This window comes from Verticiella alkaliphila, assembly GCF_018904615.1.
GTDB lineage: Bacteria > Pseudomonadota > Gammaproteobacteria > Burkholderiales > Burkholderiaceae_B > Verticiella > Verticiella alkaliphila.
Map to the genome: position 1 here is coordinate 1 of NZ_JADCNH010000023.1, position 55,656 is coordinate 55,656.

Genomic DNA, 55,656 nt, shown 5'->3' on the forward strand with positions numbered 1-55,656 from the left:
TCGCTGCGGCGCCGTCATCAGCAGAGAAGCGAGATTATGAAGAAGTTTTTGAAGCTTGTCAAGCTAGCGTTTTCGCTGACTTAACCGCCCACTTCTTCACGCTCGATTTGTTCAACGTTCTCGCCAGAGAACCTTCAACGAATCGCTCGCCGCACTCTTCTCAGAGCACTTGGCTCGCCTGCCTGGCCGCGTCACCGCAGTGATCAGCGCCGTAGCAGCGAAGCTCTCAACTATAACACGTTTATTTCATCCGTGTTGCGAAACCGAAAATTCCTTTTCAGCCCCCCCCTTGCCTCTGCTGCTCACCACCCCATCGCGTTGCCGCGTCCTGCTAGGTGCTTGTCTGGACATCACCGTAGTGATGCGTGATCAGCGAAGCCCTGAACTATAGCACGTTTTTTAGTGCTTGCAACTCGATGCCAGTGATTCGCGAAACTTCCGAAACCCCAACCCGATTTGCCATCAGGCCTGGCAATCCATCCGCTGCGCTTTGCGCTGCGTCTCAACTGCCAAGCCCGCAACTATAGCACGGTTTTTGAATCGTGCAACCGCATTTGCACCCCACCGTTGAAACGACGAGTCTGAGCTCGATATTCCAACGATGGGCCCCTGCTCCGTCTTTCTCGTTCCCTATATATAGAGATAGAGACATCCCGTCTATATATAGCGCCCGCTACCCGCAGGAGCCCCCCCTGCGAGTAGGAACCTGACGGTCCTCGTGAAATACGTTCACCCCGCCAACGTGGCGTTGTCGATCACGAAGCGATACTTCACGTCGCCACGCAGCATGCGTTCGTAGGCGTCGTTGATCGTATCCGCGCCGATGAGCTCGATGTCGGACACGATGCCGTGCTCGGCGCAGAAGTCCAGCATCTCCTGGGTTTCCGGGATGCCGCCGATCATGGACCCGGCGATGGAGCGGCGCTTCATGATCAGGTTAAAGACATTGGGCGACGGGTGCGGTGTCGCCGGCGCGCCGACGAGGGCCATGGTGCCGTCGCGCTTGAGCAGCGTGAGCAAGGCGTCCAGGTCATGCGGCGCGGCCACCGTGTTCAGGATGAAGTCGAAGCTTTTGGCATGCGCGGTCATCTCGTCAGCATGGCGCGAGACGACAACCTCGTCGGCACCGAGCTCGAGCGCAGCAGCGCGCTTGGATTCCGACGTGGTGAAAGCCACCACGTGCGCGCCCATGGCATGCGCGAGCTTGATACCCATGTGCCCCAGGCCGCCGATCCCCACCACCCCCACCTTCTTGCCCGGGCCGGCCTGCCAGTGACGCAGGGGCGAAAAGGTGGTGATGCCCGCACAGAGCAACGGCGCGACGGCAGCGAGCTGCGATTCAGGGTGGCGGATGCGCAGCACATAGCGCTCGTGCACGACAATCTTCTGCGAGTAGCCGCCGAGCGTCCAGCCGGGCTCGTCCTGCGTGGGGCCGTTGTACGTGCCCACCATGCCGTCGCAGTAGTTCTCCAGGCCAGCAGCGCACTCGTCGCAGTGCTTGCAGCTGTCGACGATGCAGCCGACGCCCACGAGATCGCCCGCCTTGAAGCCCTGGACGTGGGCGCCAACGGCCGTCACCCGACCCACGATCTCGTGGCCTGGCACGCAGGGAAACTGAGTGCCCTCCCACTCGGCGCGCACCTGGTGCAGATCCGAGTGGCAGATGCCGCAATAGGCGATGTCGATCTGCACGTCGTGCGCGCCCGGCGCGCGGCGGGTGATCTGCAGGGGCGCAAGCGGCTGATCGCTCGCATGCGCACCGTAAGCATGAACTTGCATCTGAGACTCCTGAAAGGGTGATGATCCACGAGCATTCTGCGGCCTCGCGTCAGCGGATCGATAGCGCAATCCGCTGGCATGCTTGCCTGATCCTCTGAGACCCGGCGCGAAGGCATGGCGTCAGGACTGCGCGTCGGGGTAGAGTCTGCGTCAGACCCCTTCCCTTCCCTATCCTGACGCTTTGATCACCGCTCAGACGACGTTGCGACCCGCCCTCGCGAGCGCCATCCTGGCCCACGCCCCTGCCGTTGGGGACTATCCGACGCCGGTGCCCGGACTCACGCTGTTCCGGCGCGATATGCCGACCCCACCCGCCGACTGCTGGGTGGAGCCGAGCGTGATTCTCGTGGCGCAGGGCGCCAAGCGCATGTGGGTGGGAGGCGACGCCTATCCTTACGATACCTCGCGCTTCTTGCTGACGTCACTGGACGTGCCTGCCACCGGCGAAGTGACGGTCGCCAGCGCGCAAGCGCCCTGCCTCGGGCTCGCCCTGAAGCTGGACTTGCGCATGGTGGCCGAGCTCTTCGCGCAGGGCGGCCTCACGCAGGAACGCGCGCGCCCTGGCGGCAAAAGCATCGGGATTGGGGAAGCCACGGCTACCCTGCTCTCGCCCTTCGGCCGTCTGCTCGCGCTGCTGGAGGAGCCTGACGCCATTCCCGTGCTCGCCCCGCTCATCCAGCGCGAGATCCATTACCGTCTACTGTGCAGCGATCAGGCGGCGCGCTTGCGTCAGATTGCGGCCATCGACGGACAGGGGTATCGCATCGCCAAGGCCATCGATTGGCTCAAAGCGCACTACGCCTCCCCATTGCGCATCGACGCCCTGGCGGGCCGTGTGCAGATGAGCACGCCGACCTTTCACCACCATTTTCGTCAGCTCACGGCGATGAGCCCGCTGCAGTATCAGAAGTGGCTGCGCCTGAACGAAGCCAAGCGCCTGATGCTCAATGAGCATGCAGACGTGGCCAGCGCGGCGTTCAAGGTTGGCTATGAGAGCCCCTCGCAGTTCAGCCGCGAGTACAGCCGGCTCTTCGGCGCGTCGCCCACGCGCGATATCGCGCAACTGCGTCAGCACCGGGGTGCCGACAAGCCCGCCGCCACGGCCTGAAGCCCCATCGGCAGACGCGTGGCACACGATTGGCCACCGCGCGAGAATGTACAAGCCAGCCTCGCGGCAACGCACGACGATGCCTGCCCCACGGCTTTTCCGGAGCCCTCGCGTGACCGCCCTCTGCTATATCCTGACTGTTCTCATCTGGGGCACCACCTGGATTGCCATCAAAGGGCAACTGGGCTCGGTACCGCTGGAGGCGTCCATCGTCTATCGCTTTGCGCTCGCGGGGGCGCTGATGTGGCTCATCCTTGCCGTGAGCGGGCGCGTGCGCGTCATCCCATGGCGCCATCAGCCCTTCGTGCTTCTGCAGGCAGTGTGCCTCTTTTCCTGCAACTTCCTGCTGATCTACGCGGCAAGCCACTACGTGGCGAGCGGCATCGTGTCCGTGGTCTTCTCGGCGGCCACGGTCTTCAACATTGCCAACGGTTTCGTCTTCCTGCGCCGACGCCCGGCTACTCGCGTGTCGGCAGGCGCCTGCCTGGGCGTGCTCGGCATCATCGGGCTCTTCTGGGACACCGTGACCGGCGCACGGCTGGATCACGCTACGGCACTCGGCCTGGGCCTTGCGCTCGGCGGCACCTGGTTCTTCTCCCTCGGCAACCTCGTCTCGGCGCGCAATACGGCGCAGGGGCTGTCGATCCTGTCCGTCAACGCCCACGCCATGTTGTATGGCGCTTTGCTCGTGGCCGTGTTCGCGTTCGTGCGTGGCGTCCCGTTCGCTTTCGACACATCGCCGCCGTACGTGGCCTCTCTGCTGTATCTCGCCATCCCCGGCACCGTGGTGGGCTTCAGCACCTATCTCACGGTCGTGCACCGCCTGGGCGCGGAGCGCGCCGCCTACATGACGGTGCTATTCCCGGTGGTGGCGCTCAGCATCTCGTTCTTCGTGGAGGGCTACCGGCTGACGCTGCCCGCCGCCGTGGGCCTTGGCGGCATTCTGCTGGGCAACGTCCTGGTGCTGGCTCGCCGCCCATGTGGGAAGGCCTGAATCAGGCGAACAGCACGCGAGCCGCGCCAACCATCATCGTGACGCCCGTGGTCACCAGGAGGCTGCACACCAGCCATTTCATGATGCGCGGCGACACTGGCGGGGCGTGCCGTGCAGCGACGAACGTCATCAAGGCAACGACCGGAATGGCAAGGGCAGACAACGTCAGTGACAGCGTGCTGAACCCCGTGGTGGGGATGACGATGGTCAGACGCAGCAAGGCACCGGCGCCAAAGATGAACACCAGCGACTCGCGCATGCGCTCGAGCGGCCACGGCTGACGGTAGACGTGATAGACAAGCGGCGGACCGGCGGCGGAGAAAAGCCCGCCCATCAGCCCAGAGACGAGGCCGACGCAGTAGAACGATGCGCGCGACGAGACCGTCTGCAGCGGCCTGGCTTGCTTCCAGAGCATCCAGGCGCACAACACGACGCTCAAGCCCAAGAGAAGCCGCAGCCCTTCATAGGCGTTGCCCATGATCCACGCGAGCGAGGCCACGCCCAGGATCGTACCCACGACGTTGGTGGACAGCGCCGGCCACATGAGCCGGTCCAGGCGTAGCGCGCGCCTGGCGCGCAGGAAGAGGAAGGCGTTGACCAGAGCGATGACCGACACGACGTTGACCACGTCGGGCAGCGGGAACACGTTGGTGGCGCCCACCAGGCCGAGCAGGACCAACGCCAGAGCAAAGCCGGTGAGGTTCTGGATGTAGACCGCGAGCGCGACGAAAAGCAGGAACAGAATGGTGCTGAGCATGACGCCCGTGGAGCCCTGGATCGACAGCCGGCACGATGCCGGCAAAGGGGCAACGCTAACACTTAGACGGGCGAAGTGCGAATGCCAACGGACCAGATCGGTCACACGTGCTCGAGAGCACCGGGCCGCACCCGTGATGACGATGCGGTGTCAGGGCCAACGGAGACCTCGCGTGCGACTTACTGCGGCAAGGCGAACACCATCAGCCGATCGCCCACCTCGGTCTCCAGCCGCGCATGGCCACCGGCGGCCACGGCCACGTATTGGCGACCCTCGTGCTCGTACGTCATCGGCCCCGACTGTGCTGCATAGGGCAGGCGGTGTTCCCAGAGGAGTTCGCCCGTATGAGTATCGAAGGCACGCAGGAAGTTGTCCTGCGCCGCAGCGATGAAGGTGAGACCGCTGCGGGTGGACACCGGACCGCCGATGTTGGGCGTACCGATGGTGAGCTTGACGCGCGTCGGGATGCCGAGCGGACCGATGTCATAGCCCGTGCCCAGGGGCTGGCTCCAAAGCAAGTCGCCCGTGCGCAGATCCGTGGCGGCCAGATAGCCCCAGGGCGGCGAGATGCAGGGCACGCCCAGGGGCGAGAGCCACATCGGGCGGTCCACGCCGAACGGCGCGCCGGCTTGCGGGGCGATCTCCTGATCCGGCCGCTTGCCGCCGTCACCAATGGCCTGGTCCTGCACCTCGCTGCGCGGATAGAGCTGCACGCGATTGGGCAGACGGCTGTGGTTGGTGACCAGGATCTGCTGCTCGGGATTGACGGACAGCCCACCCCAGTTCAGGCCGCCGATCGTGCCGGGAAAGAGCAGCATGCCAAGGCCTTGGTCGGTAGGCGGCGTATACATGCCCTCATACCGCATGCGATGGAACTGCACGCGGCACATCAGGGCATCGACCGGCGTCAAGCCGAACGCATGGCGTGCGTCGATGCGCTCGGGATCTGCCCCAGGCGCACCGGCAAAGTTCGGGTAGAACACGGACTGGGGCTGCGTGGGCGCGGTCCAGTCGCCCTCTACCGCCCCTTGCGGCGCTGCGCGACGTTCGATGGGACGCAGCGGCTCTCCGGTAGCCGCATCCAGCACGAAGATCGAACCGGTCTTGGTGCCCACCAGCACCACGCGCCGCATCGCGCCATCAATGTCCATGTCCATCACCACCGGCTGGGCGCCCAGATCGTAATCCCACAGGTCGTGATCGACGGTGCGAAAGTGCCAGCGCCGTTCGCCGGTCTCGGCATCTACGGCGATGACGGCATCGGTGTACTCGTCGTCCTCCGGGGTGCGATGCCCTCCGAAGTGATCGTTGGCTGCGTTGCCTGTCGGCAGATAGACCAAGCCCAGTGACTCGTCAGCGGAGATCACCGCCCACACGTTCGGCGTGCCTTGCGGCCAGACCTCGCCGGCAGCAAGCGGCGTCTGCGGTGACTCGACCCGGCGGGCATCCCAGGCCCAGGCGAAATCGCCCGTGCGCACGTCATAAGCGCGCACCACGCCGGAGGGCGCATCCTGGCGCTGGTTGTCGCTGACCTGCTGGCCCACGACGACCCGGTCGCCCACGACGGTGGGGCCGGATGTCGTGGAAGACAGGCCGACGGCCTGATTGGCCATGCCCTCGGCGAGATCCACCGTACCGTTCTCGCCAAAGCCCGTGCAGGCCTGGCCCGTCTCGGCATCGAGCGCGATGAGGCGGCTATCCTGCGTGGCGAGCAGGATGCGGCGCGGGCACTCGGCGGCAGGCGCGGTGATGTCTTCGTAATAGGCCACGGCGCGGCAGGCCACGCTGAACAAGGGCTCCATAGCCTCGGCGCTGACCTGCGGATCGAAATGCCAGCGCCGCTCGCCCGTGCCGGCATCCAGGGCGAACACCTGATTGCTGTTGGCGCACACGTAAAGCGTGTCGTCGATCTTGACCGGCGTGTTCTGGAAGGCATAGAAGACGCGATCATTGGCCGGCAGGTCACCCGTCGCGAAAGACCACGCCACCGCCAACTGGCTGACGTTGTCGCGCGTGATCTGCGCGGCCGGCGAGAATCGCTGACCGAGATTGGAGCCGCCGTAGGCTGTCCACTCGCCTGCGTCGCGCTGCCAGGCGGCGCGGCCTGCGCCAGCGGGCGCGCCTGGCTGCGGCAAAGGCGTTGCTGGCGACGACGCAGTGCGCACGCGCGGCTCCTGATGCTGCGCGCCGATGACGATACCCGCGGCCAGCGTCATGACGGGGGCCAGCACTGCGGACCACAGCACGCGCGCACTCGAAGCGGATGAGTCCGGCACGTGTCGGGCGCGCACCGTCGCGGCGATGGTCACGAAGATCAGGAGCCCGAGCAACAGGCCCACCCGGCCGGCGAGATCAAAGCCCCACGACGGCATCCAGCCTTTGCCATCGATTTCCCAGATCGACCACAGCACGGTGATGAAGACCACGCCAGACAGGATCGCGATGCCGCGCGGTTCGCGTCCACGCATCAGGGCCACACTCGCTGCGAGTGTGCCTACGCCAGCCAGTGTGTAATACCAGGACCCGCCCAGGCTGATGAGCCACAGGCCCATGCCGGTCAGCACGAGCCCGAGAACGAGGCCGATACCGGCACCGAACACCAAGGCCCCACGGGCGATACGATCAGACAGGGGGTGGCGTTCGGGGCTCGTCACGGGCATCGGTGGCGGTCTCGGCAAAGGTCAGCGGAGCCGGCCGAGCAGCACGTACCATGCCCCGGTCCTGGGCACGCCTTCCCATGCCGGCGTCCTGAATTCGAGACGGGCAGATCACGATGGACGGGGGTTCACGCGCCCGGGATCCGCCAGGCGCTCGCCCAGCCACTGGACGAAGACGCGAACGCGCGCCGACAACTGCCGGCTCTGCGGATACACCACCGACACGGGCAACGGCGGTGGCGGATACCGTGACAGGAGCACCTGCAGCCGGCCTTCGGCGATATCCTGCGCGATCCGGTAGCGCGGCACTTGCACGATGCCCAGGCCGGCAAGCGCAGCCCCGGTGTACAAATCCGCCCCGGTGACGCTGACGCGGGCCGGCAGGTGATGTTCGACCACGCGCTTGCCGACGCGAAACTCCAGCGGCAAGGGCCTTCCGGAAGCGCTCGACACGTAATCCACGGCGGCATGCTGCGCGAGATCCGTCATCCGCGTCGGGATGCCATGCCGCGCGAGATAGGCGGGGCTCGCGACGGTGACTTGTTCAAGCGAAGCTACCTGCCGGGCAATCAATGACGAGTCCTTCAAGGTGCCGGCGCGCAGCACGCAATCTACGCCTTCGCGCACGAGATCGACGAGTCGATCGTCTTCGCCGACGTGCAACGTGATGTCTGGGTAGGCTGCGAGAAACTGATCGAGCACGGGCATGACGAAGAACCGCGCGAGCGTGCCCTGCAGGTTCACGCGAAGCGTCCCCTTGGGCGGGGCATCCCGAAATGCACCGTCGGCCTCCTCGAGATCGGCCAGCAAACGCACGCAGCGCTGATAGTAGGCGTCGCCGTCCGGCGTGGGGCGCACCTGGCGCGTCGTGCGTTCGAGCAGACGCACGCCCAGACGGGCTTCCAGTCGCTGAATGCAGTGGGTCACGGTCGTGCGCGGCATCTGCAGATCGCTCGCAGCCAACGAGAAGCTGCGCCTGTCGGCGATGCGTACGAATACCTGCATTTCCTGGAAGCGGTCCATGCGGGATTGTTGGTGAAAATGGAATTCTGATGGCGAATCAGCGGGGATTATCTTCGCTGGCAGAACCGACACAATACCGGCACTGACCCATTTGAGGAAACTGTCATGTCCCTGCCTCTTCGCGTTGCCCTCGTCACCGGCGCCTCGCGCGGCATCGGCGCCGCCATCGCCCGCCAGCTCGCTCAGGACGGCCATGCCGTGGCGATCAACTACGCCGCGCGGGCTACCGATGCCGACGCGCTGGTGCGCGAGATCACGCACGCCGGTGGCCGAGCCATCGCCGTGAAGGCCGACGTGGCCGATCCGCAAGCGGTCAAGGCATTGTTCGATGCGGTCGAATCGCAACTGGGTCGCATCGATGTGCTCGTCAACAACGCCGGTGTGCTCAAGACCACGCCGATCGCCGAGACCTCCGACGCGCTGTATGCGCGGCAGTTCTCGATCAATACCCAGGGAGTCTTTCACACCTTGCGCGAGGCCGCCTCGCGACTGAACGACGGCGGGCGGATCATCAATCTGTCGAGTAGCGCGCTGGCCCTGAACCTGCCGGGCTACGCCATCTACAACGCCACCAAGGCGGCGGTCGAGGCGTTCACGCGCGTCTTCGCCAAGGAACTGCGCGGACGCCAGATCACGGTGAACGCCGTGGCGCCGGGCCCGGTTGAGACCGAGCTCTTCGTGCAGGACAAGACACCGGCACAGATCGAGCACTTCAGCAAGCTGGCGCCGCTGGAGCGGCTCGGCCAGCCGCAGGATATCGCGGGCGTCGTGAGCTTTCTCGCCGGCCCGCAGGGCGGCTGGGTCAACGGCCAGATCCTGCGGGCGAACGGCGGGGTGGCATAGGGTGCGCCGCCTGGGCGACGCGCATCAAGTGCGCCCGCCCGCCTGCAATTGGAAGACGGATACCGTCGTCACCAGCGCGTCGGCCTGGGTGTGCAGGCCACGCGCAGCTTCGGCCATCTGCTCGACGAGCGCGGCGTTCTGCTGCGTTGTCTGATCCAGTTGCGCCACGGCTGCGCCCACTTGCGAGACGCCCTCGCTCTGCTCGTTGCTGGCGGCACTGATGTCAGCCATGAGGCGCGACACCTGGCGGATGGCATCGATCACTTCCTGCATGGTCTGCCCGGCGTGATGGGCCCGCTCCGCCCCGCTCTCCACACGCTTGACGCTGGTGCCGATCAGATCCTTGATCTCGCGGGCGGCCTGTGCCGACCGGGTCGCCAGCGTGCGCACTTCGCCTGCGACCACGGCAAAGCCGCGGCCTTGCTCACCGGCGCGCGCGGCCTCGACCGCGGCGTTCAAAGCGAGGATGTTGGTCTGGAAGGCGATGCCGTCGATCACGCCGATGATGTCGGCAATACGGCGCGAGCCATCGTCGATGTCGCGCATCGTGTCCACCACGCCTTGGACGGCCACGCCACCGCGCTCGGCCACCGCGCTGGCCGCCGCAGCCAGGCGGCTCGCCTCCTGGGCATGGGCAGAGTTCTGCGAGACGGCAGATCCCAGTTGTTCCATCGACGCCGCCGTTTCCTCCAGCGCGCTGGCCTGGGACTCCGTGCGCTCGGACAAGTCGTTGCTGCCCACGGTGATCTGGGCGCTGGCGGCGGCGACGACGTCCGCGCCCTGACGCACCCGCGCCACCACGCCCGACAATTCGTGCTGCATGTTGGCCAGCTGCGCCATGAGGCTGTGGGTGTCGCCTGCCTGGACCGGCACGGGCTGGCTCAGGTCGCCCTCGGCCACGCGGGCACTGACGGCGACGGCCTCCTTCGGTTCACCGCCAAGCGGGCGCAGCACGAGCCGGCGCAGCGCCCAAAAGAGGCCGATCGACACGAGGGCGATGGCGCCGGTGCCCAGCATCCAGGCGGTCAGCGTCAGTTGGCGCACGCCCGAGAGAATTTCGTCCTGCGGCACCGTGGCGGTCACCGTCCACACGTTGGGATCGCGGCCGACGGTCAGCGGCAGACTGATCCACGCCACCTCGCTGCCGTCGGCGCCTTGCTGGTCCAGCGCCTGCACCACGCGCATCTCCCGCAGCACTGTCTGCATGAGTTGCCGGCGCCCGGCGTCGGCGAGCTCATTGCCCACCTTCGTCGCATCCCGATCGCCGACGATGATGCCCGTACTCGAGACCAGGCTCAGGTAGCCTGTCTCGTAGACGTTCACGGACTGGACTCGTTGCTGCAGGCTCGCGAGCGAAACGTCGATGCCTGCCACACCAACGACGCGCCCACCCACGCGGATCGGTACCGACGTCGTGGTGATGAGGACTTCCTTGCCGCCCACCTGATAGTTGTACGGCTCGATGAGCGTTTCCTTGCCGCTCGTCCTGGCAAGCAGGTAGTAGTCGCCCGCACCCGGCTTGTCGTAGTCCACCAGAGGCTCGACGTCAGGCGTGCCGCCCCCCCGGTGCCAGTAAGGGATGTAGCGCCCGGTGGCGTCATGCCCGGTTTGGCCAACGAATTGCGCGTCGCGTCCGTCGAAGGCGTTGGGCTCCCATGCCGTCCAGACGCCCAGAAACTGAGGGGAATCCGCCAACACCTGTCGGACGAGGGCATCGGCTTGGGCGCGCGTCCCGCCTGCGGCCTGAAGACCGGTCAGACCCTGGGCAAGCGTGCGCGCGGCGGTCATCGTGGCGTCGAGCTCCCCGCCGATTCGCTCGGCCTGGCGCGCAGCCAGTTCCTCGGCGTAGTGCAGCGCCGTCTGCTGCTGCAGGTGCCGTGCCTCGCGGGTCAGGGTGAGCACCATGGCCGCACAGCCGATCAGCACGAAACCGACGACGATCAACAGCAGTTGCGCCCGCAGGCTCAGGCGGGCCAGAGGGCCAGGACGGGGACGCGAAGAGAGAGACATGGGCTTCTAGTTCTGGTGCGTGTGTGCTGGGTTACCTCACCCGCAATTCATACGACTTGACGGATAGGATCCATGCAACTATCACACGCAGCAGAACCGGCCGAAGCCCCGAATAGACACACGAAGCCCCCGCATTTCACGACGGACCCGCCCAACGCTCAGCCCGGTGCAGCGGAAGCTTCCGGGCGCTTTGCGGCTGTCACACCACCGCCCAACATGCCCTTTTCGTCCGGACGCAAGGTCAGCACCTGGACGCCGCCGCGCGTCACGGCGACGGTGTGCTCGAACTGTGCGGAAAGCTTGCCGTCGCGGGTCACCACCGTCCAGCCATCGTCCTCGGTTTCCACGGAGGCGCGGCCCTGATTGATCATGGGCTCGATGGTGAAGACCATGCCTTCGCGCAGCGTGAGGCCGGTGCCGGCCCGCCCCACATGCAGCACCTGCGGCTCCTCGTGCATCTCGCGACCGATGCCGTGGCCACAGTACTCGCTCACCACACTGTAGCGATGCTGGCGGGCGTAGCGCTCGATGGCGTGACCGACGTCGCCCAGGCGCGCGCCCGGGCGCACCGCCCGGATCCCGCGCCAGAGCGCCTCATACGTGGTGTGCACGAGGCGACGCGCCTCCGCACTCACGTTGCCCACGAGATAGGTCTTGCTCGAATCCGCGATGTAGCCGTTCTTCTCCAACGTGATGTCGAAGTTGACGATGTCGCCGGCTTTCAGGATGTCGAGCGCCGAAGGCACGCCGTGGCACACCACCTGGTTGCGCGACGCATTGAGTGCGTACGCAAAGCCGTACTGACCCTTGCTCGCGGGACGGGACTGGAGCACCTGCGTGATGTAGCGCTCGACGTCGTCGTTGACCTGCAACGTGGACATGCCCGCGAGCGGCAGGGTGTCCAGATACGTGAACACCTGGGCCAGCAAGCGGCCGGATTCGGCCATGAGGGCCAGTTCGTCGGGGCGCTTGATCATCCGGCCGCCCGATGCAGAGATTCCGGCACGAGCCCCGCCGCCCGCAACTCGCGGCTGGCGATCTCGTTGAAACTCAAGGTGGGATTCATCTCGCACAGCATGCCGATCTTGATCCAGAACGCGGCCTGTGCGTTGATGGACCGGCACGAGACGGAACTCGCCTTGCGCAGCTGGTCGTGCAGGTCGTCATCGATATTGACGATGCCCATGATAGTGATCCATATATAGAACGTATATGAATCATAAGCCCGACTGCCTGCACGGCGCAAACCGCGAGGGTGATCGGGGCTGATCCAGCCCTGCTGCCGGCGTGCGCGGGCCGCCCGCGGTCTACAATGGCGGCTCACTTGCTTTCGAGGTATTCGTCCCATGCGCCATTGATTCCGCCGTCCTTTTGACGGCCAGATCTAGCCGCCCCCTTGCCGGGCCGTTGCTTGCATCTCGCGGAATCACGCATGACGAATCCTTCTCTCACGCTGCACGGTGTGTCCTACGCATTGCCCGACGGGCGTGTGCTCTTCTCCGACCTGAACGACAGCTTCGACGAACGCCCGACGGGCCTTGTGGGCCGCAACGGCACCGGCAAGACCGTGCTGGCACGCCTGCTGGCAGGCGAGCTGGCGCCGAGCGCCGGGCAATGCGCCCGCAGCGGCCCCGTCTACTATCTGGCGCAACGCACGGCGCCCGAGGCGCACGAGACGGTTGCCACCCTGGCGGGTGTTGACGCGACGCTGGCCGCGCTTGAGCGCATCGCAGCCGGCAGTGCCGACCCGTGCGACTTCGATGCGGTGGGCGTGGGTTGGGACGCGCCACAGCGCCTGCGGCGGGCCTTGCAGGACGAGGGCCTCGGCCACCTCGACGCCAATACGCCGGCGTGCCATCTGAGCGGCGGCGAGGCGCTGCGGGTGGCGCTGATCGGGGCCTGGCTTAGCGATGCCGACTTCCTGATCCTGGACGAGCCCACCAATCACCTGGATCGCGCGGGCCGGCACATGCTCATCGAACGCCTGCGCGCCTGGCCGCGGGGCCTGCTCGTCGTCAGCCATGATCGCCGGCTGCTGGACACGATGACGCGCATCGTCGAGCTCACGCCCGATGGGCTGCAGAGCTATGGCGGCAACTACGCCCGGTATGCCCAGGCCCGCGCCGACGCGCAGGCAAGCGCCCTCGACACGCTGACCCAGCGTCAGGCGCAGCGCCGGCGCGAGCTCCAACAGATGCGCGAGATCGACGCGCGTCAGCGGCGGCACCACGCCCGCGATGCACGCGCCGCGCGCAACGCCAATCAGGCCCCCATCCTCCTGGGCCGTCAGAAAGCGCGCAGCGAGAGCACAGCCGGGCGCATGCGCGTGCAGCACACCGCCCGGCGCGAAGCCCTGGCCGCCACCGTGCGCGAGGCGTCGTCACGCCTGCAGGACGATGGCGACATCGCATTGCATGCGCCTGCGGCAGCGCCTGGGCCCGCGTCCCGCCACGTCGTGACGCTGCGGGATGTCGTGCTGCCATTCGTGTCAGCGCCCACCCGGACGGTGTCGCTCACCCTTCACGGCCGCCAGCGTGTGGGCGTGACCGGCCCGAACGGCTGCGGCAAGTCGACACTCTTGCGTGTGATCGCGGGCGACAGCGAGCCCATGACCGGAACGGTCGCGCGCACGCAAGCCGCGGTCTACCTGGATCAGGCACTGGGCGTACTGGATCCGCGGTGCGGCGTGCTCACGCAATTGCGCGCGGCCCGCGCGACGGGCTCGGAGGCAGACCTGCGCATGCGCCTGGCGCACCTGGGTCAGGGTGCCGACAAGATTCTCGTGCCGAGCGGACAACTGAGCGGGGGTGAGCGCGTCAAGGCGGCGCTCGCCTGCGTGCTCTATGCAGACACACCACCCGCCCTGCTCCTCCTGGACGAACCCAGCAATCATCTCGACCTCGCCGCCACGCAAGCCCTGGAAGCGATGCTGTCGGACTACACCGGCGCCATGATGGTGGTGTCCCATGACGACGCGTTCCTGCTGGCGCTCGGGCTGACGGATCTGTTCGCCGCCCAGCCAACGGGCTGGCAATGGCTCGCGCCCGACGCACTGCAAACCTGAAGCCATGCGCGTGCTAGAGTCGCCTGGCCACCGACGCACCGCCTCCTGGAGCCCCCATGGCCAACCGGTCGTACCTGTATGCACTCAGTCATTCGCCCACGAGCTATCGCGACCGCCCCGACACCATCGTCGGCGTATCCGAATGGGCCTACGACGTGCCATTCGTGTATTACCTCTTGATCTCGGGGCAGACCCGCGTGTGCGCGTCGCTCGTCTCCGATGGCTTCGAGGACGATGACGATGATGCGAAGACGCCGCTTTACGCGTTGACGGGGGACTTCGCCACGGGGCTGGCGAGACTGCAGCGCTTCGCGGCGGCGCTCTCGTCGGCCGCGCCATCGTCATCCCGTCAGCTACGCGAGTCCATTGCCGAAGCGCTCAGCTTCCTCCAGGCCCATCGCGACCGATACTTTCTGCTGGAGACCATCGAGCTCGACTGCATGGATACCGCCGATGCCGCCGAGCTCGCCGCCTTGGCGCAGCAACATCTCGCGGCCGCACAGGCGGCGGGTGCCGCGGTCGATACCTTGACGCGGTTTTCCTGCATGGCCGGCCGGCTGCTGCGAAAGGCGGTGATCAAGGGAGAAGGCCGGCTGGCGCCCTTTCGGGGCCTCAGTCTGAAGGATGACTTCGACCATGCCAGTACTGGCCGAGTCTTGGGCATGGGCGAATGGAGCGAGGTGCTCTACTTTGCCCTGCAGGACAAGACAAGCTTCGAGGCGCGCGACCGCGCCGATGCCACCTAGCGCGGCGTGTCGACGCGCACCGCAGGCTCGCGCAAGGCTTCCAGGATCGCCCAGCCGGCCTTGACGCGCTCGCCATTCGGATAGTTGCGGTTGGCGAGCATGACAACGCCAAGCTGCTCCGCGGGCAAAAACGCGGCGTAGGCGCCAAAGCCCCGGGTAGAGCCAGTCTTGTTGACGAAGCGCGTGGGTGAGAGCGTCGGCTGCGCAACCGGCCGGACCGCGTGCGGCTCGAGCGCCATGGTGGACGTGTTGCCGGCCAGCACGGTGTCGAGCGTGAACGGATCCTCGTAGATCTCCCAACCCAAGCCCTGGCGCATGCCGCCCACCTGGTAGTAGCCCGTCTGCGTCAGAGCAAATGCCTCACGCAGCGATCCATCCAGCGCCGACGGATCGATGGCCAGCTGCACGAAGCGGATCAGGTCGCCCGCGGTGGTCTTGATGCCGTAGGCTTCGGCATCGAGCGGCCCTGGCGAGACGCGCACGCGCGTATCACCCTTCGCCACACCAAAGGCGTAATGCCCAGACTGCGCCTGCGGCACGCGCAGATAGGTGTTCTGCAACCCGAGGGCGGGCAGCAGCTCTTTCACCATCGCGATGTCGAAGTCCGTGTTCTCGGCACGGGCTGCCAGGTATCCAAAGAGCCCGATGCTGGGATTCGAATACTGGCGCTGCGCAGCCGGATCGGCGGTTGGCGTCCATTGCTGGAAGTAGGCGAGCACGTCGGCCTCTTCCTTGACGGCATCGGGAAACTGCAGCGGCAGGCCGCCTGCGGTATAGGTACCGAGATTCAGCAGATTGACGCGGTCGAACGCGGTGCCAGCGAGCGCGGGCCAGTAGTGGCTTGCCGGCAACACGGGATCCAGTGTTTTCCTGGCGATGCCCCAGGCCCCAAGGGTGCCCGTGAAGACCTTGCTGACCGAGCCGATCTCGAAGATCGTCTGATCGCCAACGGGCGTGCTCTGCCCCTGTGCCGTCACCCCGTAATGCAGCACGTGGGCCTGACCGCCCTGCGTCACGGCCACGGACATGCCGGGGATATCGTGCGCTGCCATGAGCGGCTGGATCACGACATCGATCGCGCGACGTACCGGCTCGTCGAGGGCGACGGGCGCGGCGGCCCCCAGATTCGTCCCGGTGAGCAGGAGTGCGGCAGTCAATGCCCGGGTGGCACGAGGCACGCGAGCGCCCAGCGGCATCGGCAAGGTCACGCGGCGCATCCCGACATCACACCTTCAAGGCTTCGGCGAGCAGCGTGTTGACCAGATCCTGCTGCGACACGCCGTCGGCCTCTGCGCGCGTACGCAGGGCGTCGATTACGGGCTGGCGCAATTTGACGGGGAAGGACACGAGGCCCGCGGCCTGGTCCAGGCGGCGCTGCTCGCGGCGATCCACCACCGGGGCGGCGGCTGCGGGACGTCCGGCCACAGGGGCGTTCGTCTTGCCCATGATTTTCTTGGCCTTGTTCTTTTCCAGGTCGAACTTGTTCATGATGTCTCGCAAAGCGGTGGGGTGAGGCGAGCGGCATTGTAGGAGATTCCGCAACACCGGCCCCCGCCACGGGCCTCAGCGCTTGCGCTTTCTGATCGCGCCGCGCTCCAGTCGGTAGACGAAAGTGGCGTCCTCGGCACCGCCTGCCTCGTCCGTCACCACGAAGCTCGCGGCATCGATGGCCTTCTGGATGGCGCCAGTCACGAAGCAGAACACGACCTTGCCGTCGGTGCCCCAGACGTCGTTGAGCTTGCGGAACGTCGCGCCATCAAGACCGGCCACGGCCAACGTACCATTGGCGCGGTACACACCTGCATCGTCCTGGGCCCAGCTGTTGGTCGACGTCTCGCCGAGAAACCGGAAGCTGGCCGCATCGAGCTTTGTCTTGCGCTCGCCGCGCAGGTAGACGGTGCGAGCGTCTGCGGCCCAGGCGCCACGCTCGCCGAAAGCCTGGAACGTGGTTGGATCCGCGCCGTCCAGCGGCACGAGGACATCGTCGGGGTGACCGAACGGATGGCTCGTCCTGGCGAACGCGGTCGTGTAGACCCGCTGGTCGTCTTTGCCGTAGGCACGCGCTGTCGGCCATACCGTGAACCGGCCGGGATCGGCCCCTTCGATGCAGTAGCCATTGAAGTACACGGCGCGCGCATCGCGCCCGACGAGGCCGCCCAGCGCCACGAACGTGGCGGGGTCGGCGCCCGCGATGCGGCGCCAGCGGCAGAAGACGTGCCGGGTATCGCGCGCATGCTGCTCGTCCAGGCCTGAGAACGCGGCGGGATCCGCGCCGGCCAGACGATGAAACACCTCGTCCGTGCCGCGCATGCTGGCGAGCGTCTCGTGATGGAACACCGCCGTGGCGCTGCGATACCACGGGCCGCCAAACGGCTCGGCATCCTTGGCTGAGCCGTCGTCATCGGGATGCCACCAGCCCACCACGTCGCCGTGATGCTTGAGCAGCCAGTCCTTCAGCCGCATATCGTGCTCGTCGTGCAGCGAATACCCGACCAGCGCACGATCCTTCTGGTCGTTTGCACGGGACAGGGTCTCGCCCAGATGGAAGAGATTGTCCTTGTCGGCGACGAAGTCGCCATTGGCCACCAGCGTCTGCACATCGATCTCGTCGAAGTAATGAAAGTGCGACCCGCGCTTCACATAGAGCCGGTGGCGATCCTTGGCGAAGAAGGTGCTGTTCGGCACCAGCCCGAACGTGCTGGCGTCCGCGCCCGGAATGGGCCGGTCCTCGAGGTACACCGTCTGTGAATCGAGTCCGTAGTCATCATCGAGCACCCGGAAATACTCGGCGTCCGCGGTGACGAAGCGCGCCTTGCCATCGCGCGCATGGAACCACCAGATGCCGGTCGCATCACGCAGGTAACCGGCCCAGAGGTAGCCGTCGACGAACGCCTGGACGACGGCGAAGCCTTCGGCACACAATCCGCCGCGAATGGGTCGGGGCGTGGCGCCCGGCTCGGCGACAAGCTCGACCTTGCCGGCGCGCACAACGAAGGGAGCATCCATGATCGCGTATTCCTGACAGCGCAAAGGCGCGCCGGACTCTGCGCGCGCATGGCAGCAAAGCATCGGGTCGCGAGCGCAACATCCAGTGAGAGACTAGGCGGCAGCTGCACGAGCAGGTAGCCAAGCTTGTTTCCCAGGCCAGCGATGTCAGCCAGAAAGCCCTGCAATCCAGGCTCGACGCCCGCTAGCCGCGCATCGTGCGTGATGGCACGTGGGAGCTTCACGCTGAAGCGAAAGTCTTCCGGCACGCTCGCCGCCCAGCGGGCATAGGTGTCTGGACGGTGGGAACGGTAGAAAGAGGAGTTGATCTCCACACAGGAGAACACTCGGGCATAGCGCTCGAGGTGGCTGCCATCTGCGGGAAATTGACTGGCCACGCCCGAAGCCAGCGACCAGCCCGCGCACCCGATACGAGGCCGTGACGCCCCCTGTGCAGAATCTTCACCGCGTGCCATGCCGCCCTCCGTCATCGACGCCATGGCACACCTCGCAAGCACGCGTGATGCCTGCTGGCTGCCGTCGAGAACCGCGACGACAACGCCACCCCGCCATTCGCTCGACAGCAGCGCAGCCCGTACACTGGCCCCTTCTCGCGCACCCCGCGTACGTCACCTCTTGCTTGCTGCTGGTTCCATGGACACTGCTTTCATCCTTCTCCTCACCCTCTTCGTCGTGTGGCAGCTGCTGCGCTCGCGGTATCAGCGAGAGCGCATCACCTTCCTCGGCCAACGACTGGCGGGTCTGCAGCTCGAGCGGCACATGGAGACGCTGACAACGGGCTATGCCCGCGCCATCCATGAGCAGGACGAGAGCCGCCAGTTGCAGATCCTGGAGACCTTCGCGCCCGCCGAGCGCGCGGCCGCAGCGCAGATCCAGACGCTCGCCGATGCGATGCAAAAGGCCGATGCGCAGGAGACGGCCATGGGGCCCTTCTCGTTCTGCCTGCCGTATGCGGAGCGATTCGTGCCGGTGCGCATGCGCGACTTCCGTGAGCTCCTGCAGATTCACGCCAAGGGCTTGCGCCACGCCGCTGACAACGACAGTCAGTGGGATCCGAAGACCCGTGCGTTTCACCTCTCGGCCGAGCTGTACCTTTTTCAGCACAGCTGTCATTGGTTCTGCAAATCGCGCGTCGTCGCCGACGCGCGTCTTCAGGTGCGCCATCAACTGACGCACCAGAAGGTGGTCGACTCGGTCTCCGAGCCGACGCGGCTGCGGTATCTGCAGTGGCTGAATGGCGACGCGTGACCCACGCAGGGAAAGGCCCGCGCCACGGCAGCACCGCTGCACGTGGCGTTCAGGTGCGCTCTCCCAGCCGCCCGAGGCGGTCGGAGGCGAGCACGAGCACCCCGCTCGCCGACGGCACCGTCTCGACGAGCGCCCTCGCCACGGCACGAGCTTGCACCGGACGATAGGCGCCGGGGATCACCGGCGCGAAGAGTCTGGCTATCGGCTGCGCGATGCGCTCGCCAAGCCGCAGTGGCTGCGCCAGCCCCTCGCGCGCGCCCAGCAGGAGCGAGGGCTGCGCGATCACGAGGGCATCGAGCGACAAGGCCTTCAACGCGTCTTCGAGCTCGCCCTTTACGCGGTTGTAGAAGACCGATGACCGCGCATTGGCCCCTGCGGCGCTCACAAGCCCGACGCGTCGGGCGCCTGCCTTCACGGCGGCCTGAGCCACCGCCAGGTTGGCGTCCAGATCCACGGCCCTGAAGGCCGGCTGGCTTCCCGCCACCTTGATCGTGGTGCCCAGCGCCAGGTAGACCTCATCGACGGCAGGCAGCACGGGCAACTCGGTGAAGTCCACGCGATGCACGGCAAGCCTGGAATGATCGACGCGCAACGGGCGACGGCTCAGGGCATGGACGACGCCCACTGAGGGCGCTGCGAGCAGGGTCTCCAGGATGTGACCACCCACGAGGCCTGTGGCGCCAGCCAGGAGGATGCGACGCGACTGGGCAGGATGAGGCATGAGAGACTCCAGAAGGGCGGGACAACGCAGGCGTGGACGCCCGACGCATCTTCGCATGGCCTCGGCCACGCTCGTCGCACGTTGACGACGGCGCAGAACACCGCGAGCATGCACGGTCTGCCAACTCGTGGAGGTTCGATGCCTGCCCCGCCCTGCTTTCGCGCCCTCGCACTTGCGGGCTGTCTCGCCCTCGCCGCCCCCTCGATAGCTGCCGATCCGGCAGAAGAGGCGGTGGCAGCGGCCCTCGCCGCCTTGCCTCAGACCGATGCGCCCGAGCAGCGCGATGCCGCCCTGCGCACCCTCCTCCTGCAAGGCGGGCAGGCAGTCCCGGAACTCACGCGTCGTCTGGCCGCGCCCGGCGACGATGCCGAGCGCCAGCAGATCACTTACCTTCTCGGGCTGCTCTATGCCCAGGCCCGCGTGAAAGCAGCGTCGATCGACACACCGCCCGAACTCATCCCTGCGATGGCTACCGCGCTCGATGCCACCGAGTCTCTGCGGCTGCGAGCTAACCTCGCGAACCTTGCAGGCAGTCTCGCACGCCAGGGGGTGGACACCACGGCTTTGGTGCCGTCGCTCCTGACCGTGCTCGCGCACACCGGAAATCCGGGCCTGCGTGCCACGACGTCAGCGGTGATCTCCACGGCACCCGCGGCACTCCCCGTGATCCACGCCGCGCTGCGACAGAGCACGGACGACCGCTTTCGCGGCGATGTCGCCCGCATCCTTCGGGGCACGCCGCTCCCCGACGACGTCGTGGCGGACCTGAGGACGCTGGTGGCCTCGGACCGTCCCGAAGCCCGGCAGGCCGCGGCCCGCACCTTGAAAGACGCCGGCATCCGTGACCCGCAACTGCTCGACGCAGCGCTGCGCGACCTGGCCGCCGCTCGCACGGACATGGAGCTGCTCTTTGCCGTGATCGCGGTGCGCGAGAACAACGATGGCAGCGCACGCACGGCGACGGCCTTGCACGAAGCCATGGACACGGCGCGACGCATTGAGGAGCGGCGCGAGATCGCCGTGGCGTGGGCAGAGATGGGCGAAGTGGGCCGCACCACATTGCTCGACTACCTGGCTCAGACCCAGAATGCCCAGGTCGCCGCCGATCTGGCGATGACACTGACGAGCGACATGCGAGACGATCCGCGCACCCTGGGGGTGCTGGTCGGCCTGATGGCACGCATGGACGACGAACGGCTGAACCGCTTGGTGGAGATTCGGCTTTTCGAGCACCCGGCGCGGGCCCGGGCTGCCATCGACGCGGCGCTGGCCGCCAACGATCTGGACGCTGCGGCGCGCGAACGGCTGACCGGCATGTTGCGCGCCTTGCCGGGGTGACCTAGCCCATGCGTCGATGCTCGTGCGCCCGGCCGGCCACCACCATCACACCGGCCGCGACGAACGCGGCAAGCGCCATATAGACGAGCACGCCACGCGGGCCGAGGCCATCGACGATGACGCCGCCCAGGACCGCCCCCGTCGCGATGGCGACCTGGAACGTCGATGACTGGAGTGCGCCTGCGCTTTCCGCATGATCCGGCGCGGCGCGCGCCGTCCAGGTGGAGATGGCTACCGGCAGCGCGCCAAAGGCGAAACCCCATAGCGCCGTGCCGGCAAAGGCCACGCTCGGCACGTCTCCGATCAGGCTGAGCACCAGGGCAACACCGCCAATGAGAAACGCGGCGCTGGCCACGGCCCACGCCGGACTGCGTGCTGCGATGGCACCGCCGGCGACGTTCCCGAGAAAGCCGCCCAGCCCGAACGCCAGCAGCACGAGCGACACGGTAGCGACGTCCATGCGCGGCACCAGCTCGAGAAACGGCCGGATGAAGGTAAAGCCCGCGAAATGGCCGGACACGACAAGCAAGGTGGCGCCCAGACCAATCAACACCGATCGGCGCGACGCCGTGATCTTGAGCGAGGCCAGGCCCGGGGCCGCGTTGGGCGGCAGCTTGGGCAGCGTCATCACCTGGAGCACCAGCGCCACGGCCCCGATTGCCGAGGCCGCCAGGAACGTGGCGCGCCAGCCCCAGAGATCCCCGAGATAGGCACCCAGCGGCGCCGCGAACACGGTGGCCACCGATACGCCCATGAAGATGAGCGAGATCGCGCGCGGCACCTGCGCGGAGGGCACGAGCCGCAACGCCAGCGCCGCCATCATGGACCAATAACTGCCGAGCGCAAAGCCCAGCAGAGCGCGGGCAACGAGCAGCACGGCCAGACTCGTCGCGTAGGCCGACAGGATGCTGGAGAGAATCAGCATGCCCATCAGCACCCAGACGATCTTCTGGCGATCCAGCCGCCCCGCCCCCAGGATGAGCAGCGGCCCGGCGAGCGCGGCCACCACGGCGGTGGCCGTGATGGCCTGGCCCACCAGGCCGTTGGAGACGCCCAGCTCGAGCGCCATGGGGGTCAGGAGGCTGACCGGCAGGAACTCGGCCGTCACCAGGCCGAATACGCCGAAGGCCAGGGAAAAGACGGCCCACCAGGCCGCGTCGAGGGGAGAGGCAGGCGCGGCTGGCGCCGCGCAGACAGAAACATCAGACATATGTGCGTTCTTCGGCGCCCGCCGAAGGCCTTGTTCAGTACGTGGGGCCGCCACCGGCCAGGGGAAGCGAAGGGAACAACGCCACCGGGGTTGCAGGTCCGTCCTGGTATCGCGGAACCCTTCAAGGACGAGACTTTGCCGCGTTCATTGCCGCTTGATTAGTCGGGAAAGACTTGGATCATTTTCAAGCATTCGGATAAGATCCCGGCGTGGAAACCCTTACCAATCTCGAATCCTTCGTGCGCAGCGCCGAGTGCGGCAGCTTCTCGGCCGCCGCCCGCCGCCTGGCACTCACGCCCGCGGCGGTGAGCCGCAACGTCGCCATGCTGGAACGCAACCTGGGCGTGCGGCTCTTTCACCGCTCCACGCGCAAGCTCACGCTCACAGAGGCTGGCGACACCTTCCTCGCTGCCATCGGCAACAACCTGCAGTCGCTGCAGAACGCGATTCAAGGCGTCGCGCACGACGACGGCCAGCCCGCGGGGGTCCTCAAGATCAGCGTGGCGCCAGCCTTCGGCATGGACTGGCTGTTGCCTTTGCTGCCCGAGTTCCTGCAACGCTACCCGCGCGTGCGGCCGGAATGGCACTTCGAGAACCGCCCGGTGGACCTGGTGGCCGAAGGCTATGACGCGGCCATCGGCGGTGGATTCGAACTGACGCCCGGCGTCGTTGCTCGCACCGTGGCGCCGGTGCACATCATTGCCGTGGCCTCCCCGGCGTATCTTGCAGGCCGGGCGCCGCCGACCGATCCCACAGACCTCATCGACCTGGACGGCATCGCCTTGCGCTCGCAGACGTCCGGGCGCATTCGCACCTGGACGATGCGCAACGCCCAGGGCGACGAGGCCAGCGCCGCGCTGCGCGAGAGCGTCGTCGTCAACGAACCCGCCGCGGTGAGACAGGCCGTGCGCCTGAACCTGGGCGTGGCGCTCGCGGCCGTGTGCGACGTGCAGCCTTGCATCGCGAGCGGCGAGCTCGTGCGCGTGCTCCCGGACTGGTGGGCCGAGGCCGGCGTGATCTCGCTGTACTACGCGAGCCGGGATCTGCTGCCCGGCAAGACCCGCGCGTTCGTGGACTTCGTGGTCGAGACCTTCGCGCGCGAGCAGTACATGCAGCGCTTCTCGGCAAACTCTGCACCCACGAACTCGCGATGACGCACTGGCTCTGACAAGGAATTCCTGTATGCCATTCAAGCCGCCCTGGGTCTGGATCCGCGAGGATTGGGAGGCAAAGCAGCGTCGCTTTCGAGAGCCCGCCAAGCCGCCCACGCGGGCGATGAGCTGGCTCAAATGGCTCGGGATCGGCATCCTGCTGATCGTCCTGACGCCCGTTGCCCTGGTGCTGCTCGCGATCGCCCTGGTCGTTGGCGACTTTTTCTTCGTGAATGCCCCCGTGAGCACGCCGATGACCGTCGACGTCAGCGGCAATACCGTGGTCCTCGAGCGCCGAGCAGCCCACATCTTCCTGGGTGAATACCGGCGCGCCATCGTCGTCGTTCGCGATGGCCGGGAGGTCGGGCGAGCCCCGTTGCCCTTGGACAGCGGCGGCGGCGGTCACATGCATGTCTACCAGATCGACGACCACACCCTGGTGCTGTACGACCGATTCGGCGCCGTCGCCTTGCACCTGCATGACGCCAGCGTGAGCAGCCCTCGACACTTGCCGGATGACCGCAAGCCCGGCACCTATCTCGGCGCGTTCGACCGCATGCAGGATGGCACACGCAAGACGTACCGTTTCGTGCCCGCGGCTGAACGTCCGGCACAACCGATACGCATGCCCATACCCGGCAGTGAATGGCCGGGGAAACCCGAGGTCGGCCACCCCGGGATGCTCAGCGCCTCACTCACCAGCGTTGACAGGCGTGTCGCACTGCCGCTGCCCGCGCCTTAACGGCCGGCCAATGCCACGGCGTCCGCACCTGCCGACAGGTGCATCGGGCAGGACAGATCCGTCGCCGCACGCCATACCGCGGCCACGACGTCCGGGGTCTCGGTCACGGGCTCGCTCGACGCGGCCCAGCCGGCGAATACGCGCTGCGCCAGGTTGGCATACGGTTCGGGGATGGCTCCCATCCGGGCGCGCGCGTTGTCTCCGAAGCGGGTGTCCGGCGCGCGGCCCGGCAGCACCAGCTTGACGTGAATGTTGAAGGGCTCGAGCTCCAAAGCCAGGGACTCGCTGAACGCGTTCACCGCCGCCTTGCTGCCCGTGTAGACAGCCAGCAGGGGCAAGGGCATCAAGGTGACGCTGGACGTGACGTTCACGATCGTGCCCGCCCCACGCTCGCGAAACTGCGGCAGCACTGCCTGGATCATCGCGATCGTGCCGAGGGTATTGGCCTCGAACACGTCGCGCACGGTCGGCATCGGCGTGCCTTCCAGCGCGTTCAGCATGCCGATCCCAGCGTTGTTCACCAGCACGTCGATCGGCCCGGCTTGCGCCACCGCCCGGCGGATGCTTTCGGCATCCGTGACGTCCAGCGGCAATACACGCAAATGTTCTGACAATGGCAGGAGATCCGCGCGAAGCGTACGCATCGTGGCGACCACCTTCCAGCCGTGGTCGAGGAAGTGCCGGGCGGTCTCCAGGCCAAAGCCGGACGAGCAGCCCGTGATCAGGATGGTTTTCATGATGCGCCTCTTCAAGTGTCGGTAGACGCACTGTAGACCGCATGATCCGTACTATCTACAATAGAAAATCCTTTTTATTGTTCTCAACGTACAGCCATGACCGATCCACTGGCCGAGATGGTGCAACTGCTTCAGCCGGGCGCGCCCTTCTCCAAGGTGGTGAGCGCTGCGGGACGCTGGCGTGTTCACCGCCCGGAGCCGGACAAGACCTTCTATGGCGTGAATCTGGAAGGCCGCTGCCGGCTGGACGCCGAAGGACAGGCGCCCATCGTCCTCGAGCCGGGCGACTTCATCCTGATCCCGTCCACGCAAGGCTTCTCGATGTCCAGCCTCGAGTCGGCACCGGAAGACACCGATTCCGTGCCGGTGGCGCTGGGCCATGGCGAGTTTCGCCTGGGCGAGCCCGATGGGCCGCCGGACGTGCGATACCTCGTGGGCTATTGCGTCTTTGGCGCGCCCGACGCATCCCTGCTCGTGCCGCTGTTGCCACGGCTCATCCACGTGCGGGGCGAGCCGCGGCTCACCACGCTGGTGCAGCTGGTGACCGACGAGTGCCGCGCGCAGCGCCCTGCGCGCGACGTGATCCTCGCGCGCTTGCTGGAGGTCCTGTTCGTCGAGGCGCTGCGCTCCACCGCAGGTACCTCGGCGTCGTCTGGCCTGCTACGCGGGCTCGCGGACGAGCGGCTTGCTGTCGCGTTGCGCCGGCTGCACGAAGCGCCCACGCGTGCCTGGACGGTGGAACAACTCGCCGACGAAGCAGCGCTGTCGCGCACCGCGTTCTTCCAGCGCTTTCAGCGCGTCATGGGCATGGCACCGATGGCCTACCTGCTCACGTGGCGCATGGCGTTGGCCAAGCACCTGCTCAGACAAGGCCAGGCCAGCGTGGCCGAGATCGCAGAGCGCGTGGGCTACCGCTCGGTGAACACGTTTGGCGTTGCCTTCACGCGGCATGTGGGCATGCCGCCCCGGCGCTATGCCACACAAGCGCTGCGCGACACCGCCAGCGAGGATGTCGGCCTGCTTACGCCTCGCCTCCTGCCATCGATGGCCGCCGCCTGACCAACGTCCACAAGAGGCCGCATACCAGCACAGCCGCCGCCAGGTTATAGGACATCCCCCAGACGAAGGCCCGTGCATGAGCCGTCGCGGTGGCACCGTCCGCGTCGAGCGCGGCGGCGAAGAGGATGCCCACGACAGCCACGCCCAGCGCAGCGCCCACCTGCTGCACGGTAGAGATCACGCCTGAGGCCATGCCGGCCTGCCGTGCATCGACGAAGCCCAGCACCAGGTTCAGCAAGGGCGTCATGATGACGGCCTGGGCAGCGCCAACCACGACCAGCGTGGGAATCAGATGGGCAGGCACGAGGCTCGCACCGGGGACATGCACCTGGACGATGAGCACACCGAACGACACCGCGTACATCAACGCACCGACGGCCAGCACGCGCGTGCCCCAGCGGCTCACCCACCTCGGTGCCATCAGGGATGCCGCGACGAAGGCCACGCTGCACGGCGCGAAGAGACGTCCAGCGGCGAACGGGTCCAACCCCAACCCGGATTGCATCAGCAACGCGAAGCACAGGAAGAACGAGCTCGAGGTCGAGTACACCAGCATCACCAGCAGCGTGCCGCGGCCAAAGCCGCGCTGCGTGAGCAGCTGCATGTCCACCAACGGCACGCCACCGGTCTGGCGCCGACGCTCCTGCTGCACATAGAAGGCACGCAGCAGCACGCCGGCACCGGCGATCGATGCCCCAGTCCACAGAGGCCAGCCCTGGCCCGGTCCTTCCAGCAGTGGGACGAGCAGGCAAGCAAGCGCGGCACTCACCAGGATGACGCCCGGCAAATCCAGACCCACGCCATGCGGTGCCCGAGATTCCGGCACCCAGCGTGCGACGGCAATGGCCACGGCCCCGATGGGCACATTGATGAGAAAGATGCTGCGCCAGCCCCAGCCGAAGAGGTCCGCGTGCACCAGCCAGCCGCCCAGCACCTGCCCGGCGATGGCCGCCAAGCCCAGCGTCATGCCCAGCAGGCCAAACGCCTTGCGGCCATCGGCGCCATCGAAGCTCACGCGGATCGTGGCGTAGACCTGTGGGAACAAGAGGGCGGCTGCCAGCCCTTGCAGCACACGCGCCGCGATCAGCACCCCGGTGTCGGGCGCCAAACCGCATAGCGCCGAGGCCAACGTGAATCCGGCCATGCCCACGATGAAGAGTCGACGGCGACCGAACATGTCACCCATGCGCCCGCCGGTGATCAGCAGCACCCCGAACGCCAACTCGTAGCCTGCCACGATGAACCCGATCTGCGCGAAGCTCGCCCCGAGGTCCGACTGCATGCTGGGGATGGCCACGTTGACCACGAAGAGATCGAAGATCGTGACGAAGCCTGCAAGCAGCAGGACAGCCAGCCCCAACCAGGGCCGGGGCGAACGAGCGTGGACAGCGGAAGCATGCGACATGGCCTGTGCCGGTGAGGTGAAGAGGCCGCCATTCTGTGGCCGCATTTAGGCCATTACAATTTAGCCACTTATACTATTACTACCAGCAATCATGCCTCGTCTTGACCGCACCCGAGAGGAGCTTGCCGCGTTTCTGCGCGCGAGGCGCGAGCGCGTGTCGCCCGATGACGTCGGCTTGCCCACCGGCACACGCCGACGCACGCCAGGGCTGCGTCGCGAAGAAGTCGCCGCCCTCGCCGGGGTGGGTCTCACCTGGTATACGTGGCTGGAACAGGGACGCGAGATCAGCGTGTCGGCGGCGTTCCTGGACAATCTGACGCGTGTGCTGCGCCTGGACGCGGCCGAGCGCCGCCATCTCTTTCTCCTGGTGCACGGCCGCCCGCCGGTCGAGCCCGGCAAGACCTGGTGTGTGGTGCCGCACCTCGTCACGCGCTTGATGCATGATCTGGCCCCGCACGCGGCATACGTGTTAAATCTGCGCTGGGATGTGCTCGTCGCCAATACTGCGGCAAACGCCTTGTTCGGGTTTGATCAACACCCGCCCGCTGACCGAAACCTGCTGTGGCTGCTCTTTACGGATCCGACGCTGCGCGAGCGCTTCGATGACTGGGAAGCGCAAGCACCCGCGATGCTGAGCAGCTTTCGTCGGGATTACGTGCGCGCCACGCAGGATGCGGACACCGTGGCGCTCGTGCAGACGCTGCGCGACGTGTCACCGGCGTTTCGCACGGCGTGGGATCGACAGGACGTCCACGCGCCGTGCGAGGGGCAGCGGCGCCTGCGCATCGAGGGCGCCCTCCAGATATACGAACACACCACGCTCACGATCGATGCTGACAGGCATTTACGCCTGGTGGTGTACGCCAGGCAGGAAGCGCCCTGCCCTCAGGTCTGTTGATACACCGCCACGACCCGGTCAAAGCGGTGAGCAGCCAGGTCGTCGGTGCGGATCACGAAGTACACCGTGCCCTCGCCCAGGCTGCCGCCACTCCAGTCCGCCAGGTCCACCTGGAGCAACAGGCGCCAGTCCTGGGCCTGCGTGAAAATGCGGCTGCGCTCGCGCTTCCAGGTGTCGCGATCGAGGAACTCCTCGCCAAACTCGGTGGTGATCACCGCCTGAAAACGCGGATCGTCCTGCTCGGGCGTCGGGCTACCGAGTAGCTGGTGGCGTCGCCAGCGCTCGGCGGGATAGGCAAGGTCGAGGCTGTCGCGCATCTCGTCGTAGGCCTCGGCAAAGGCTTCTGCCGCCTCGTCCTGGGACTCGCCACGGTAATAGGCCTGCAATGCCGGGAGCCCGGCCATCTCCAACGAGGCCGGATCCGGCACGCCCCATCCTGCCGTCAGCGACACCGGTCGCGCCGGCGCGCCATAGTTCGTGCCCTGGGGTGCCTCGGGCGCTGGCTGATTGAACTCGCGGCGAATGTCCTCATGCATCCGGGCTTCGGCCTGCGCCGCTTCCACCAGATCCGGCGGCATGGCCAGCGGCCGAAGCGCCGCGGCCGGAGCATCCACCCACATGACGCGCGCCACGCGGGAGCCGGATTCCCAGGGGCCCACCGACAAGTCATAGAAGAAGAGCAGGCGGCCCTGCGACGGCAAGGGCTCGGCCACCTCGCCCAGGGCATGGGCTTCGGCCAGATCGATCTGGCCGATGAAGGCAAACGGCAGGCGTTTCTCGAGATGTGCGCGCATCTCCTTGGCCGCGTCTGGATTGCCACGCTTGGCGATCGCCTCGATGTCGGCCGGCAGATCCGGCCGCGGCCACGGGCTGCCCTCCGGCAATTCGGGGACACCGCCCAGGCGGGAGGCCCTTGCGTGCGTCGTCGGTTCGAGCCCGATGGCAGGCACCAGTGCCTGCGCGACCTGTTGCACCTGATGGGGCGTGAAGAACGTCTGCATGGCCTGCACTGCCAAGTCGGGTGCGTCGAACATCGTGAAGGCATCCTCTGGTTGTATCGCCCGCCGCCGAGCGTCGCTGAGATTTCAACCCGGCACGGGTTTTTCTGTCCGCGACAAAAAGGAAGTGAATGTGAAAGCCGCATCCCCATGCAAACGCGCGGGGCCGCCCACGGTGATGCCCACCGGCCGTCTCCAGACGCTGCCTTGGCGTGGGCCAGTATCATCTGGTCAGGCCGTGCGGCGCGCCAGGGCCGCGCACGCCCCTCACTATTTTCGATTGGACATTCTATGTGGCAGTGCCTCCTGATTGAAGACGACCAAGACAATGCGCGCTATCTGTCCAACGGCCTGACGGAACTCGGCCATATGGTGACGGTGAGCCCGGATGGCGTGAGCGGTCTCGAGAACGCCATGAAGGACAAGTGGGACATCATCATCCTCGACCGCATTCTCCCGAACCACGTGGATGGGCTCTCCATCCTGTCCACGCTGCGGGCCTTGAACAAGAAGACCCCGGTCCTTGTGCTCAGCGCGCTCTCGGCCGTGGATGATCGGGTCGACGGGCTGCGCGCGGGCGGCGACGACTACCTCGTCAAACCCTTCTCGTTCTCTGAACTCGTCGCCCGGCTGGACGCCCTCATCCGACGCACGCGCCCCGAGCTCGAGACCAAGGAGCTGCGTATCGCGGATCTGGTGGTCAACGTCGCCACGCAGAAGGTCCAGCGCGCGGGCACGCCGATATCGCTGCAGCCGCAGGAGTTCCGTCTGCTGGTGTATCTCATGCTCAACCCCCATCGCATCATCACCCGCACCATGCTGCTCGAGACGATCTGGGGATACAGCTTCGATCCGCAGTCCAATGTGATCGACGTCCAGGTGAGCCGGCTGCGCCGCAAGATCGATGGCGGCTCGGCTGTCCCCTTGATCCACACGATCCGCGGCACGGGCTACATCCTGTCCGATACCCATGGGCCTGGCCAGGCCGGCTCCTGCAACCCATGAGTCAGCCCCTCAAGCACCTCTGGAACTCGATCTCGTTTCGCCTGACGCTGAACTACGGCCTGCTCGCGACGCTGACGACGCTGATCCTGATCGCTTTCATCTCGGTGCAATTTCTCGCTGCCCTGCGCGCCGAATACACCCGCCAGATCGATGCCACCGCGCAGCGCCTCGTAGTCGCCTACGAAGATGGTGGACGCGACGCGCTGGTTGAAGCCATCGAGCTCACGCTATCGGACCGTATTGCCGCGGATCGCAAGGTGTACTTGCTCAACGATGAGAATGGCCGCAGGCTTACCGGTAATCTGGACCTGGCGAGCATCGTCTCCCCCTTCTCTCCAACGCACCGACACCTGCATACGCAGAGGCTGGCGGGCGGCGAGACGCTCGTGATTGGCCACCCGTCAACGGAGATCGGCAACATCTCCTCGCTGATTGGCAAAGCAGCCGCCGCGGCTATCCTGCTCGCCGTGATCCTCGTGCTCGTCGGCACCTATCTCTTTCGGCGTGAACTCGCCCACCGCGTCAACCACATCCGGCGCATCACGCAGAAGATCGGGGCAGGACAATTGTCGAACCGGATCCCGGCCGCGACGGGCGACGACGAGTTCACGCTGCTCAGCGGCGACATCAACGTGATGCTGGACCGCATCGAGCTCCTGATGAAGAGTGCGCGGCACATCTCGGACACCATCGCGCACAATCTTCGCACGCCGCTCACCCGCACCGTGGGCGCGCTGCGCGAGGCGCAGCAGCCGGGCACGCCTCAGGCAGCGGTGCTGGAGGCCAATCGCCAGGCCATCCGGAACATCGAGACGCTGAACGTGTTGCTGGAGAAGCTGCTGCAGATCGCGGAGATGGAAGCGGGCATCCAGCGGCGCACGTTCAAGCGCTGTGATCTGGGCGTCATCGTGAACGACGTGATCGAGATGTACGAGACGCTGGCCGAGGACAGGGGGAAGCGTCTGACGTGCACGACGCTGGAGAACATCACCCTGCATGGCGATGCCAACCTGATTGCCAGTGCGCTCGCCAATCTCGTGGACAACGCGGTCAAGTATGGGCATCGGGAGGTGCGCGTGGCGGTGACGCGGCTAGGGTCGACGGCACGCATCGTGATCGAGGATGATGGCCCGGGGATCGATGCCGCTGAACACGAACATCTGGGCAAGCACTTCTATCGCTCGGATCCGTCCTCCGAAGGACACGGCCTGGGCCTGACGAGCGTGATGAGCATTGTCGGCCTGCACTGCGGCACCCTGGCCTTCTCGGATGCGCGGCCTGGGTTGCGGGTAATCGTCTCACTGCCGATCAACCCGCAAGCCTGATCTGGGAAAACCGATCTGCGGCTGGCTCGGAACCCGAGGGTTGACCGAGCCAGCGTGTCCTCAGCTGGACTTGACCGATTCCGTGGCGATCGACACGGCGGAGCGCTGACGCACAGTGCTCCAGATACCCCACACGAGCAGCACGAGCGTGATGACGAGCAGCCACAGGCTGATCGGACGCGACACGAACGCCGCGCCGATGTCGCCCCGGGCCAGCAGCATGGCGCGCCGGAAGTTTTCCTCCAGCATGGGGCCGAGCACGTAGCCGAGCAGCAGCGGCGCGGGCTCGAAGGCCAGCACGCGCAGGATGTAGCCGGCAATGCCGAACAACATGACCGCATACACGTCGAAGACGTTGTTGTTGACGCCATACACCCCGATGCAGACGAACATGACAATCGCCGGGTAAAGGATGTGGTAGGGGATCGTCAGCACGCGGACCCACACGCCAATCATCGGCACGTTCAGGATCACGAGGAGGATGTTGCCGATCCAGAAGCTCATGATCAGGCCCCAGAACATCGCGGGCTGCTCGGTGAGCATGCTCGGGCCAGGCTGGATGCCGTGGATCATCAGCGCACCGATGATGAGCGCCATCGTCACGCTGCCCGGGATGCCCAGGGTGAGCGTGGGGATGAACGAGGCCATGTCGGACGCGCTGTTGGCCGTCTCGGGCGCCATGATGCCCTCGATGGTGCCGTGGCCAAAGCGCTCGGGGTGCTTGGACATGCGCTTTTCCACGGCATAGGCCATGAAGGCCGCCACGGTGGGGCCGACACCGGGCAGCACGCCCAGCATCGCACCGATGCTTGACCCCCGGGCCATGCCGCTCCAGGAGCGCTTGACCTCATCCCGCGTGGGCAGCATCGACTTCATCGAGACGTCGACCTCGCGATCGGCCGCCTTCACGTGGTTCACGCTGGCGATGATCTCGGTGATACCGAACAGCCCCATGGCCAGCGCCACGATGCCCACACCGTCCATCAACTCCGGGAAGTTGAGGGTGAAGCGAGACACACCCGAGTTCACGTCCGTGCCGACGAGGCCGAGCATGACGCCTGCCACGACCATGGTGACGCCCTTCATGGCCGAACCAGACGAGACGACCGAGGCGGCGACCAGGCCCAGCACCATCATCGCGAAGTATTCGGAAGGACCGAACTTGAACGCGACGCTGGCGATGGGCTCGGCAAAGAGCATCAGCAGCACGATGCCGGCGCTGGCCCCGACGAAGGAGGCGACCGTTGTCATCAGCAGCGCGACGCCAGCCCGCCCCTGCTTGGCCATGGGAAAGCCGTCCAGACACGTCACCGCGTTGGCCGGGGTGCCGGGCAAGTTCAGCAGGATCGAGGCTGTCGAGCCGCCGTAGGTACTGCCATACCAGATCCCCGCGAGCATGATCAGCGCGGCGGTGGGGTCCAGGTGATAGGTGATCGGAAAGAGCAGCGACATCGTCGCGAGCGTCCCGACCCCGGGGATCACGCCGATCAGCGTGCCGAGGCTGACCCCGACCACGCACCAGAGAAGATTGTTCCAGGCGAGCGCGGTCCCGAGACCGAGCACGATATTGCCGAAAAGACCATCCATCGTATGCTTCCTACCAGGGCCAGGCGATGACCGGCACAATCAGACCAAGACCCACTTTGAAGATGAGGGTCGCGAGGATAGCCACGCTCGCGGCCAGCACGAGCGAGCCTTTCCAGGAGAGCTTGCTGTCGGCCATGCCGGACAGCAAGGTCTGCACGATGATGGCCGGGATCATGCCGAACGGGACGAGCAGCAGCGCGAACGCGAGCACGGAGAGGCTGATGAAAACGAGCGGCCGCATCTCGAGCTTCGGCATCACCCCAGCGCGAAAGAAGGCGGGGATCATGATGATCAGACCGCAGAGGATCAGAAGGCCGCTCACCAGGGCGGGGAAGTAGCCCGGCCCCATGCGGGCGAGCGTGCCCACCTGGAACGCGGTCAGTGAGTGGTACATGGTCCCGATGCCGGCCAGCGTAATCAATACGCCGCCGATCAAGTCGCGGTAATCGACTCGACGCATGTCGGTGTCTCCTTTGGAATTTTTGCCGATTGCAGCTCCGGCAAGATGCACGAAACGTCGGCCGCATTATCCCTTCGGGCGGGCAACACGCGTCAAGTTAGCGTTTCATGACCGATTGGTCATGTTGGCGAAAAGACCTGGATCGACGACCCGCCGAGGCAGGGTTAGCCGTAAGCCGGCAAGCTGCGGGGACAACCGCTGAGTTCGCGCACACAGGGTGGCTCTCACCTGTCGGGTCTGAAACCTGCGGCGCGGCTCCGGAATACGGATCACGTACTTCCTACAGCACAGCATGACGGGCGTAGCCCCCATCCCCTGCAAGACGTCCCAACCGGCTGGCAAGCCGCGCGCCACTGCGCCCGCCGTCACGCTGCGTCTGGTGCTGGGCGATCAACTCAACCCGCATCACAGCTGGTTCGGCCACGTCGACCCAGAGGTCGTCTATGTGCTGATGGAGGTGCGCAGCGAGACGGATTACGTGCTGCACCATGCGCAGAAGATCCTCGCGATCTTCGCCGCCATGCGCGAGTTCGGCAGGCAGCTGCGTGCCGCTGGTCACCGCGTGCGCTACGTAAAGCTGGATGATCCGAGCAATCGACAGGCCATCACCGGCAATCTGGACGCGCTGGCGGTGCACTACGAGGCGCGGCAGGTGCAGTGGCAACAGCCAGACGAATGGCGACTGGATCGCGCGCTCGCGGACTGGGGCGCGTCGCATGATCTGGCCTGCACGGCAGTGGACACGGAACACTTCCTGACGGGCCGTGGGGATCTTGCCGAGATGATGGGCGAACGGCCGCAATGGCTGATGGAAGATTTCTACCGCCAGATGCGCCGCCGCTGGCAACTGCTGCTCACGCCGCAGGGCAAGCCCGAAGGCGGCCAGTGGAACTACGACCATGACAACCGCAAACGCTGGCCGGGCACACCGCCTGAGCCTCCGGACTGGCGACCTACCCACGACCACAGCGCGTTGTGGGCGATGGTGGAGCAAACCGGGGTAAAGAGCTTCGGCAACCCGCAGGCTGCCGCGATGCGCTGGCCCGTGAATCGCGAGGAGGCCCTGCAATGCCTCGATGCCTTCATCGACACCGCCCTGCCAAACTTCGGCGCTTATGAAGACGCCCTGGCGAGCGAGGCGCCACGCCTCTTTCACTCGCTCCTGTCCTTTGCGCTCAACGTGAAAATGCTGCATCCGCTGGAGGTGGTGCAGCGCGCCGAAGACGCCTCTCGCGCGGGCAAGGCCCCGCTCGCGGCCACGGAGGGCTTCGTGCGGCAGATCATTGGCTGGCGCGAATACGTGCGCGGGATCTACTGGTCGCACATGCCGGGGTACGACGCGCAGAACGCCCTGGGCCATCACACCCCGCTGCCGCACTGGTTCTGGAGTGGCGACACCCGCATGCGCTGCCTGCACCTGGCGATCACTCAGTCCCTGGAGACGGCGCACGCTCATCACATCCAGCGGCTGATGGTGATTGGCAACTTCGCCCTGCTGGCAGGGCTGGATCCGAAGGAGCTGCACCACTGGTACCTGGGCATCTACATTGACGCCTTCGAATGGGTGGAGCTGCCGAATACCCTCGGCATGAGCCAGCGCGCCGATGGCGGCGTGATCGCTACCAAGCCATACGTGAGCAGTGCGGCCTACGTGAACCGCATGAGCGACTACTGCCGTGGCTGTGCGTACGATCCGAAGCAGAGGACAGGAGACGGCGCCTGTCCGTTCAACGCGCTGTACTGGGATTTCTTCGCGCGCCACGCCGACGTCTTCCAGGACAATCCACGGTTGCGCATGGTGTATAGGCAGCTCGAGAAGATGCCGGAGGATCAGCTAGGGGCCATCCAACAGCATGCCGCGCTAGTGCGCCGAGACGTCGACCGTCTATAAATACAGCGCCCCTTTTCTAACGCCTGCGCAACCACCGGGTCAGCCAGCCAGGTTTGCGTGAAGATGACACAGGTGGCAGGTCAGCGACTGACGTCGGCGGCAACCACTCGCTTGCCGCCTCGACGGGGGCCGTCTTCACCACCGCCTGCGGCCCTTCGATGTCCCACCCGATCACGCAACAGCCGCAGCCCGTGTTGTGCACCCACGTCAGCTGATCGACGTACGCTAGGATCCATTGTTCGGTCCTCGCCACGAGGTCTTCGTCGCGGATGTCCACGCACAGGCTGGCGCGCGTGGCGCCAGGGACGATATGCGGTGGTACAGGATCATCGCGTAGGTAGATCGCCCGCAGGGCGTCGTCTTCGGTCATGACGGATAGGCTATAGCAGTTCCTAGACAATAGATAGGCGACACCGCGTCACGCCTGACATCACTCGCGGAGGAACACCCATATGAGCAACGCATCCGGGACCGTGCTGGTCACTGGCGGCAGCCGCGGCATCGGCGCAGAGGCCGTCCTCCTCCTCGCCCGTGAGGGCCACGACGTGGTCTTTACCTACCGGGAGCGTGCTGAGGCGGCCGAGACGGTGGTGCGACAGGTGCACGCGCTGGGTGGCCGTGCCTGGGCGGTCCAGGCGGACATGGCCGCCCCCGATGCGCCAGAGCGTGTGCTGGCGCAGATGCCGCCCGACGCCGCGCCCCTGGTCGGCCTGGTGAACAACGCCGGCATCACCGGCCCGCTCGGCACGTTCGCCGACACGGCCCTGGACACCATGCGCCGCGTGCTGGAAGTCAACGTGCTCGGTCTGTATGCCCTCACCCAGGCGGTGGTAAGGCACTGGCTGGCGCAGGGCCAGCCGGGCGTGATCGTGAATGTGTCGTCTGCCGCGGCCACGCTTGGCTCGCCCGGGGAATACGTGCACTACGCCGCGTCCAAGGCTGCCGTCGAAACCTTTACCCTGGGGCTGGGCAAGGAGCTCGCGCCCCATGGCATCCGGGTCAATTGCGTCTCGCCGGGCACCAGCTTGACCGAGATCCATGCCATCGCCGGCGACGCCAACAAGCCAGCGCGCGTGGCGTCCCGGATCCCGCAGGGACGGGCTGGTGAACCGCAGGAGATCGCCGAGGCCATCGTGTGGCTGCTGTCGCCCCGGTCGTCCTACGTGACGGGCACGGTGTTGCGGGTGGCGGGCGGGTTGTGAGCTCCGTGGGGCTCACGCGAGTGGGGACCGCGCCAACGAGGAAAGCGCGTTGACGCTGCACGGCGTCACGCCACTTCAATTTACTATCTAACATTATATTTTTTTATATAATATTGGCATTGTCTCGGCCTCTCGTCTCCAGCCATGTCCCTCTCAGCTGTCGTCGTCCCACCCGACGCCCTGCGCCAAGCCGCCGGCACGGCGGTCAGCACGCTGCGATTACTCGCCAACGAAGATCGCCTTCTGCTGCTCTGCCAGCTGTCCCAGGGGGAGATGTGCGTGGGTGACCTTGAACGCACGCTGGGTATTCGCCAGCCCACGTTGTCGCAACAGCTTGCCGTCCTGCGCCAGGAAGACGTCGTCCATACCCGCCGCGAGGGCAAGCAGATTTACTACCGTGTGGCCGATGCACGCGCGCTCAAGATCCTTGAACTGCTGTACCTGCTCTACTGCCCAAAGGAGTGATCTGATGACGATTGACTGGCTCTCCTTCACACCAGGCTCCGCGTTGGCTGGCGGCGCGCTGATCGGCCTGGCTGCCGCCCTGTTTGTCCTGTTCACTGGACGCATCGCGGGCATCAGCGGCATTCTGGGCGGGCTCTTGCGCCGGCCGGCAACGGGTGCTGGCTGGCGCCTCGTGTTCTTCGGGGGCCTCGTCCTTGCACCGGTCGTGTACGGACTCGTCACCGACTTGCCCCAGTTCCAGATCGATGCCGGCTGGGCCGCCCTGGTGGCCGCCGGCCTGCTCGTGGGCGTGGGCACCCGTTACGGCGCTGGCTGCACCAGCGGACACGGCGTCTGCGGCATTTCGCGCCTGTCGCTTCGCTCGCTCGTGGCAACCGCCGTCTTCATGGGCGCGGGCATCGTCACTGTGTACGTCGTCCGCCACCTCCTGACCTAAGGCACGCGTCATGCATCTCATCATCGCCTCGCTGGCTGGACTCATCTTCGGACTGGGCCTCATGCTCTCGGGCATGACCAACCCTGCCAAGGTACTGGGTTTCCTGGATGTGGCCGGCCCCTGGGACCCCTCGCTCGCGCTGGTCATGGCGGGCGCCATTGCGGTCGGTGTGTTTGCGTTTGCGTGGGCCAGGCGCCGCACGCACAGCCTGCTTGGGCTGCCTATGGAGCTTCCCTCCAGCCGGCAGATCGATCGTCGCCTAGTGGGCGGCAGCCTGCTCTTCGGTATTGGCTGGGGGATCGCGGGCTTCTGTCCGGGCCCTGCACTCGTGGCTCTGGGCATGGGTGAGCGCAAAGCCGTCGTGTTCGTCGTGGCGATGCTCATCGGCATGGGAATCTTCGAATACCTGGAGCGGCGCCGTGTCGCGAAATCCTCAAAAGAGGGGCAACCATGACCCATCAGAACAGCCTCCACATCGAAGGCTTCTTCGACACGGCGACGTCAACCGTCAGCCACATCGTCCTGGACCAAGCCACGCGACAATGCGCGTTGCTTGATACCGTGCTCGACTACGACCCCAAGCCGGCCGAACCTCATATGCCAGCGCGGAGCGGCTCGCGAGCCGCGTGCACGCGCTCGGGCAAGCTGTGTGCTAAGCGGTATCCCAAACCGTCACTTCCAGGCATCTGCCCCATGAATCGAGAATCCCTTAGCGAACTGCTGTTCGACACGCGCTTTCTGACCGTCACCGTGGCGAACTGGTTGATTGCTTTCACGGTGATGATCATCGCGTTCTTCGCGTTGCGCATCGTGGTGAGCTTTCTGCGTCGCCGCCTGGCGCACGCGGCTGAACACACCGACTCGCTCTTCGGTCGCGTGGCGGCCGTGGTGGTGGGCGGCACGAGCAACACCCTCATCGGGCTCGTGGCGATCCTGATTGGCGTGGGGCTGCTGGATCTGCCTCCCCGCTGGATGGAACGCGTGAGCAGCTTGTGGTTCATCGTCGTTGCCCTGCAGGTGGCGCTATGGGCCAATCGGGCCATCACACTGGGCATGGAACACTATGTGAGCCGCTCGGCCGGTGTGACCAAGCCACAACTGAGCGCGCTCGCCTCGCTCATGATGTGGGGCGCCAAGGTATTCCTGTGGGCTATCCTGCTGCTCGCCATGCTGTCCAACCTTGGCGTGAACATCACCGCCTTCGTGGCCAGCCTGGGCGTGGGCGGCATCGCTGTCGCCCTGGCCGTGCAAAATATCCTGGGAGACCTCTTCGCTTCGTTGTCGATTGCGGTGGACAAGCCGTTCGAAGTGGGCGATTTCATCGTTGTGGGGTCGCAATCCGGCACCGTCGAGCACGTGGGTCTTAAGACCACGCGCATCCGCAGCCTGGGCGGCGAACAGATCGTCATGGCCAACACGGCCATGCTGAGCAGCACCGTGCAAAACTACAAGCGCCTGAGCGAGCGGCGCGTGGTCTTCAAGTTCGGCTTGACGTACGACTGCACCGCCGAGCAGGCGCGCCAAGTGCCAGGCATTGTCGAGCGCATCATCCGTGGCATGGACAAAACCCGCTTCGATCGCTCGCACTTTCAGGGATTCGGGGATTCGTCACTGGATTTCGAGACGGTCTACATCGTGCTGGATGCGGGCTACAACACCTACATGGACATCCAGCAAGAGATCAACTTGCAGCTGATGACCGAGTTCGCGGCACTGGGCGTGGACTTTGCCTTTCCGACGCAGACTATCCACGTGGCGTCGGTGCCGACCCCACACCGCCCGCAGGCAGACGTGCCCGTCGCGGCCTGAAAAGACTCAGGCGAGTGAAGCCTTGCCCTGCATCAGAAAGGCTGAGCGGGCGGCGCGGGTCGCGCCCTCAGCCTCAGGCTGTCAGATTCTTGTCGCTCTGCTGATACGGCGGCAGTTTGGCGCCGCATCGGAAGCAATAATTCGCGTCAGCCCGCTGGCCTTCGGTCAGACACTGATGGCAGGTGCGCGTCGTCACCCTTTGCTCGCGCTCTCTGTTCGCCATGGTCATCTCGACCGTGACGATGCCGGTGGGCACCGCCAGCACGCCCCAGCCCAGCAGCATCATGAAGGCGGCGATGAGGCGCCCCAGTGGCGTCTGGGGCGCGATGTCGCCATAGCCCACCGTGGCCAGCGTGGAGATCGCCCAGTAGGCGCTGGTCGGGATGTTGGTGAAGCCGCGCGAGGGGCCCTCGATGATGAACATGAGCGTGCCCATGACGAGCACGACGATGAGGACCACCGAGAGGAACACGAGGATCTTGCGACTGCTGCTGCGCAGGGCCTGGCCCAGCATCACGTACTCTTCGACGTAGCGCGTGAGCTTGAAGACCCGGAACACCCGCATCAGCCGCAAGGTGCGGATCGCGATGAGGAACGAAAACTGGGGAAAGAGGAGTGCCGCGTAGGTGGGCAGCACTGCCAGCAGATCGACGATGCCGTAGAAGCTGCGCACATATCGCCATCGACGCTGCACACAGATCAGCCGCGCGATGTATTCCACCGTGAAGAGCGCGGTGAATCCCCATTCGAGCTGCTGCAGCAGCACCCCGTGCCGCATCGCGATCTCGTCCACGCTGTCGAGCATCACCACGACCAGGCTCAGCAGGATCATCACGATCAGCCACTGGTCGAAGCGTCTGCCGGCCGTCGTGTCAGCCTCGAAGATGATGGTGTAGAGCTTGAGCCGCCAACCGGAGAGTGGCTTGCCGAGGTCGTCGGCGATGGCCTCCTGGGACGGGGCAATGTTCTGGCGTATCACGGGAGGTGCGGCAAAGTCAGGCGATGGTCGAGACTAGCATAGCCACGACGCGGCCATCACGGCGCAGTCGCGCGCCCTGGCCCGCGTTGCGACGCCCATTCACGGTGAAGAAGTGCGTACTGCATCGTGTTCTCGTAGATCGGATTGCCCTGGGCGTCGTTAGTGAACGCGATGAACTCCTTGAAGACGCCCTCCCGGCGCATGCCGAGCTTCTCGCACAGTCTCCATGATGGCGTGTTCGTGTCTTCCACATAGGCGTAAAGCCGGCGCGCCGCCTTCTCCGTGAACAGGCAGGCGAACAGCGCATCTGCAGCCTCGAACGCGTAGCCCTGCCCGCCGAAGGCCGGATGGAAGTTCCAGCCGACCGAGACGGTATCGCCCTCGGGATGTGCGAAGAGATCGCCGATGAGCTTGCCCGTGTCGCGCAAGCACACAGCGATGGCGGTGTCATCGTTGCTGCGCTTCTCGGCTTCGCGCTCGGCATCGGCCAGGGTGGGCAGTGCGAGCGACAGAAAGCAACTCGCGGTGGGCTCATGCAAATAGGCGAAGAGATCTGCCGCGTCGTGCGGCGTGAAGCGGCGCAGGACGAGGCGGGGGGTGTCGATGGGCATCATGGGTGTTGAGTATCAGGGAATCGAATTCTCGACGAAGGCTGTCAGCAAGTTCAGGGCACGACGCCACCACCCAGCGCTCGATAGAGTGCCACGGCACTGCCGAAGGCGTCGCGACGCACGTCCAACAGGGCCTGTTGGGCCGCGTAGTGTTGCCGTTGGGCATCCAGCAGCTCCAGCCGCCCCTCCAGGCCCGCGCGGTAGCGCAGTTCGGAAAGCTCGGCACGGCGTCGCGCGCTGGCCACGACGCGCGCCTGGGCTTCGATCTGGCGCCCGTACGTCTGCTGTCCCGCCAGCCCATCGGCCACCTCGCGAAATGCCGTCTGGATCGCACGCTCGTACTCGGCCACGGCGGTGGACGTGCGCACCTCGCCCAGACGCAGTTCGGCGCGCAGCCGGCCAGCCTCGAAGAGCGGTTGTGTGATCTGAGGCGAGAAACTCCAGAGCCGATGCTGGCCAGTGAAGAGTGCGCCCAGCGTTGGGCTCGCAAAGCCCAGCGTGGCCGTCAGCGACAGGCGCGGGAAGAAGGCGGCTCGAGCGACGCCAATGTCGGCGTTGGCTGCAATCAGGTTCTGTTCAGCCTGACGAATGTCGGGCCGGCGGATGAGGAGATCGGAGGGCAGGCCCGCCGGCAACGTCGTCAGCACTGGCTGCTGGTCCAGCGGCAGTCCCTCGGGCAGATCGTCCGGCAGGTCTGCGCCCACCAAAAGACGCAGGGCATTCTGCGCCTTTGCCAGTGCGCGGGTGCGGGCCTGCATGTCTGCCTCGGCCGTCGCCACCTGGCCCTCGGCCTGGGCAACATCCACGGCACTGTTCTGCTGACCTTGCTGCAGCAACCGGGCGACCGCCAGGGACTGCTCCCAGTCGCTCAGGGTGCGCTCGGCCAGCTCCCGTTGCGCCAGCGCCAGCCGCTCTGCCAGGTAGGCGTCGGCGAGCGCACCGATCAAGGCAATGTGCGCCGTGGTGCGCCCTTCTTCGCTGGCCAGGTAGCGCGCGAAGGCGCCCTGCGACAGCGAGCGGGCGCGGCCGAAAAGATCGACCTCGAAGGCGCTCAGCCCGACGTTCGTGATGAACTGATCGGCCACGCCGGGGGCGGCGCTTGCGCCATCCCGGCCCCGGCCTTCGGCAGCCGACCGTTGGCGGGTCGCGCCCGCGGTGGCGGCGATGGCAGGCAACCCGGCCGCGCGCTGGATGCGGTATTGCGCATGCACCGCCTCGACATTCAGCGTGGCCACGCGCAAGTCGCGGTTGTTCTCCAGCGCCAACGCGATCAGGCGCTGCAGGCGGGGATCGGGAAACATCGTCTGCCAACCGATGTCGGCCGCGGGCGGGAACGCCGACTCAGCCGGCGTCTTTGGGTAGGCGCCCGGCACCGGGGCGTCGGGCAGCGTCAACGTCGGCGTGAGCGAGCAGCCGGACACGACCAGCGCCAGGGCGAGCAACAGGGATCTCATGACATCAGCCCTCCAGGTGGGAGCGCGTGGGCGCACGGCGTGACCGGCGGGCTTGCCGCCAGCGCTGGACGTGCTCCTGAGAGCCCATCACGACCACATAGAAGACCGGCACGAAGAAGACCGCCAGCACGGTGGCCGTGACCATGCCGCCGAAGACGCCCGTGCCGATGGCGTGCTGTGTTTCCGCACTGGCACCCGAGGCGATCATCAACGGCACCACGCCCAGCGTGAACGCCAACGACGTCATCAGGATGGGGCGCAGACGCAGCCTGGCTGCCTCGACGGCTGCCTCCACGAGCCCTCTGCCCTGGCTGCGCAACTGCCGCGCGAACTCCACGATCAGAATGGCGTTCTTGGCCGAGAGCCCGATCACGGTGATCATGCCAACCTTGAAGAAGACATCGTTGGGCAGCCCGCGCAGCAGCACCGCTGCCACCGCACCCAAGAGACCCAGCGGCACCACCAGCATCACGGACAGCGGGATGGCCCAGCTTTCATACAGGGCCGCCAGCACCAGGAACACCACGAGCATGGACAACGCCATCAGCAGCGGGGCCTGGGCGACCGACTGCCGCTCCTGCAAGGACTGCCCCGTCCATGCGACGGCGAAGCCCGGCGGCAGTTGTGCCACCAGCCGTTCCATCTCGGCCATCGCCTGTCCGCTGGAGGCGCCAGCCGCGGGGGCGCCGGAGATGCGTGCGGCCGGAAAGCCCTGGTAGCGCACCAACTGCAACGGTGTCTCGGCCCAGGTGGGCGTCACCACCTCCGACAAGGGCACCATGCCGCCGCTCGCGTTGCGCACATAGAGCCGCAGCACGTCGTCGACCTGCATGCGCGCCGGCGCATCGGCCTGCACGATGACCTGTTGCATGCGGCCGGCGTTGGGAAAGTCGTTCACATACGCCGAGCCCAGCGCACTGGAGAGCGTCTCGCTGATGTCCGTGAACGACACCCCGAACGCCTGGGCCTTGGCCCGATCGATGTCCAGGCGCACGCTGGCGCCTGCCGGGAGACCATCGGGCCGGACGTCGGCAAGCACGTGGCTTTTCGCGGCGAGCGCCAGCAGCTGGGCCTCGGCCGCTTGCAGGGCGGCATGCCCCTGATTGGCGCGGTCCTGCAGTCGCATCGTGAAGCCCGCGCTGTTGCCCAGTTCGTCGATCGCCGGTGGCATCATGCTCATCACGGTCCCCTCTTGCGCTGCAGCCATGGCCTTGTCCACCTGCGCGACCTCGTCACGCACCGTCGCGCCGTTGCGCTCGCCCCAATCCTTCAGGGTGGTGAATGCCATCGCGGCATTAGGCCCCGATCCGGAAAAGCCAAACCCGAGAATCGACATGTTGGACGCGATCCCGGCGCGCGAGGCCACATGCTGCTCGTAGCGCTGGATCACGTCGAGCGTGCGTTCTGCCGTGGCATCGGCCGGCAGCTGGATCGACGTCATGAAGTAACCCTGGTCCTCTTCGGGCAGGAAGGACGACGGCAATTGACGGAAGGCCACCAGCAGCACCCACACCAGCACCGCGAAGACCAACATCGTGCGCATGCTGCGCGCGAGCAAACGGCGAACGCCAACCGTATAGCGCGCGGTCATCCGCTCGAAGCCACGATTGAACGCACCGAAGAAGCCGCGCTTGTGATGTTGCCCGGGGGCGACAGGCTTGAGCAGCGTGGCGCACAGCGCCGGCGTCAGGGTGAGCGCGAGGAACGCCGAGAACAGGATGGACACCGCCATGGACAACGCGAACTGCTGGTAGATGACGCCCACCGAACCGGATGCAAAGGCCATCGGAATGAACACGGCGGTGAGCACCAGCGTGATGCCGATCACCGCGCCGGTGATCTCCTGCATCGCCTGGATCGTGGCCTCCCTGGGCGCGAGCCCGTGCCTGGCCATGATCCGCTCGACATTCTCGACGACGACGATGGCATCGTCCACGATGATGCCGATGGCGAGCACCATGCCGAACATCGTCAACGCATTGATGGAAAAGCCTGACGCCAGCATCACGGCGAAGGTGCCGAGCAAGGCGATGGGCGCCACGATGGCGGGGATCACGGTGTAACGGATGTTCTGCAGGAACAGGAACATCACCAGGAACACGAGGCCCATCGCTTCGATCAGCGTGATCACCACCTTCTGGATCGAGACCTTGACGAAGGGTGCTGTATTGAAGGGCGTGGAATAGCTCATGCCCACCGGCAGGGTCGGCTTCAACTCGGCCAGTCGCGCGATCACGGCGTCCGACACACGCACCGCGTTCGCGCCCGGCGAGAGCTGCACGGCCGCTGCGGTCGACACTCGGCCGTCCTCGCGCGTGGAAAAGCCGTAGGATTGCGCGCCGAGCTCCACCCGGGCCACATCGCCCAACGTCACCTTGGAGCCATCCGGATTGGCCCGCAGCACGATGGCCGCAAACGCCTCGGGCGTCTCGAGTTGCCCTTGCACGGTCAACGGCGTCGAGACCTTCTGGCCAGGGATCGTGGGTGCATCGCCCACGCGCCCCGGTGCAATCTGCGCGTTCTGCTGCGTGATCGCTGCGCTGATGTCGTTCATCGAGACGCTGAACGCAACGAGTTTGGCCGGGTCCACCCAGACGCGCATCGCCTGCTCCGCGCCGAAGAGCTGCACCCGTCCCACGCCCTCGATGCGGCGCAGCTCCTCGACGATGTTGCGCGCCATGTAGTCGCTCAACGCCGTGCCATCATGGCGCCCGTCGTCGGATTTCAGCCCCACCATCATCAGAAAGTTCGACGATGCCGATTCCACGCCCAGGCCGTTCTGGCGCACCACCTGCGGCAGGCGCGCCTCGACGGCCTTCAGGCGGTTCTGCACGTCCACCTGCGCCATCTCCGGATTCGTGCCGGGCTTGAATACCGCCGTGATCTCGGCGCTGCCGGACGAATCGGCCGAGGATTCGTAGTACAGCAGGCTCTTGACGCTGGACAGCTCGCGCTCGATGACGCTGAGCACCGAATCGTTCATGGCCTGCGGCGTGGCACCCGGGTAGGTGGCCGAGATGCTGACCGAGGGGGGCGCCACGGAAGGAAACCGGGCGATCGGCAACTGGGGAATCGCGATGAGCCCGAGCAGAATGATGAAAAGCGCGATCACCCAGGCGAACACCGGGCGATGAATGAAGAACTGCGGCATGCCAGACGCTCCGGGCTCAGCGAATCGACGTCGTCGACGCGGCAGCCATGCTGGTTTGCAGCGCCTCGGCCCTGACCTCGACGTCCTCGGCCAGCCGATCCATGCCGGCCACAACGACGTTCTGGCCCGCTCGCAGACCGGACGCGACGCGGTAGCGGCCTTGCGTGAGCTCGCCCAATGTGATGCCCGTCAACTGCGCCTTGGCGCTGTCATCCACCGTCCAGACGTGCGGCTTGCCCTCGATCCGCACGACAGCCTGCTGCGGCACCGTCAGCGCATCGTCGTAGCTCACGAGCGGCAAGCGGGCGCGCACGAACATGCCGGGCAGCAGGTGCTGCTGCGGATTGTTCACCAGCACGCGCACGAGAAGATCGCCCGTGCCGGCATCCACGTTGATGCCGGAAAACAGGATGCGGCCCGATTCCTTATGCACGGTGCCGTCGCTCTTCAGGATGGCGACCGGCAGCCCAGCCTGCGAGGACTCGGCCGCCATGGCTTCGCGCAACACCTTCCAGGATGCCGCCGGACGTCGCACGTCCACGTACACCTGATCGATCTGCTGCACGCGCGCCATCGGCGTGGTGTCGCCACTGGCCACCAGAGCCCCTTCGGTGACCAGGGCCTGGTCGATGCGGCCAGAGATGGGCGTCTCAACGGTGGCGAACGTGAGGTCCAGCCGGCGGCGCGACAAGGTAGCGCGTGCCTGCGCCACGTCGGCCACCGCCTGCTGACGCTCGGCCACCGCATCGTCATACGTCTGGCGGCTGACGGCATCCGCCTGGACGAGTGGCGCCATGCGTTCGACCCGCGTGCTGGCGCGCGATGCGGCCGCCTCGGCACGCTGCAGGGCCGCAACCGCGCTTTGCGCCTCCGCGCGCAAGGCGGCCGAGTCGATCTCGAAGAGTGGCTGCCCGGCGCGCACGTCGGCGCCCTGCTCGAACAGGCGCTTGCGCACGATGCCGCTCACCTGCGGTCGGATCTCGGCCACGCGGACTGGCGCCACACGCCCCGGCAGATCTTCCGTGAGGACGAGCCTGGCAGGGGTGACGGTCATCACGGCCACCAAGGGCCGGGGCGCGACGACAGGTGCCTCGCCGGCGCGGCCGCAACCTGTCAGGGCCGAAAATGTCAGCACCCACAATGCGCCCAGGCGGCGCCTACGTTCCATCTTCATGACGATTCCTTCATGGCGGGCGAAGGGCACCCGCGAGCAGGGAGGCAGTCTGAACACGCACGGTGGGGTTTGTGCCGAGGGTGTGTGGAGATACGATGGAGGTCTTGATCGCATGCCAGGTTTTCTTATGTCTACCGTTCCAGCGTCGCCCGACTCGGCCGATGCGCAAGCCCTGGTGCTCGTCGCCGAAGACGAACCCGAGATCGCCGAGATCCTGCAGGCCTACCTGCGCCGTGCCGGGCTGCGCACCGCGCATGCGCCGGACGGCCAGCGGGCACTGGACATGCACCTGTCGATGAAACCGGACCTCGTCCTGCTCGACGTGCAGATGCCCAAGCGGGACGGCTGGCAGGTGCTTGCCGAAATCCGTCACCGGGGCCAGACGCCCGTCATCATGCTCACTGCGATGGACCAGGACATCGACAAGCTGATGGGCCTGCGCAGCGGCGCGGACGATTACGTCGTCAAGCCCTTCAACACGGCTGAGGTGGTGGCCCGCACGCAAGCGGTGCTGCGCCGCGCGATGGCGCAGACGCAAGTTCAGGCGCGCGTGCTGCGCGTGCCGCCCTTCGAGATCGACCTCGATCAGCATGAGGCGCTGGTTCACCTGGACGGCATCACCCACGCCCTATCGCTGACCCTGACCGAATTCCGACTGCTGACCCACCTGGCACGCGCGCCTCGCCGGGTGCACACCCGCGCAGAGCTGCTGGCCGCCTGCCTGCCAGAGGGCGACGCGCTGGAGCGCACCGTGGACAGCCACATCAGCAAGCTGCGCAGGAAGCTGGAAAGCCTGGGCGTGGAAGGCACCCCCCTCGGCATCCGCGGCGTCGGCTATCGCCTGTGGGGCGCCGAATGAAGCTCGCCGGCCTGAGCCGCCAGATCGCGCTCACGATGATGGCGATGGCTTTCGGCATCACCTTTCTGGTCGTGCTGACCTCCTACGTGGTCTTCTACATCGCGGTGAGCCTGTGGCCGGAGATCGTCGAGGAGACGAGCTGGATGCCGAACGCGCCCGACTGGGCCTGGATCGGTGTCAGCACCCTGGCGGGGCTGGCACTGGCGACGGTAGTAGGCCTGCACCTGGCACGCCGCATCCTGGTGCCGCTCAATTCCGTGACCGAGAGCATGCGCCGCGTGGCGCAGGGCGACCTCTCCGCGCGTGCGGTGGCAGGAGACCGCTCCCTGGGAGAGGCTGCGCACCTGGCGGACGACTTCAATGCCCTGGCCACGCAGCTGCAACGCGCCACGCAGGAGATGACGTTCTGGAACGCGGCCATCGCGCATGAGCTGCGCACGCCGGTGACGATTCTGCGCGGGCGCCTGCAAGGCCTGGCCGAAGGTGTCTTCGCGCCGGACGACACGCAGTTCCGCAGCCTGCTGAACCAGGTCGATGGCCTTGCGCGACTGATCGAAGACCTGCGGGCGGTGAGCCTGGCCGAGAGCGGGCACCTGCATCTGAAGATCGAGGACACTGACCTCGCGGCGGAAGTCGAATCCGTGGCACAGGTGTGCCGGGACGCCCTGCAGTCCGCGGGAAAGTCCTTGGTACTCGATCTTGACCGCGCGCCCATGCGTTGCGACGCCATGCGTATGCGCCAGGCGCTCCTGGCGCTGCTGGACAACGTGCGGCGGTATGCGGTGCCAGGCGGGGTGCGCATTCGCACGCGTCAGGACAACGGCTGGTGCGTGCTGCAGGTGGAAGACGACGGGCCGGGCATTGCGCCCGGCGCCGCGGCCCAGGTATTCACCGCATTTCGTCGCATGCGTGACGATGGCGAGCGCGGCGCCGACGCAGGCAGCGGCCTGGGCCTGGCCGTTGTGGCCGCGATTGCACGGGCGCACCAGGGGCAGGCCACGTGCCAGGCATCGGTCCAGGGAGGCACTTGCTTCACGCTGCGTTGGCCGGTCAACGTGGCCCATGGCGCACGCTAGACCGCAGGATCTTCAGTATCTCTTTGGAAGGATGACATCGATATGCCTATCTCGATTCTGGTGTTGTGTGAGCTCGGCCAAGCCCACAAGGACGCGCTATCCCAGCGCTATCACCCCGTCTTCGCCACCACACCCGAACAACGCGCCCAGGCCCTCAAGGCCGACGGCGCCACGTTCGATGTCGTGCTCACCATCGGTCTGCTTGGACTGCGCGCGGACGAGATCGACCAGCTCCCGCGGCTGCGCCTGATCGCCACCCTGGGCGCGGGCTACGAGAACGTGAACGTGGCTGCGGCACAGGCGCGCGGCATCTGCGTGGCCAATGGCCGCGGCGCCAACGACGAGTGCGTGGCCGACCACGCGATGGGCATGATCATCGCCACGATGCGCAACTTCCAGACGCTGGATCGGCTCTGCCGCGCTGGCGTCTGGCGCACCGCCATCCCGCTGCCGCCGCACGTGTCGGGCAAACGCCTGGGCATCCTCGGCCTCGGGGCCATCGGCGAACGCACCGCCGCCCGGGCCCAAGCCTTTCGCATGCCGATCGGCTACCACAACCGCCGGCCAAGGCCCGAGCTGGGCTACACCTACTTCGACAGCGCCTTGGACCTGGCCGGCTGGTGCGACGTGCTGGTGTGCGCCATGCCCGGCGGTGCTGAGACTCGGCACATGGTCAATGCCGAGGTGCTGCGTGCCTTGGGCCCGACCGGCTATCTCGTCAACGTCGGGCGCGGCAGCATCGTGGATACGCAGGCGCTTGCGGTGGCGCTGCGCGACGGCAGCATCGCGGGTGCGGCGCTGGATGTCTATGAGAGCGAGCCCGCACCGCCCGAAGCGTTGCTGGGGCTGGACCGCTTGCTGCTCACGCCACACGTCGGCGGTTGGTCGCCCGAGGCGATCGATGCGCAGTTCGAGATCTTTCTGCAGAACGTGGATGGCGTCATGTCCGGGCGGGGGGCGGTGACGCCGGTGTGAGCGGAGTAGCCCCGTCGCCAGCACCGCGCGCGGCTCGGCGCCTCACCCCACCTTCAGCGGCGACACCTTTGCAAACTGCTGCCAGTGCTCGAGTTCCTGCTGGATGAGCGCGGCGAACTGCGCGGGCCGATTCGGCTCGGCCGTGGTCATGCCCAGGTCAAGCAAGCGCGCCCGCACTGAAGGATCAGCGATCAACGTCATCAACGCAGCGTTCCACGCGTCGATCACCGACGCCGGCGTCCCAGCGGGAGCCACCACACCCTCCCACTCTCGCAATTCCAAACCACGCAGCCCCCGCTCCGCCAACGTCGGGACGTCGGGCAGGCTGGCCAGGCGCTCGGGGCTCGTCACCGCCAGTGCACGCAGGCGGCCGGAGCGCACCAGCGGCGCTGCCACGGGGGCCGTGGCGAACATGAAGTCCACCTGGTTGCCCATGAGACTCGTCATCGCCTCGGACGGCCCCTTGAATGGCACGTGCAACACATTGGCCTTCACGGCCCGCGCAAAGGATTCGCCCAGCAGGTGCGCCGGCGAGCCATTGCCGCCCGATCCATACGTGCGCTTGCCATCCTTCGCATCGGCTGACGTGAGCAACTGATCCATGCTCTGGATGGGCGAATCGGCCGGCACCACGAGCACGTTGTAGAGCCACACCAAGTTGGCCACGGGCGCCAGATCGCGCGCCGTGTCGTAGGGCATGGCCTCGATGAGCTGGGGCAACACCGTGTGCGTGAGGAACAGAATCCCAACCGTATGGCCATCCGGCTCGGCTTTGGCTACCGCCTGCATGCCAATCATGCCCGTGGCACCCGGGCGGTTCTCGACCAGAATGGGCTGTGACCAGTGCCGCGACAGGCCTTCGGCGACAAGGCGGGCCAGCACGTCGGGCGGACTGCCGGGCGGCAGCGGCACGATGATGCGCACGGGTTTGGTGGGAAACGCGCCCGACGCCGGCTGGGCCCACGCGGGCGCCCGACAGGCTGCGCCCAGCGCACCCAGCATCAACGCATGAAGAATCTGACGTCTAGCGATCATGATGTGCCACCCCTTCCCTGTCGATGGATTCGGCGTCGCGCAGCCCCGACGCCACGGCAGCCGCTGACGACACGGGCGGCAGAAAGACCACGTCGTACTCCCGGGCGATGTTCACCACCTCGGCCGGGCTGGCGACATTGTGAATGCGTCGATAGAGCTCGAGCAACTTCCCGGCAGGCGCGGCCCAGAACAAGGCTTTGGCGGGCAGCCCGGAGTTGTTGAAGAACGCATGCGGAATGCCGCGCGGCATGCGCACCAGGTCGCCGGCATGGGCGCACTGCGGCTTGCCGTCCAGGATCAGGTCGATGCGGCCTTCGAGCACATAGATGTACTCGTCCTGCAGCGGGTGTACGTGCGGCGGCACGAAGGTCTCTTCCGGGAAGGTCGCGTGCCAACTGATGCTGTCCTCGCTCACCTGTTTGGGGGTGTACACCTGTCCCAGGATGTTCCAGGACACACTGTCCAGACTCTCGTTCCTGCGGGTGATGTCGGCGGTTTCATGCAGCATCGGAAGCTCCTTCAGGGGCGGTGAGCCTGTCCAGCGTCGAGGCCACCAGCGGGTTGTGCGAGGCAAAGCGGGGTTTGAACTGCTGCCGTGCGTCGATCAGATCGGCTTCATCCCAATACCCGATCAGGATGCCGCCCTCTGCGATGCGCGCCTGCACTTCGACCGATTCGATGGCCTGGTCCGAGACGGTGACGCGCTGACGCGGCCGGCGTGCCCAGCAGAACAAGGCTTCGTGCAGACGCGCCCGCGCGGCGACGTGCTCGGCTTGCTCCGATGCGCCCAGGTCGTGGAACTCATCCGGATCCCGCTGCAGATCGAACAGCATCGGCCGGTAGTTCTCGAAGAGCACATACTTCCAGCGGCCATCGAAGATCATGCGCATCCAAGAATCGATGGGCTTGCTGCCCAGGCGGATGCGCGAATCCTGAAAGGCAAAGTCGTATTCGCACACCACGGCCTCGCGCCAATCGGCCGGGGTCTGGCCAAAGAGCCAGGGCCGCAGCGAACGCCCGTCCATCACATGCGGCACGGGTGCGCCGCCATAGACATCCAGGAAGGTGGGCGCGATATCCACGGCCTCGACCAGCGCATCGCAGCGCGTGCCGCGCGTGGCGTCGGCGCGCGGGTCCGGATCCACCACGATGAGCGGACAGCGAATCACCGGCTCGTGGAACAAGTCCTTCTCGCCCATCCAGTGATCGCCCAGGTAATCCCCGTGGTCCGAAGTAAAGACGATCAGGGTGTTGTCCATCAGGCCACGCTCTTGCATGAAGGCAAAGAGCAGCCCCAGTTGATCGTCGATCTGCTTGATGAGCCCCATGTAGCCCGGCATCACCGTCTCGCGCACGCCGTCCTTCGAGAAGGTCTGGGATACTCGGTGCTCCATCATGGCGGCGTAGACCGGGTGAGCGTCCTCGCGCTCGGCGTCGCTGCGCTTGACCGGCAAGGCATGTTCAGGCCCGTACAGGCTGGCGTAGGGCTCTGGCACAATGTAGGGCCAATGCGGCTTGATGTAGGACAGGTGCATGCACCAGGGCTGATCGCCCGCTTCGCGCATGAAGTCCATCGCGCGCCGGGTGATGTAGGGCGTCTCGGAATGCTCGTCGTCGATGCGCGCCGCGCGGTTGCTGTACTTCAGGAACCAGCCCGAGCGCAGCGTGCCGTCCTCATCCTCGGTGCTGTTGGCCCACTGCTCCCACGGGTTGTCGCCCGCGTAGCCCTGGCTGCGCAGATAGTCGTTGTAGGCAGGATCCGGATCGTGGCCGGAATACGGATGGATGCCGTCATCGCGCTCGTACGGGTCGAAGCCGCATTGCGCGATCCGGACGCCCACCTGGGATTCCGGATCGATGCCCAGGCGCGACATGCCGGCCGCATCGGCCCGCATGTGCGTCTTGCCCACCAGCACGGAGCGCACGCCCAGCGGGCGCAGGTGATCGCCGATCGTCATTTCGCCCGCCTTCAAGGGCACGAAATTCCAGCTGGCGCCGTGCGCGTGCACATATCGCCCGGTGTAGTAACTCATGCGCGACGGCCCGCACACCGGCGAATTCACATACGCGCGGTCAAAGATCACGCCACGCTTGGCGAGGGCGTCGAGATGGGGCGTGTGCAGGTGCGGGTGGCCGAAGCACGACAGATGGTCGGCGCGCAGCTGATCACACATGATGAAGAGGATGTTCTGGGTGGCTGGCTTCACGAGGCGCTCCGGTCTGTTCCCGATGGACAAGCCCATGGTAGGAAGGCCGCAGCTCGAACGGTAGTCGCGCAAAGTGAAGTCGATTACCATGGGTTATCACTCCGGACGGCAGCGCCTGCGCGCCCTAGGGAAAACGCCATGCGCCTGCAACACCTCCACCTGCTCCTGAGCATCGCGCAGACGGGCAGCCTGCGCGCCTCGGCCGAGGCCATGCACGTGACCCAGCCCGCGCTGACCAAGGCGTTGAAACAGCTGGAGGAGGAGCTGGGCACGACGCTGGTATTGCGCACGCCCAAGGGGGCGCGACTGGCGCCGGCTGGCGAAGCCCTGGCCGCACGTGCCGCCATCATCGTGCGGGAACTGGATCGGGCCCGCGAAGACGTGAACTGGCATGTGCATCACGCCGAGGCCACGCTGAACGTCGGCGTCTCTCCCGCCGCTGCCATGATCCTGGCGCCCCCCGCGGTGGCGCGCTACCAGACGCGCTGGCCCAAGGTGCGCGTGCGCCTGCTGGACGCGCTCTACCCCGTTGCCCTGACCCAGCTGCGATCCGGCGAACTCGACCTAGCGCTCGGCCCTCTGCCCGCCGCCGCCCTGGGCCGCGATCTCCAGGCCCGCACGCTGATCGACAGCCCGCAGGTACTGGCCGCGCGTGCCGGCCATCCCCTGGCACGGACCCGGCGCCTGGCAGACTTGCGGCAGGCGCAGTGGATCATCACGGGGCCGCAGCATGGGCCGGGGGATCCGGCCACGCTGGGTGGCGAGCTATGGCAGGACGCGCCGGCGCGGATTGGGCTGGAGTGCAGCTCGTTCTCCACGCTGCTCGCGTTGCTGCCGGAAGTCGATGCGGTGGCGTTGCTGCCGAAGCGCATCTTCGACGCGCATGCGGCGAATGCCGGGCTGGTGGCGTTGCCGATCGACGAGGCGCTGCCGGTAACGCAGATCCATGCGTTTGTCAGGACGGATGTGCCGCTGAGCGTGCCGGCGCAGCGGTTCTTGGATGCCGTGGAGGCGCAGGCGCAGCGGATGCGGGGGGTGTAGTCGATGTCGCCTGGCGATGGCACGCCGGTTCAGTGACCTGCTTGCGCGTGAATGGCGGCTATTCGCCCGGCGGCCTGGCGCGGTTCAGACGGACTTGGATGCGTGCCGTTCGGTCACCTGCGCCCACAACGTTTCCCATTGCGCATTCATCGGTGGCGTCAGCGCATCCCAATCTTGGAGCAATGTGAAGTGATCCGCCCCTGCCACTTCCACGCACTGGCTGGGGTTGCCCTGTGCCTGCCATGCCGTGTGCATGTCCCGGTTCTGGCGTAGGAATTCGGACGTCTCGTCGGCCCCCACCATCCACACGGCTGGCAGATCGAGCGCCTTCGCCCGCGTGAGCGGCGACATCGCCTGCGCCGCTTCCGGCGTCAACTGCAAGCGCTCGTTCAGCGTCGTCTCGCACAGCGGTGCGAGATCGTAGATGCCGCTTATCGCCCAGATGCCGTCCACCCGGCCCCGCCCCTGCAGGAGATTGCCCGCACGCAACGCCATCTCACACGCCAGATGCCCGCCCGCCGAATGCCCGGCCACCACCAGGGGTAGACGAAGCCACTCGGGCATCACCCCATGCGCCGCCGCCAGCGCCGGCGCCACGGCATCCACCAGCGCGGCCAAGCTCACGTCCGGGCACAGCGGATAGTTCGCGAACACCGCGTGCAGGCCACGGGCATTCAGCCCCGAGGCCAGCCAACGAAACACGGACTTGTCGCGAGACTGCCAGTAGCCGGCGTGCAGGTAGAGCAGCACGCCGCGCGCGGGTTGCGTCGATGGGAAGGCATCCAGCCGCTGACGTGAATGCGGGCCGTAGGGCACGTCCAGCATGGCATCTGCGCGTTGGGCAACGGCGTCGCTGTCTTGCATGAAGGTCTGGATCAGGGCCGGATAGTGCGGGCGGCCTTGGCCTTCGACGTATTCGAACTGGGGCGTGGTGGACATGCAAGGCTCCCGATGGATGACGGCATCGACTTGGCGGATCGTCTCATGAAGCGGGGGGTTTTGACACAGAGGGGCGACATCCGGCTCCGGCGTGCGCGTGCTCGAATGCGCGGCCACCGGATTAAAAGTCCGATGCTCTGACGCTTTATCCAGTCGTCCAGCTCACCGTGGCGGCCGCGCTCGATTCGACAAGGCCGAACTCGGGGATCGAGCGCCTGTACGCTCCCTTGCACAGTCCGTTTCTGAAAGCCGCACGGCAGCCAGACCGATATCGTGCGTGCATGACTGAGACACTGACGAAGCTGAGTTGGGGCGCGCTGGCCCTGATCCACGCGATACCGGCGGCGGCGCTGTTCCGACCTGCGCTGCTGGCGAGGCTCTACGGCATCGGCGCGTCCGGGGATCTGGGCGTATTGATGACGCACCGCGCGGCGCTGTTCCTCGCGGTGGCTGCGGTGTGCGTGTATGCCGCGTTCGATCC

At 66.3% G+C, this 55,656-nt stretch carries 52 protein-coding genes and 1 pseudogene (1 of these 53 only partly in view); 25 read left to right on the forward strand and 28 right to left on the reverse strand.

Features of this window, described 5'->3' with window-relative positions; translation table 11 throughout:
• Positions 1-203, forward strand: a 203-nt coding sequence (locus IMZ29_RS14685; protein ID WP_216185430.1) for a hypothetical protein, incomplete at its 5' end; no start/stop codon positions are given.
• A 526-nt stretch (positions 204-729) separates the two neighbouring features.
• Here the strand turns inward: IMZ29_RS14685 and IMZ29_RS14690 are convergent.
• Positions 730-1,779 carry an NAD(P)-dependent alcohol dehydrogenase gene (locus IMZ29_RS14690; RefSeq protein ID WP_216185433.1) on the reverse strand — a complete coding sequence of 350 codons (1,050 nt, stop codon included), beginning with the start codon at positions 1,777-1,779 and terminating at the stop codon, positions 730-732.
• Between the two features lie 202 nt (positions 1,780-1,981).
• On the opposite strand from IMZ29_RS14690, the gene IMZ29_RS14695 reads away from it, so the two are divergent.
• Together IMZ29_RS14695 and IMZ29_RS14700 are read left to right on the forward strand one after the other, a co-directional pair.
• Positions 1,982-2,887: an AraC family transcriptional regulator gene (locus IMZ29_RS14695; protein ID WP_253207150.1), complete on the forward strand. Its 906-nt coding sequence runs from the start codon at positions 1,982-1,984 to the stop codon at positions 2,885-2,887.
• Between the two features lie 112 nt (positions 2,888-2,999).
• Entirely contained in the window at positions 3,000-3,881 is an 882-nt protein-coding gene (locus tag IMZ29_RS14700; RefSeq protein WP_371820285.1) for a DMT family transporter, read from the forward strand.
• A 1-nt stretch (position 3,882) separates the two neighbouring features.
• On the opposite strand, the gene IMZ29_RS14705 is transcribed toward IMZ29_RS14700, so the two are convergent.
• The 3 genes from IMZ29_RS14705 to IMZ29_RS14715 all read right to left on the reverse strand — a co-directional run bounded on the left by IMZ29_RS14705 (position 3,883) and on the right by IMZ29_RS14715 (position 8,318).
• The gene (locus IMZ29_RS14705; protein ID WP_216185435.1) at positions 3,883-4,638 is read right to left on the reverse strand and encodes a TSUP family transporter; all 756 of its coding nucleotides are present in this window, start codon (positions 4,636-4,638) and stop codon (positions 3,883-3,885) included.
• A gap of 179 nt (positions 4,639-4,817) precedes the next feature.
• Complete coding sequence (locus IMZ29_RS14710; protein ID WP_216185437.1) at positions 4,818-7,298, reverse strand: membrane-bound PQQ-dependent dehydrogenase, glucose/quinate/shikimate family; 2,481 nt, start codon at positions 7,296-7,298, stop codon at positions 4,818-4,820.
• A gap of 108 nt (positions 7,299-7,406) precedes the next feature.
• The gene (locus tag IMZ29_RS14715; RefSeq protein ID WP_216185439.1) at positions 7,407-8,318 is read right to left on the reverse strand and encodes a LysR family transcriptional regulator; all 912 of its coding nucleotides are present in this window, start codon (positions 8,316-8,318) and stop codon (positions 7,407-7,409) included.
• 105 nt (positions 8,319-8,423) lie between these two features.
• On the opposite strand from IMZ29_RS14715, the gene IMZ29_RS14720 reads away from it, so the two are divergent.
• Positions 8,424-9,161: an SDR family oxidoreductase gene (locus IMZ29_RS14720; RefSeq protein WP_216185441.1), complete on the forward strand. Its 738-nt coding sequence runs from the start codon at positions 8,424-8,426 to the stop codon at positions 9,159-9,161.
• A gap of 24 nt (positions 9,162-9,185) precedes the next feature.
• On the opposite strand, the gene IMZ29_RS14725 is transcribed toward IMZ29_RS14720, so the two are convergent.
• The 3 genes from IMZ29_RS14725 to IMZ29_RS14735 all read right to left on the reverse strand — a co-directional run bounded on the left by IMZ29_RS14725 (position 9,186) and on the right by IMZ29_RS14735 (position 12,357).
• Positions 9,186-11,171: a methyl-accepting chemotaxis protein gene (locus tag IMZ29_RS14725; protein ID WP_216185443.1), complete on the reverse strand. Its 1,986-nt coding sequence runs from the start codon at positions 11,169-11,171 to the stop codon at positions 9,186-9,188.
• A 158-nt stretch (positions 11,172-11,329) separates the two neighbouring features.
• On the reverse strand, positions 11,330-12,148 hold the full coding sequence (gene map / locus IMZ29_RS14730) for a type I methionyl aminopeptidase (protein ID WP_216185445.1): 819 nt from the start codon (positions 12,146-12,148) through the stop codon (positions 11,330-11,332).
• The gene (locus IMZ29_RS14735; RefSeq protein WP_216185447.1) at positions 12,145-12,357 is read right to left on the reverse strand and encodes a ParD-like family protein; all 213 of its coding nucleotides are present in this window, start codon (positions 12,355-12,357) and stop codon (positions 12,145-12,147) included. The genes map and IMZ29_RS14735 overlap by 4 nt, the downstream gene beginning before the upstream one ends.
• Before the next feature lie 246 nt (positions 12,358-12,603).
• Between IMZ29_RS14735 and IMZ29_RS14740 the strand changes: the two genes are divergently transcribed.
• Together IMZ29_RS14740 and IMZ29_RS14745 are read left to right on the forward strand one after the other, a co-directional pair.
• Positions 12,604-14,235, forward strand: coding sequence for an ABC-F family ATP-binding cassette domain-containing protein (locus tag IMZ29_RS14740; protein WP_216185449.1), 1,632 nt, complete (start codon positions 12,604-12,606; stop codon positions 14,233-14,235).
• A 56-nt stretch (positions 14,236-14,291) separates the two neighbouring features.
• Entirely contained in the window at positions 14,292-14,981 is a 690-nt protein-coding gene (locus tag IMZ29_RS14745) for a DUF7822 domain-containing protein (protein ID WP_216185451.1), read from the forward strand.
• On the opposite strand, the gene ampC is transcribed toward IMZ29_RS14745, so the two are convergent.
• The 4 genes and pseudogenes from ampC to IMZ29_RS14765 form a co-directional block, all read right to left on the reverse strand.
• The gene (gene ampC, locus IMZ29_RS14750) at positions 14,978-16,177 is read right to left on the reverse strand and encodes a class C beta-lactamase (RefSeq protein WP_216185568.1); all 1,200 of its coding nucleotides are present in this window, start codon (positions 16,175-16,177) and stop codon (positions 14,978-14,980) included. The two genes, IMZ29_RS14745 and ampC, sit on opposite strands and share 4 nt — an antisense overlap.
• A 28-nt stretch (positions 16,178-16,205) precedes the next feature.
• Positions 16,206-16,469 (reverse strand): hypothetical protein, encoded by a 264-nt coding sequence (locus tag IMZ29_RS14755; RefSeq protein WP_216185453.1) that lies wholly within the window; start codon positions 16,467-16,469, stop codon positions 16,206-16,208.
• Positions 16,470-16,544: 75 nt separating this feature from the next.
• Positions 16,545-17,987, reverse strand: a complete 1,443-nt coding sequence (locus IMZ29_RS14760; protein ID WP_253207152.1) for a DKNYY domain-containing protein — start codon at positions 17,985-17,987, stop codon at positions 16,545-16,547.
• 56 nt (positions 17,988-18,043) lie between these two features.
• Positions 18,044-18,466: pseudogene (locus IMZ29_RS14765) on the reverse strand (DUF72 domain-containing protein); the annotation flags it as partial.
• A gap of 154 nt (positions 18,467-18,620) precedes the next feature.
• Here IMZ29_RS14765 and IMZ29_RS14770 point away from each other — a divergent pair.
• A complete protein-coding gene (locus tag IMZ29_RS14770; RefSeq protein WP_216185457.1) occupies positions 18,621-19,235 on the forward strand; it encodes a hypothetical protein in 615 nt (204 codons plus the stop codon).
• 49 nt (positions 19,236-19,284) lie between these two features.
• Here IMZ29_RS14770 and IMZ29_RS14775 read toward each other — a convergent pair whose 3' ends face one another.
• On the reverse strand, positions 19,285-19,956 hold the full coding sequence (locus IMZ29_RS14775) for an NAD(P)H-binding protein (RefSeq protein WP_216185459.1): 672 nt from the start codon (positions 19,954-19,956) through the stop codon (positions 19,285-19,287).
• Between the two features lie 138 nt (positions 19,957-20,094).
• Between IMZ29_RS14775 and IMZ29_RS14780 the strand changes: the two genes are divergently transcribed.
• Positions 20,095-21,294 (forward strand): type 2 periplasmic-binding domain-containing protein, encoded by a 1,200-nt coding sequence (locus tag IMZ29_RS14780; RefSeq protein ID WP_216185461.1) that lies wholly within the window; start codon positions 20,095-20,097, stop codon positions 21,292-21,294.
• Between the two features lies 1 nt (position 21,295).
• Here IMZ29_RS14780 and IMZ29_RS14785 read toward each other — a convergent pair whose 3' ends face one another.
• Positions 21,296-22,504: an MFS transporter gene (locus IMZ29_RS14785; protein ID WP_216185463.1), complete on the reverse strand. Its 1,209-nt coding sequence runs from the start codon at positions 22,502-22,504 to the stop codon at positions 21,296-21,298.
• Positions 22,505-22,713: 209 nt separating this feature from the next.
• On the opposite strand from IMZ29_RS14785, the gene IMZ29_RS14790 reads away from it, so the two are divergent.
• Together IMZ29_RS14790 and IMZ29_RS14795 are read left to right on the forward strand one after the other, a co-directional pair.
• On the forward strand, positions 22,714-23,658 hold the full coding sequence (locus IMZ29_RS14790) for a LysR family transcriptional regulator (protein WP_216185465.1): 945 nt from the start codon (positions 22,714-22,716) through the stop codon (positions 23,656-23,658).
• Positions 23,659-23,686: 28 nt separating this feature from the next.
• Positions 23,687-24,397, forward strand: a complete 711-nt coding sequence (locus tag IMZ29_RS14795; RefSeq protein ID WP_216185467.1) for a hypothetical protein — start codon at positions 23,687-23,689, stop codon at positions 24,395-24,397.
• Here the strand turns inward: IMZ29_RS14795 and IMZ29_RS14800 are convergent.
• Positions 24,394-25,134 (reverse strand): SDR family oxidoreductase, encoded by a 741-nt coding sequence (locus IMZ29_RS14800; RefSeq protein WP_216185469.1) that lies wholly within the window; start codon positions 25,132-25,134, stop codon positions 24,394-24,396. The two genes, IMZ29_RS14795 and IMZ29_RS14800, sit on opposite strands and share 4 nt — an antisense overlap.
• 96 nt (positions 25,135-25,230) lie before the next feature.
• Between IMZ29_RS14800 and IMZ29_RS14805 the strand changes: the two genes are divergently transcribed.
• A complete protein-coding gene (locus tag IMZ29_RS14805) occupies positions 25,231-26,193 on the forward strand; it encodes an AraC family transcriptional regulator (RefSeq protein ID WP_216185471.1) in 963 nt (320 codons plus the stop codon).
• Here IMZ29_RS14805 and IMZ29_RS14810 read toward each other — a convergent pair.
• Positions 26,156-27,598, reverse strand: coding sequence for an MFS transporter (locus IMZ29_RS14810; protein ID WP_216185473.1), 1,443 nt, complete (start codon positions 27,596-27,598; stop codon positions 26,156-26,158). The two genes, IMZ29_RS14805 and IMZ29_RS14810, sit on opposite strands and share 38 nt — an antisense overlap.
• A 91-nt stretch (positions 27,599-27,689) precedes the next feature.
• Between IMZ29_RS14810 and IMZ29_RS14815 the strand changes: the two genes are divergently transcribed.
• Positions 27,690-28,496 (forward strand): helix-turn-helix transcriptional regulator, encoded by an 807-nt coding sequence (locus tag IMZ29_RS14815; protein WP_216185475.1) that lies wholly within the window; start codon positions 27,690-27,692, stop codon positions 28,494-28,496.
• Here IMZ29_RS14815 and IMZ29_RS14820 read toward each other — a convergent pair.
• A complete protein-coding gene (locus tag IMZ29_RS14820; protein WP_216185477.1) occupies positions 28,484-29,530 on the reverse strand; it encodes a DUF1963 domain-containing protein in 1,047 nt (348 codons plus the stop codon). The genes IMZ29_RS14815 and IMZ29_RS14820 overlap by 13 nt on opposite strands.
• 255 nt (positions 29,531-29,785) lie before the next feature.
• Between IMZ29_RS14820 and IMZ29_RS14825 the strand changes: the two genes are divergently transcribed.
• Entirely contained in the window at positions 29,786-30,499 is a 714-nt protein-coding gene (locus IMZ29_RS14825) for a response regulator transcription factor (RefSeq protein ID WP_216185479.1), read from the forward strand.
• Entirely contained in the window at positions 30,496-31,824 is a 1,329-nt protein-coding gene (locus IMZ29_RS14830) for a HAMP domain-containing sensor histidine kinase (RefSeq protein WP_216185481.1), read from the forward strand. Before IMZ29_RS14825 ends, IMZ29_RS14830 begins: the two co-directional genes overlap by 4 nt.
• Positions 31,825-31,884: 60 nt before the next feature.
• Here the strand turns inward: IMZ29_RS14830 and IMZ29_RS14835 are convergent, their stop codons facing one another.
• The gene (locus IMZ29_RS14835) at positions 31,885-33,411 is read right to left on the reverse strand and encodes a tripartite tricarboxylate transporter permease (protein ID WP_216185483.1); all 1,527 of its coding nucleotides are present in this window, start codon (positions 33,409-33,411) and stop codon (positions 31,885-31,887) included.
• A 10-nt stretch (positions 33,412-33,421) separates the two neighbouring features.
• Positions 33,422-33,871: a tripartite tricarboxylate transporter TctB family protein gene (locus IMZ29_RS14840; RefSeq protein WP_216185484.1), complete on the reverse strand. Its 450-nt coding sequence runs from the start codon at positions 33,869-33,871 to the stop codon at positions 33,422-33,424.
• Positions 33,872-34,163: 292 nt separating this feature from the next.
• Between IMZ29_RS14840 and IMZ29_RS14845 the strand changes: the two genes are divergently transcribed.
• On the forward strand, positions 34,164-35,762 hold the full coding sequence (locus tag IMZ29_RS14845) for a cryptochrome/photolyase family protein (protein WP_216185486.1): 1,599 nt from the start codon (positions 34,164-34,166) through the stop codon (positions 35,760-35,762).
• Between the two features lie 16 nt (positions 35,763-35,778).
• Here the strand turns inward: IMZ29_RS14845 and IMZ29_RS14850 are convergent, their stop codons facing one another.
• Entirely contained in the window at positions 35,779-36,132 is a 354-nt protein-coding gene (locus tag IMZ29_RS14850) for a hypothetical protein (protein ID WP_216185488.1), read from the reverse strand.
• 82 nt (positions 36,133-36,214) lie between these two features.
• On the opposite strand from IMZ29_RS14850, the gene IMZ29_RS14855 reads away from it, so the two are divergent.
• The 5 genes from IMZ29_RS14855 (at position 36,215) to IMZ29_RS14875 (ending at position 39,674) form a co-directional block, all read left to right on the forward strand.
• Positions 36,215-36,964 (forward strand): SDR family NAD(P)-dependent oxidoreductase, encoded by a 750-nt coding sequence (locus IMZ29_RS14855; RefSeq protein WP_216185490.1) that lies wholly within the window; start codon positions 36,215-36,217, stop codon positions 36,962-36,964.
• A 144-nt stretch (positions 36,965-37,108) separates the two neighbouring features.
• Entirely contained in the window at positions 37,109-37,429 is a 321-nt protein-coding gene (locus tag IMZ29_RS14860; protein ID WP_216185492.1) for an ArsR/SmtB family transcription factor, read from the forward strand.
• A 4-nt stretch (positions 37,430-37,433) separates the two neighbouring features.
• Complete coding sequence (locus IMZ29_RS14865; RefSeq protein ID WP_216185494.1) at positions 37,434-37,865, forward strand: YeeE/YedE family protein; 432 nt, start codon at positions 37,434-37,436, stop codon at positions 37,863-37,865.
• A 10-nt stretch (positions 37,866-37,875) separates the two neighbouring features.
• Positions 37,876-38,319, forward strand: a complete 444-nt coding sequence (locus tag IMZ29_RS14870) for a YeeE/YedE family protein (protein WP_216185496.1) — start codon at positions 37,876-37,878, stop codon at positions 38,317-38,319.
• A 239-nt stretch (positions 38,320-38,558) separates the two neighbouring features.
• A complete protein-coding gene (locus tag IMZ29_RS14875) occupies positions 38,559-39,674 on the forward strand; it encodes a mechanosensitive ion channel family protein (RefSeq protein WP_216185498.1) in 1,116 nt (371 codons plus the stop codon).
• 73 nt (positions 39,675-39,747) lie between these two features.
• Here the strand turns inward: IMZ29_RS14875 and IMZ29_RS14880 are convergent, their stop codons facing one another.
• From IMZ29_RS14880 to IMZ29_RS14900, 5 genes are read right to left on the reverse strand one after another with little or no spacing between them, the layout of a single operon-like run.
• The gene (locus tag IMZ29_RS14880; RefSeq protein ID WP_371820292.1) at positions 39,748-40,653 is read right to left on the reverse strand and encodes an ion transporter; all 906 of its coding nucleotides are present in this window, start codon (positions 40,651-40,653) and stop codon (positions 39,748-39,750) included.
• A 56-nt stretch (positions 40,654-40,709) separates the two neighbouring features.
• A complete protein-coding gene (locus tag IMZ29_RS14885) occupies positions 40,710-41,267 on the reverse strand; it encodes a GNAT family N-acetyltransferase (protein ID WP_216185500.1) in 558 nt (185 codons plus the stop codon).
• Between the two features lie 50 nt (positions 41,268-41,317).
• Positions 41,318-42,718, reverse strand: a complete 1,401-nt coding sequence (locus tag IMZ29_RS14890; RefSeq protein WP_216185502.1) for an efflux transporter outer membrane subunit — start codon at positions 42,716-42,718, stop codon at positions 41,318-41,320.
• Between the two features lie 4 nt (positions 42,719-42,722).
• A complete protein-coding gene (locus IMZ29_RS14895; RefSeq protein ID WP_216185504.1) occupies positions 42,723-45,869 on the reverse strand; it encodes a multidrug efflux RND transporter permease subunit in 3,147 nt (1,048 codons plus the stop codon).
• Positions 45,870-45,885: 16 nt separating this feature from the next.
• Entirely contained in the window at positions 45,886-47,043 is a 1,158-nt protein-coding gene (locus IMZ29_RS14900; RefSeq protein ID WP_216185506.1) for an efflux RND transporter periplasmic adaptor subunit, read from the reverse strand.
• A gap of 127 nt (positions 47,044-47,170) precedes the next feature.
• Between IMZ29_RS14900 and IMZ29_RS14905 the strand changes: the two genes are divergently transcribed.
• The 3 genes from IMZ29_RS14905 to IMZ29_RS14915 are packed head-to-tail and all read left to right on the forward strand — an operon-like array spanning position 47,171 to position 49,953.
• Positions 47,171-47,902 carry a response regulator gene (locus IMZ29_RS14905; protein ID WP_216185508.1) on the forward strand — a complete coding sequence of 244 codons (732 nt, stop codon included), beginning with the start codon at positions 47,171-47,173 and terminating at the stop codon, positions 47,900-47,902.
• Positions 47,899-48,978, forward strand: a complete 1,080-nt coding sequence (locus tag IMZ29_RS14910; RefSeq protein WP_216185510.1) for an ATP-binding protein — start codon at positions 47,899-47,901, stop codon at positions 48,976-48,978. Before IMZ29_RS14905 ends, IMZ29_RS14910 begins: the two co-directional genes overlap by 4 nt.
• 42 nt (positions 48,979-49,020) lie before the next feature.
• Positions 49,021-49,953 carry a 2-hydroxyacid dehydrogenase gene (locus IMZ29_RS14915; RefSeq protein WP_216185512.1) on the forward strand — a complete coding sequence of 311 codons (933 nt, stop codon included), beginning with the start codon at positions 49,021-49,023 and terminating at the stop codon, positions 49,951-49,953.
• Between the two features lie 42 nt (positions 49,954-49,995).
• Here the strand turns inward: IMZ29_RS14915 and IMZ29_RS14920 are convergent, their stop codons facing one another.
• The 3 genes from IMZ29_RS14920 to IMZ29_RS14930 are packed head-to-tail and all read right to left on the reverse strand — an operon-like array spanning position 49,996 to position 53,195.
• Positions 49,996-50,988 carry a Bug family tripartite tricarboxylate transporter substrate binding protein gene (locus IMZ29_RS14920; RefSeq protein ID WP_216185514.1) on the reverse strand — a complete coding sequence of 331 codons (993 nt, stop codon included), beginning with the start codon at positions 50,986-50,988 and terminating at the stop codon, positions 49,996-49,998.
• Positions 50,978-51,496, reverse strand: a complete 519-nt coding sequence (locus IMZ29_RS14925) for a cupin domain-containing protein (protein ID WP_216185516.1) — start codon at positions 51,494-51,496, stop codon at positions 50,978-50,980. The genes IMZ29_RS14920 and IMZ29_RS14925 overlap by 11 nt, the downstream gene beginning before the upstream one ends.
• The gene (locus IMZ29_RS14930; protein ID WP_371820294.1) at positions 51,486-53,195 is read right to left on the reverse strand and encodes a sulfatase-like hydrolase/transferase; all 1,710 of its coding nucleotides are present in this window, start codon (positions 53,193-53,195) and stop codon (positions 51,486-51,488) included. Before IMZ29_RS14930 ends, IMZ29_RS14925 begins: the two co-directional genes overlap by 11 nt.
• 138 nt (positions 53,196-53,333) lie before the next feature.
• Between IMZ29_RS14930 and IMZ29_RS14935 the strand changes: the two genes are divergently transcribed.
• The gene (locus IMZ29_RS14935; protein WP_216185518.1) at positions 53,334-54,236 is read left to right on the forward strand and encodes a LysR family transcriptional regulator; all 903 of its coding nucleotides are present in this window, start codon (positions 53,334-53,336) and stop codon (positions 54,234-54,236) included.
• Between the two features lie 84 nt (positions 54,237-54,320).
• Here IMZ29_RS14935 and IMZ29_RS14940 read toward each other — a convergent pair whose 3' ends face one another.
• Entirely contained in the window at positions 54,321-55,175 is an 855-nt protein-coding gene (locus tag IMZ29_RS14940) for an alpha/beta hydrolase (RefSeq protein ID WP_216185520.1), read from the reverse strand.
• Between the two features lie 281 nt (positions 55,176-55,456).
• On the opposite strand from IMZ29_RS14940, the gene IMZ29_RS14945 reads away from it, so the two are divergent.
• On the forward strand, positions 55,457-55,656 hold the 5' portion of the coding sequence (locus IMZ29_RS14945; RefSeq protein ID WP_216185522.1) for a phosphopantetheine adenylyltransferase. 169 nt of this gene lie beyond the right edge of the window; 200 of the gene's 369 nt are visible here — the first part of the coding sequence; the start codon lies at positions 55,457-55,459; its stop codon lies beyond the right edge, outside the window.

Bases quoted from the DNA above. Each gene is read 5' to 3' on its own strand.
- IMZ29_RS14690 (WP_216185433.1), bottom strand. From the start codon at position 1,779: ATGCAAGTTCATGCTTACGGTGCGCATGCGAGCGATCAGCCGCTTGCG.
- IMZ29_RS14705 (WP_216185435.1), bottom strand. From the start codon at position 4,638: ATGCTCAGCACCATTCTGTTCCTGCTTTTCGTCGCGCTCGCGGTCTAC.
- IMZ29_RS14710 (WP_216185437.1), bottom strand. From the start codon at position 7,298: ATGCCCGTGACGAGCCCCGAACGCCACCCCCTGTCTGATCGTATCGCC.
- IMZ29_RS14715 (WP_216185439.1), bottom strand. From the start codon at position 8,318: ATGGACCGCTTCCAGGAAATGCAGGTATTCGTACGCATCGCCGACAGG.
- IMZ29_RS14720 (WP_216185441.1), top strand. From the start codon at position 8,424: ATGTCCCTGCCTCTTCGCGTTGCCCTCGTCACCGGCGCCTCGCGCGGC.
- IMZ29_RS14725 (WP_216185443.1), bottom strand. From the start codon at position 11,171: ATGTCTCTCTCTTCGCGTCCCCGTCCTGGCCCTCTGGCCCGCCTGAGC.
- map (WP_216185445.1), bottom strand. From the start codon at position 12,148: ATGATCAAGCGCCCCGACGAACTGGCCCTCATGGCCGAATCCGGCCGC.
- IMZ29_RS14735 (WP_216185447.1), bottom strand. From the start codon at position 12,357: ATGGGCATCGTCAATATCGATGACGACCTGCACGACCAGCTGCGCAAG.
- IMZ29_RS14740 (WP_216185449.1), top strand. From the start codon at position 12,604: ATGACGAATCCTTCTCTCACGCTGCACGGTGTGTCCTACGCATTGCCC.
- IMZ29_RS14745 (WP_216185451.1), top strand. From the start codon at position 14,292: ATGGCCAACCGGTCGTACCTGTATGCACTCAGTCATTCGCCCACGAGC.
- ampC (WP_216185568.1), bottom strand. From the start codon at position 16,177: ATGCCGCTGGGCGCTCGCGTGCCTCGTGCCACCCGGGCATTGACTGCC.
- IMZ29_RS14755 (WP_216185453.1), bottom strand. From the start codon at position 16,469: ATGAACAAGTTCGACCTGGAAAAGAACAAGGCCAAGAAAATCATGGGC.
- IMZ29_RS14760 (WP_253207152.1), bottom strand. From the start codon at position 17,987: ATGGATGCTCCCTTCGTTGTGCGCGCCGGCAAGGTCGAGCTTGTCGCC.
- IMZ29_RS14770 (WP_216185457.1), top strand. From the start codon at position 18,621: ATGGACACTGCTTTCATCCTTCTCCTCACCCTCTTCGTCGTGTGGCAG.
- IMZ29_RS14775 (WP_216185459.1), bottom strand. From the start codon at position 19,956: ATGCCTCATCCTGCCCAGTCGCGTCGCATCCTCCTGGCTGGCGCCACA.
- IMZ29_RS14780 (WP_216185461.1), top strand. From the start codon at position 20,095: ATGCCTGCCCCGCCCTGCTTTCGCGCCCTCGCACTTGCGGGCTGTCTC.
- IMZ29_RS14785 (WP_216185463.1), bottom strand. From the start codon at position 22,504: ATGTCTGATGTTTCTGTCTGCGCGGCGCCAGCCGCGCCTGCCTCTCCC.
- IMZ29_RS14795 (WP_216185467.1), top strand. From the start codon at position 23,687: ATGCCATTCAAGCCGCCCTGGGTCTGGATCCGCGAGGATTGGGAGGCA.
- IMZ29_RS14800 (WP_216185469.1), bottom strand. From the start codon at position 25,134: ATGAAAACCATCCTGATCACGGGCTGCTCGTCCGGCTTTGGCCTGGAG.
- IMZ29_RS14805 (WP_216185471.1), top strand. From the start codon at position 25,231: ATGACCGATCCACTGGCCGAGATGGTGCAACTGCTTCAGCCGGGCGCG.
- IMZ29_RS14810 (WP_216185473.1), bottom strand. From the start codon at position 27,598: ATGTCGCATGCTTCCGCTGTCCACGCTCGTTCGCCCCGGCCCTGGTTG.
- IMZ29_RS14815 (WP_216185475.1), top strand. From the start codon at position 27,690: ATGCCTCGTCTTGACCGCACCCGAGAGGAGCTTGCCGCGTTTCTGCGC.
- IMZ29_RS14820 (WP_216185477.1), bottom strand. From the start codon at position 29,530: ATGTTCGACGCACCCGACTTGGCAGTGCAGGCCATGCAGACGTTCTTC.
- IMZ29_RS14825 (WP_216185479.1), top strand. From the start codon at position 29,786: ATGTGGCAGTGCCTCCTGATTGAAGACGACCAAGACAATGCGCGCTAT.
- IMZ29_RS14830 (WP_216185481.1), top strand. From the start codon at position 30,496: ATGAGTCAGCCCCTCAAGCACCTCTGGAACTCGATCTCGTTTCGCCTG.
- IMZ29_RS14835 (WP_216185483.1), bottom strand. From the start codon at position 33,411: ATGGATGGTCTTTTCGGCAATATCGTGCTCGGTCTCGGGACCGCGCTC.
- IMZ29_RS14840 (WP_216185484.1), bottom strand. From the start codon at position 33,871: ATGCGTCGAGTCGATTACCGCGACTTGATCGGCGGCGTATTGATTACG.
- IMZ29_RS14845 (WP_216185486.1), top strand. From the start codon at position 34,164: ATGACGGGCGTAGCCCCCATCCCCTGCAAGACGTCCCAACCGGCTGGC.
- IMZ29_RS14850 (WP_216185488.1), bottom strand. From the start codon at position 36,132: ATGACCGAAGACGACGCCCTGCGGGCGATCTACCTACGCGATGATCCT.
- IMZ29_RS14855 (WP_216185490.1), top strand. From the start codon at position 36,215: ATGAGCAACGCATCCGGGACCGTGCTGGTCACTGGCGGCAGCCGCGGC.
- IMZ29_RS14860 (WP_216185492.1), top strand. From the start codon at position 37,109: ATGTCCCTCTCAGCTGTCGTCGTCCCACCCGACGCCCTGCGCCAAGCC.
- IMZ29_RS14865 (WP_216185494.1), top strand. From the start codon at position 37,434: ATGACGATTGACTGGCTCTCCTTCACACCAGGCTCCGCGTTGGCTGGC.
- IMZ29_RS14870 (WP_216185496.1), top strand. From the start codon at position 37,876: ATGCATCTCATCATCGCCTCGCTGGCTGGACTCATCTTCGGACTGGGC.
- IMZ29_RS14875 (WP_216185498.1), top strand. From the start codon at position 38,559: ATGAATCGAGAATCCCTTAGCGAACTGCTGTTCGACACGCGCTTTCTG.
- IMZ29_RS14885 (WP_216185500.1), bottom strand. From the start codon at position 41,267: ATGATGCCCATCGACACCCCCCGCCTCGTCCTGCGCCGCTTCACGCCG.
- IMZ29_RS14890 (WP_216185502.1), bottom strand. From the start codon at position 42,718: ATGAGATCCCTGTTGCTCGCCCTGGCGCTGGTCGTGTCCGGCTGCTCG.
- IMZ29_RS14895 (WP_216185504.1), bottom strand. From the start codon at position 45,869: ATGCCGCAGTTCTTCATTCATCGCCCGGTGTTCGCCTGGGTGATCGCG.
- IMZ29_RS14900 (WP_216185506.1), bottom strand. From the start codon at position 47,043: ATGAAGATGGAACGTAGGCGCCGCCTGGGCGCATTGTGGGTGCTGACA.
- IMZ29_RS14905 (WP_216185508.1), top strand. From the start codon at position 47,171: ATGTCTACCGTTCCAGCGTCGCCCGACTCGGCCGATGCGCAAGCCCTG.
- IMZ29_RS14910 (WP_216185510.1), top strand. From the start codon at position 47,899: ATGAAGCTCGCCGGCCTGAGCCGCCAGATCGCGCTCACGATGATGGCG.
- IMZ29_RS14915 (WP_216185512.1), top strand. From the start codon at position 49,021: ATGCCTATCTCGATTCTGGTGTTGTGTGAGCTCGGCCAAGCCCACAAG.
- IMZ29_RS14920 (WP_216185514.1), bottom strand. From the start codon at position 50,988: ATGATCGCTAGACGTCAGATTCTTCATGCGTTGATGCTGGGTGCGCTG.
- IMZ29_RS14925 (WP_216185516.1), bottom strand. From the start codon at position 51,496: ATGCTGCATGAAACCGCCGACATCACCCGCAGGAACGAGAGTCTGGAC.
- IMZ29_RS14935 (WP_216185518.1), top strand. From the start codon at position 53,334: ATGCGCCTGCAACACCTCCACCTGCTCCTGAGCATCGCGCAGACGGGC.
- IMZ29_RS14940 (WP_216185520.1), bottom strand. From the start codon at position 55,175: ATGTCCACCACGCCCCAGTTCGAATACGTCGAAGGCCAAGGCCGCCCG.